This is a genomic window from Aggregatilinea sp. (assembly GCF_036822615.1).
Lineage (GTDB): Bacteria > Chloroflexota > Anaerolineae > Aggregatilineales > Aggregatilineaceae > Aggregatilinea.
The window spans coordinates 1-40,822 of sequence record NZ_DAISHJ010000030.1 but is presented as its reverse complement, the minus strand read 5'-3'; the positions used below and the strand labels follow the sequence as shown (position 1 = coordinate 40,822).

The 40,822-nt window shown below is 64.3% G+C and carries 31 protein-coding genes and 1 pseudogene; 12 read left to right on the top strand and 20 right to left on the bottom strand.

The features are described from left to right. The first annotated feature begins 94 nt into the window (after nucleotides 1-94). The gene (locus tag V7116_RS11440; RefSeq protein ID WP_324392058.1) at nucleotides 95-661 is read left to right on the top strand and encodes a hypothetical protein; all 567 of its coding nucleotides are present in this window, start codon (nucleotides 95-97) and stop codon (nucleotides 659-661) included. Between the two features lie 326 nt (nucleotides 662-987). Next, the gene (locus tag V7116_RS11435; protein WP_324392057.1) at nucleotides 988-1,962 is read left to right on the top strand and encodes a hypothetical protein; all 975 of its coding nucleotides are present in this window, start codon (nucleotides 988-990) and stop codon (nucleotides 1,960-1,962) included. Nucleotides 1,963-2,015: 53 nt separating this feature from the next. On the opposite strand, the gene V7116_RS11430 is transcribed toward V7116_RS11435, so the two are convergent. The 5 genes and pseudogenes from V7116_RS11430 to V7116_RS11415 form a co-directional block, all read right to left on the bottom strand. Beyond that, entirely contained in the window at nucleotides 2,016-3,056 is a 1,041-nt protein-coding gene (locus V7116_RS11430) for a glycosyltransferase family 2 protein (RefSeq protein ID WP_442891834.1), read from the bottom strand. Nucleotides 3,057-3,192: 136 nt separating this feature from the next. Further along, nucleotides 3,193-4,620, bottom strand: coding sequence for a cation diffusion facilitator family transporter (locus V7116_RS11425; RefSeq protein WP_324392055.1), 1,428 nt, complete (start codon nucleotides 4,618-4,620; stop codon nucleotides 3,193-3,195). A 98-nt stretch (nucleotides 4,621-4,718) separates the two neighbouring features. Further along, nucleotides 4,719-5,189: an RNase H family protein gene (locus tag V7116_RS25790; protein WP_349258509.1), complete on the bottom strand. Its 471-nt coding sequence runs from the start codon at nucleotides 5,187-5,189 to the stop codon at nucleotides 4,719-4,721. Next, nucleotides 5,187-5,657: pseudogene (gene rnhA / locus V7116_RS25785) on the bottom strand (ribonuclease HI); the annotation flags it as partial. The gene V7116_RS25790 and the pseudogene rnhA, both read right to left, overlap by 3 nt. A 21-nt stretch (nucleotides 5,658-5,678) precedes the next feature. After that, the gene (locus tag V7116_RS11415) at nucleotides 5,679-6,782 is read right to left on the bottom strand and encodes a hypothetical protein (RefSeq protein WP_324392053.1); all 1,104 of its coding nucleotides are present in this window, start codon (nucleotides 6,780-6,782) and stop codon (nucleotides 5,679-5,681) included. A gap of 125 nt (nucleotides 6,783-6,907) precedes the next feature. On the opposite strand from V7116_RS11415, the gene V7116_RS11410 reads away from it, so the two are divergent. Then, nucleotides 6,908-7,297 (top strand): globin, encoded by a 390-nt coding sequence (locus V7116_RS11410; protein ID WP_324392052.1) that lies wholly within the window; start codon nucleotides 6,908-6,910, stop codon nucleotides 7,295-7,297. 44 nt (nucleotides 7,298-7,341) lie between these two features. Further along, entirely contained in the window at nucleotides 7,342-7,722 is a 381-nt protein-coding gene (locus V7116_RS11405) for a hypothetical protein (RefSeq protein WP_324392051.1), read from the top strand. A 292-nt stretch (nucleotides 7,723-8,014) separates the two neighbouring features. On the opposite strand, the gene thyX is transcribed toward V7116_RS11405, so the two are convergent. The 4 genes from thyX to V7116_RS11385 form a co-directional block, all read right to left on the bottom strand. Continuing rightward, nucleotides 8,015-8,752 carry an FAD-dependent thymidylate synthase gene (gene thyX / locus V7116_RS11400; protein WP_324392050.1) on the bottom strand — a complete coding sequence of 246 codons (738 nt, stop codon included), beginning with the start codon at nucleotides 8,750-8,752 and terminating at the stop codon, nucleotides 8,015-8,017. Nucleotides 8,753-8,777: 25 nt separating this feature from the next. Then, the gene (gene ruvA, locus V7116_RS11395) at nucleotides 8,778-9,353 is read right to left on the bottom strand and encodes a Holliday junction branch migration protein RuvA (RefSeq protein WP_324392049.1); all 576 of its coding nucleotides are present in this window, start codon (nucleotides 9,351-9,353) and stop codon (nucleotides 8,778-8,780) included. 57 nt (nucleotides 9,354-9,410) lie between these two features. Continuing rightward, nucleotides 9,411-9,905, bottom strand: a complete 495-nt coding sequence (gene ruvC, locus V7116_RS11390; protein ID WP_324392048.1) for a crossover junction endodeoxyribonuclease RuvC — start codon at nucleotides 9,903-9,905, stop codon at nucleotides 9,411-9,413. 122 nt (nucleotides 9,906-10,027) lie between these two features. After that, the gene (locus V7116_RS11385) at nucleotides 10,028-10,783 is read right to left on the bottom strand and encodes a YebC/PmpR family DNA-binding transcriptional regulator (RefSeq protein WP_324392047.1); all 756 of its coding nucleotides are present in this window, start codon (nucleotides 10,781-10,783) and stop codon (nucleotides 10,028-10,030) included. Nucleotides 10,784-11,287: 504 nt separating this feature from the next. On the opposite strand from V7116_RS11385, the gene V7116_RS11380 reads away from it, so the two are divergent. After that, on the top strand, nucleotides 11,288-12,199 hold the full coding sequence (locus tag V7116_RS11380; protein WP_324392046.1) for a class I SAM-dependent methyltransferase: 912 nt from the start codon (nucleotides 11,288-11,290) through the stop codon (nucleotides 12,197-12,199). Nucleotides 12,200-12,302: 103 nt separating this feature from the next. On the opposite strand, the gene V7116_RS11375 is transcribed toward V7116_RS11380, so the two are convergent. From V7116_RS11375 to V7116_RS11365, 3 genes are all read right to left on the bottom strand, one after another. Continuing rightward, entirely contained in the window at nucleotides 12,303-13,823 is a 1,521-nt protein-coding gene (locus V7116_RS11375; protein WP_324392045.1) for an LCP family protein, read from the bottom strand. 388 nt (nucleotides 13,824-14,211) lie between these two features. After that, entirely contained in the window at nucleotides 14,212-16,062 is a 1,851-nt protein-coding gene (locus tag V7116_RS11370; protein ID WP_324392044.1) for a LysM peptidoglycan-binding domain-containing protein, read from the bottom strand. A 3-nt stretch (nucleotides 16,063-16,065) separates the two neighbouring features. Next, the gene (locus tag V7116_RS11365) at nucleotides 16,066-19,425 is read right to left on the bottom strand and encodes an ATP-binding protein (protein WP_324392043.1); all 3,360 of its coding nucleotides are present in this window, start codon (nucleotides 19,423-19,425) and stop codon (nucleotides 16,066-16,068) included. 269 nt (nucleotides 19,426-19,694) lie between these two features. On the opposite strand from V7116_RS11365, the gene V7116_RS11360 reads away from it, so the two are divergent. After that, nucleotides 19,695-20,228 carry an NUDIX hydrolase gene (locus tag V7116_RS11360; protein WP_324392042.1) on the top strand — a complete coding sequence of 178 codons (534 nt, stop codon included), beginning with the start codon at nucleotides 19,695-19,697 and terminating at the stop codon, nucleotides 20,226-20,228. Between the two features lie 35 nt (nucleotides 20,229-20,263). Beyond that, entirely contained in the window at nucleotides 20,264-21,985 is a 1,722-nt protein-coding gene (locus V7116_RS11355; RefSeq protein WP_324392041.1) for a serine hydrolase, read from the top strand. A gap of 368 nt (nucleotides 21,986-22,353) precedes the next feature. On the opposite strand, the gene V7116_RS11350 is transcribed toward V7116_RS11355, so the two are convergent. The 4 genes from V7116_RS11350 to V7116_RS11335 all read right to left on the bottom strand — a co-directional run bounded on the left by V7116_RS11350 (nucleotide 22,354) and on the right by V7116_RS11335 (nucleotide 28,082). Beyond that, a complete protein-coding gene (locus tag V7116_RS11350; protein WP_324392040.1) occupies nucleotides 22,354-22,776 on the bottom strand; it encodes a nucleoside 2-deoxyribosyltransferase in 423 nt (140 codons plus the stop codon). Further along, complete coding sequence (locus V7116_RS11345; protein WP_324392039.1) at nucleotides 22,773-26,669, bottom strand: GAF domain-containing protein; 3,897 nt, start codon at nucleotides 26,667-26,669, stop codon at nucleotides 22,773-22,775. Before V7116_RS11345 ends, V7116_RS11350 begins: the two co-directional genes overlap by 4 nt. Nucleotides 26,670-26,834: 165 nt before the next feature. Further along, nucleotides 26,835-27,644 (bottom strand): anti-sigma factor antagonist, encoded by an 810-nt coding sequence (locus V7116_RS11340; RefSeq protein ID WP_324392038.1) that lies wholly within the window; start codon nucleotides 27,642-27,644, stop codon nucleotides 26,835-26,837. Nucleotides 27,645-27,743: 99 nt separating this feature from the next. Then, a complete protein-coding gene (locus V7116_RS11335) occupies nucleotides 27,744-28,082 on the bottom strand; it encodes an STAS domain-containing protein (RefSeq protein ID WP_324392037.1) in 339 nt (112 codons plus the stop codon). 239 nt (nucleotides 28,083-28,321) lie between these two features. On the opposite strand from V7116_RS11335, the gene V7116_RS11330 reads away from it, so the two are divergent. Then, the gene (locus tag V7116_RS11330) at nucleotides 28,322-29,359 is read left to right on the top strand and encodes a CPBP family glutamic-type intramembrane protease (protein WP_324392036.1); all 1,038 of its coding nucleotides are present in this window, start codon (nucleotides 28,322-28,324) and stop codon (nucleotides 29,357-29,359) included. On the opposite strand, the gene V7116_RS11325 is transcribed toward V7116_RS11330, so the two are convergent. Genes V7116_RS11325 through V7116_RS11315 form a run of 3 tightly spaced genes read right to left on the bottom strand, consistent with a single transcriptional unit; the run spans nucleotide 29,295 to nucleotide 32,694 of the window. After that, nucleotides 29,295-30,074 carry an SH3 domain-containing protein gene (locus V7116_RS11325; protein WP_324392035.1) on the bottom strand — a complete coding sequence of 260 codons (780 nt, stop codon included), beginning with the start codon at nucleotides 30,072-30,074 and terminating at the stop codon, nucleotides 29,295-29,297. The two genes, V7116_RS11330 and V7116_RS11325, sit on opposite strands and share 65 nt — an antisense overlap. Before the next feature lie 29 nt (nucleotides 30,075-30,103). Further along, nucleotides 30,104-31,681 (bottom strand): LysM peptidoglycan-binding domain-containing protein, encoded by a 1,578-nt coding sequence (locus V7116_RS11320; RefSeq protein ID WP_324392034.1) that lies wholly within the window; start codon nucleotides 31,679-31,681, stop codon nucleotides 30,104-30,106. A gap of 2 nt (nucleotides 31,682-31,683) precedes the next feature. Next, nucleotides 31,684-32,694 carry an alpha/beta hydrolase gene (locus V7116_RS11315; RefSeq protein WP_324392033.1) on the bottom strand — a complete coding sequence of 337 codons (1,011 nt, stop codon included), beginning with the start codon at nucleotides 32,692-32,694 and terminating at the stop codon, nucleotides 31,684-31,686. Nucleotides 32,695-32,887: 193 nt separating this feature from the next. Here V7116_RS11315 and V7116_RS11310 point away from each other — a divergent pair, with 193 nt between their 5' ends. After that, nucleotides 32,888-33,220, top strand: coding sequence for an SCP2 sterol-binding domain-containing protein (locus V7116_RS11310; protein WP_324392032.1), 333 nt, complete (start codon nucleotides 32,888-32,890; stop codon nucleotides 33,218-33,220). Nucleotides 33,221-33,560: 340 nt separating this feature from the next. On the opposite strand, the gene V7116_RS11305 is transcribed toward V7116_RS11310, so the two are convergent. After that, the gene (locus tag V7116_RS11305; RefSeq protein WP_324392031.1) at nucleotides 33,561-37,925 is read right to left on the bottom strand and encodes an Ig-like domain-containing protein; all 4,365 of its coding nucleotides are present in this window, start codon (nucleotides 37,923-37,925) and stop codon (nucleotides 33,561-33,563) included. A gap of 247 nt (nucleotides 37,926-38,172) precedes the next feature. On the opposite strand from V7116_RS11305, the gene V7116_RS11300 reads away from it, so the two are divergent. The 3 genes from V7116_RS11300 to V7116_RS11290 all read left to right on the top strand — a co-directional run bounded on the left by V7116_RS11300 (nucleotide 38,173) and on the right by V7116_RS11290 (nucleotide 40,741). Next, entirely contained in the window at nucleotides 38,173-39,123 is a 951-nt protein-coding gene (locus V7116_RS11300) for an L-lactate dehydrogenase (RefSeq protein WP_324392030.1), read from the top strand. Between the two features lie 293 nt (nucleotides 39,124-39,416). Further along, complete coding sequence (locus tag V7116_RS11295) at nucleotides 39,417-39,767, top strand: hypothetical protein (RefSeq protein ID WP_324392029.1); 351 nt, start codon at nucleotides 39,417-39,419, stop codon at nucleotides 39,765-39,767. 230 nt (nucleotides 39,768-39,997) lie between these two features. Further along, complete coding sequence (locus tag V7116_RS11290) at nucleotides 39,998-40,741, top strand: SH3 domain-containing protein (protein WP_324392028.1); 744 nt, start codon at nucleotides 39,998-40,000, stop codon at nucleotides 40,739-40,741. Nucleotides 40,742-40,822 lie beyond the last annotated feature (81 nt).

Sequence of the window (40,822 nt, the reverse complement as noted above, 5' to 3'; positions counted from 1 at the left end):
GCCGTGAGTATGCAAGGCCCTGGGCGTGTAATAACTCCGGGGCCTTTTTTGTGGACCGCCCGGCGCGCGAACTCAACGGAAGGATGTTGACCCTATGGACGACGACCGGCTCATCAGCCTGCTGGATATTCACATGGCGCGGTATCCGGTGATGGAAATCGCGGATGTCTACAAGCTGCTGCACCAGGGCACGTTTGGCCCCGGCCATCTCGTGTCCAATAAGAAGACCGCGCGTGAGTGGCTGGAACACGATTTTGGGGTGGCGGGCCAGCCCGGCGACGAGGCGCTGGTCGAGCACGTGCATCCCACCGGGGCGATCGTGCGGCTGCATCTGCGCCCCTACATCTCGGTGGGCGGCGAGATCAAAAAGCTGCTGGACGCGATGGTGCGCTCCGCCGAACAGGTGACCGGCGATCCGGCGCAGATGGCCGCGTGGTGGGACGTTTTCGCGCGGCGCTGCCAGCCCGACGGCCCGCTGGCGGGGCAGTTCCCGCTGCGCGAGCTGACGCTGTTCGGACGCGCCCGCGTGGAGGAGCAGTGGCCTGCCGTGCACCACTCGCCCGCGTACAACGAGGCGTATCGCCCGTCCTACCGCGTGCTGACCGAGCGCGAAGCCGAGTCGCTATGCGCGACCCTGCGCGTGCCCTACGAGCCGGTGTAGTATTGTTTAGTCGGTTATATTGATAATATATCTTAATGTAATTATACTTGTTTAAATGCAAGCTGATATGGACAGAAAAAGAACATATGAGAATATATATATATATATCAAATTTAATAGAAGCTGGTCGGGCTAATCTCCATTATAAGAAGTTGAGAACACATATCTTTTGCAAGAACTTATGGCGAGACATTAAGAAATTACTTGGATCCTCAAATAGTGACTTGCTTCTTCGTACTTGGCCCGTAATGGTACGACATGATTTTGTTGGACGGCTTCTATTCCATATATTTCGACTCGGAGTTGGAACTCTTCTAGTAACCTTTTTGGCCATCACTGTACTTAAGGAATTGTTCGTTATATTTGTAGAGAAGTATCCTAGAACACCCGCTGTTCAAATTGGGGATCTGATGTGGGATTTTCTACTCGTTCCCATTGTCTGGTGTTACTATGCTTTATCTTTTAAAAGAATACCGACCTTGTTTTTGCAACTTCAAGGTGTCGCGCTTCAGCAAGATACCAGAGAGTTTGTGCGATTTCTGAACAAGACAAGACGAAGAATTTCAACACGATGGACATCCCGTATTGCAGTTAGTCTGACTTTAATTTCCGTACCTATAATGGTTTTTGGTATCTGGAGTAAAAATCCTCCTCCCTATTACCATTATCCAGCTCATATGGTTTATTCACTTGGATTCGGTTCCCTAACCTATTATATGTTCTATATTTCATTGCTACGAGAGATCTCAGTAATTTTTTTATTAGCGGAATTCTTGGAAAGATTTCACTTGAAAATAGACATATTGAATGCGGACAATGCTGGGGGATTAGGATTTATTGGAAGTTATTATTTTGAATTTGCTTTTTTAGGAGTGATTATCGGAATGTTTATAAGTGTTTGGAGCATTGTAGTTCCAGTATTAGAAGGAACAGCTATTTTATGGGATCCGGTTTGGGCATTGGCTTGGTGTGTGTACATCTTAATTACCCCTACAATATTGTTTTTTCCGCTCTGGTTAGGGCATAAAGCAATGGAGCGCCAAAAAGAGAAGCTGCTCAATTCTATATCATTTCATTTCAATGATGAATTACTGGAGACTGTTGGATCAATAGACAAAGGTGGCAAGATCCTTGAACGAAGAAAACAACAAATTCAATCCGTTCGTGAACTACGGGCCTTAATGGATGATGTTTTCCCGACTTGGCCGTACAGTACTCAACTCCGTAGGCGTTTCAGTATTACAGCGCTGGCTCCAATTATCACGAGTATTGTGTCGTTAGTGATAGACTACATAAAATAAATTTTGGGCGGGTCACAGACCCGCCCCTACAGCGTAATTCGTGGTTAGCGTTTTTACCCCGCCGCGTCGATCATCGTCTCCACAACGGGCGTGGCGACGTGCTTGTGCGCGTTGATCACCTGCCGGATCGCGTACGGGCCTTTGCCCTGCGACTCGTAATAGGTGCGCATCAGCATTTCCATCATCAGCCCCATCAGGATCGACTGACCCGCCAGCGCTGCGAAGATCCCCGCGAAGATCGGCCAGGGCGAGTTCCACAGAATGTCCCCGGCGAAGATCCCGCTCAACAGCATCACCAGCACGCTCAGGCCGCTGAACATGCTCAGGATGAAGCCCGCGCCGCCGAAGATGTACATCGGGCGCGTGTTGTAGCTGGTCAGGAACTTGACCGTCATCAGGTCCAGCACGACCTTGATCGTACGCCACAGCCCGTACTTCGACTTGCCGTGAATGCGGGCGCGGTGGTTGACCACGCGCTCCACGATGCGCGCGCCTGCCGCGTTCGCCAGCACGGGGATGAAGCGGTGCATTTCGCCGTACAGCCGGACGTGATCGAGCACCTCGCGGCGGTACGTCTTCAGCGTGCAGCCGTAGTCGTGCAGGTGCACGCCCGTCACGCGCGCGATCAGGCCGTTGGCGATGTGCGAGGGCAGCTTGCGCGAGAGCGCTTTGTCCTGGCGGTTCTTGCGCCAGCCGCTGACGAGGTCGTAACCCTCGGTGTCCATCTGATCCAGCATCAGGGGAATGTCGTGCGGATCGTTTTGCAGGTCGGCGTCCATCAGCGCGATCACCGCGCCGTTGGCGTGGTCGATGCCCGCCTGGATCGCGGCAGTCTGGCCGAAGTTGCGCCGCAGCAGCACGCCGCGCACCACGTCCGGGTGGGCTTCGCACAGCTCGATGATGCGCGCCGTCGTCCCGTCGCGGCTGCCGTCGTCCACGTAAATGATCTCGTAACGCAGGTCCAGACCGCCGAGAACGTCGGCCAGTTCGTCGTGGACCAATCCGATATTATCGACCTCGTTGTACACCGGCAGCACAACGGACAGGTCGTAAGGGTAATGGTGTTGAGTTTGAGTAGGAGCCACGTGCGGCATCTCCTGATCGGGCACAGCGCACACACAAAACGCGACGCTCGCCGGGCGTCGCATCGTCATTATAGCGGCAGGCGGTCGGCCCCGTCAACGCGCGCCTCTGTGCCACTTGTACAGTGACGCGGGGCAGGCGGGCCGCTCAGGGCAGGCTGTTCAGGACCGGTTCGGTCTCTTCGATCGGCTCGGTGTGAATCGTGATGCGCTGGACCAACGGCAGCTCGGTGCGGATCACCGCCTCGACGTGCTCCGCGATGCCGTGCGCTTCCTCGACGCTCATCGAGCCGGGCAGGCGGCAGCACAGCGTCAGCGCATACCCACCCAGCGCCAGCCGGACCGACGAATCGCACCATTCGGCGTCGGGGTACAGCCTCTGCGCGATTTCCACCGAGCGATCGCGCAGTTCCAGCGCCATGTGCGACTGGCTGATCGGCGCGCCCTGGTCGCTGCTGGGCTCGATGTGCGTCACGACCTCGCGCACGCCGGGAATACGCTTGACCAGCCGCCGTTCCAGTTCGCTGGCCTGCCGGTGCGCTTCGCCCAGGGTCAGGCCAGGGCGCACCTCGACGTGCATTTCCAGCACGACGCCGTCCTGCGCGGGGACCGGGATCACCTCGTGCACGCGCAGCCCCAGACCGTCCGCGATGGCGCGCGTCTCCAGCCCGTAATCGAGCGTGGGCGATTTTTGCGGCACGAAGTTGACCTGCACCTCTTCGACCTGCGGATACGCGGCGGTCAGCCGCTCGCGCACGGTTTTGGTGATCGCGTAAGCATGGTCGGTCGTGACGGCGGGCTGAATGCTCGCGTCCACGTCCACATGGATCGCGTCGGCAGGGCCGCGGCTGCGCACCCGCACGATCTCGTCCAGGCCGGGCACGTCCTGAATCGCCTCCTGCACCGCGTGCGGATCGAGCGTTTGCTGGTCCGCCAGGATGTTGCTCGTCTGGCGGATGATGCCCAGCCCCGCGCGCCCGATGACGAACACGATCAGCATGGCGATGGCGATGTCCGACCACGCGAGGCCCAGCGACGACAGCCCCAGGCTGATGATCACCGAGAGCGACACGAAAAAGTCGCTGGACGTGTGCGCCGCGTCGGCCAGCAAAATGTCCGAGTGCAGCTCGTGCCCGCGCCGCCGTTCGTAGATCGTGACACCCAGGTTAATGACCATCGTGCCGATCATGATGCCGAAGCTGGCTGCTGTGACGTCAGGCTCGCCGCCGTTGAGCAGGCGGTCGAGCATGGTTTGCAGGATCTCCCACGCGGCGACCAGCAGCAGTCCGCCGATGGCGAGCGTGGCGAGCGTCTCGAAGCGGCGGTGGCCGTAGGGGTGATCTTCGTCCGGTGGCTGTGCGGCGAGCTTAGTCCCGACCAGCCCGACGATGTTGGACGATGCGTCCATGGACGAGTGGAACCCGTCCGCGATCATCGCCACCGCGCCGGTCATCAGACCGGTGACCAGCTTGGCCCCCGCCACGACGACGTTCAGCACGAGCACGATCCACAGCACGCGCCGGACGCGTTCGCCATTGCTAGGCGTAGGGGCCGAAATCGTTGTTACCTGCGACATCGTCGATCCTTACTGGCGGTACGCGGAGGGCCGCTCCGTCCGTCCAACAGTAGAGACTCCAATTATACCTCAAGCATCCCTGGATAGACTCTGGTCGGTCACGTCTGCCGGGCGATGTCGCCTGCAAGCTGCGCCAGTCCTTCCGCGACCGGCGGCGCATCCTGCTCGCGCGCCCAGTCCACGGTGCGCTGCTGTGCCTCGCTGACGAGCGCCTGCCACAAGTCCTGGTGCTTGACGGGCTGGCCTTCCTTCGTGCGCCAGCCGCTACGCTGCCAGCCGCGCACCCACTGCGTCATACCGCGCTGCAATGTGTCGCTGGGGCAGAAGACGCGCACGACCGTGCCCGCGTCCGTACTGCGCAGCGCGTCCAGCGCGGCGACCAGCTCCAGTCGGTAGCTGTTGGTCGCGTCTTCGCTGCCGGTCAGCACGCGCGGCTCGACGTCGTCGGCGGTGGGGCTGACCCGGATCGCGTAGCCGCCGCGTCCGCCGGTTTTGGGCACGGACACGCGCAGCGCGATCTCGACGTCCACCGGGGGCAGGGCGGGCTGCCCGCCGGACGCGCGCACCATCTGTTCGCGCGCGGCAGTCGCCAGCCGGTCCACGTGCTCGTTATGCGCGTTCCCGGCGTGGCCCTTCACCCACTGCCAGCGGATGTCGTGGCGCTGCGTCTCGGCATAGAGCGCCTGCCACAGTTCCTTGTTCTGCACGGGCTTTTTGCCGTCGGCGCGCCAGTTTTTGGCGACCCAGTCGTCGATCCACTCGGTGATGCCGCGCTTGAGGTATTGGGAGTCGGTGTGCAGATCGACGACGCACGGCTGCTTCAGCGCGCGCAGGGCTTCGATTGCGGCGGTGAGTTCCATGCGGTTGTTGGTGGTGTCGGGTTCGGCGCCGCTGAGTTCTTTTTGCGTGCCGTTGGCGGCGATGAGCAGGGCGCCCCAGCCGCCGGGGCCGGGGTTGGGACGGCTGCCGCCATCGGTGTAGATGGTTACGGTGGGACGTTCGTTCAAAGCGGACCTTTCGGGCGATGTGAAGCGAATAGCGGTCGCCCGATTGTAGCCTTATTCGAGCGTGGGATCGATTTTTGCACGCGACGGAAACAGCCCGTCTGCCACGCCCCGATCGGAGGTCCACGGCGCATACGGAGCCTGAAGCCGCTCGGCCAATCCCAGCAGCGCCGTGTCGTAATTGACGCGCCAGCCCGCATAGTTGCGCCATGCCGCCTCACGGTCGGGGCGCACCGGCAGCAGCGAGGCGGCCAGTTCGTCGTACACCTGATCGAACTCCTCGCGCCGGATGCTGATCGGGTCTCCGGGGTTGGGCGCGGGGTTGTACTTGATCTCGAAGAAGTCCGCGATCGTGCGCAGCGCGATATAGCCCGCGCGGATGCACAGGTCCGCGCGCGGGTTGGGCGGCAGGTCGAGCGTCGAGGAATAGAGCGAGGCCGCGTCGAGGATCGTGCCCGCCGCCGTGATCCACGACCGATCTGCGCTGGGCGAGCGGAAGAACATCAGCGGCGCGAGCGAGCTGTGGCTCTCCTCAAGATCCGCGAACCACACTTCCCAGGTCGGCCACACGGCGTTGAGCTGTTCTATGCCGTGGATGCGGTTGTAGCGCAGCAGCAGCTCCAGCGCGGTCGGCGGTGACCCGGCGCGCACCGTCAGCAGCGAGACGTTTTCCTCGCGCTTGGAAAACGCGCTGTACATCGTCGGCAGGTACGAAATAATCAGCGCGATCTGCATCAACCCGACCGTCGCCTCGGAAAAGGAGATCGCCATCACGCCGAAGCCGTCCGCGCGTTCGAAGCCCAGCGTCAGCAGCGACGATCCGCTGAGCGTGAAGGCGTCGTAAATCGGGCGCACGCCGATGGCCCAGTACACGCACGTGTACCCGACCGTGATCAGCGCGATCCAGATCGCCGGGAGCGCCAGCAGGCCGATCGGCGCGTACATGGCGGCGATGCGGTCGCGCCACTCGTACGAGGTCACGCGCCGCTCGGCAGCGTAAAACAGGCTGTAGAGCCTCACGAACACGAAGCGCATGATCGGGTCGCGCGTGCTGCGCGGCAGCACGAAGGTGCGCACCGCCGAAAACCCCGCGCCGAGGCTGATGGCGATGCCGAACAAAGCGACGAACAAACGCACCAAAACGTCGGCGAGTGGCATGGCGATCCCGGTTGTGACGGTTGCAAACAGGGTAAATGAAGGGGCGCGGTGATGATCGCCCGCTCAGATAGTATAATAGCCCTCGGTTTTTGACAATGATTCTCAACTGGGAGCGATGTGCCGGCATGAACAGCACGGAACCGAGTGTCTACGACCAGATTGGCCCCGACGCCTTCGAGCGCCTGATCGATGCCTTTTACCGCCGCGTGGCAACCGACCCGGTGCTGCGCCCGATGTATCCCGAAGAGGACCTGACGGCGGCGGCGCGGCGGCTGCGCCTGTTTCTGATCCAGTTGTTCGGCGGGCCATCCACCTACTCGGATGAGCGAGGACACCCCCGCTTGCGCGCGCGGCATCTTCCGTTTAGGATTGATCAGGCGGCGCGCGATGTGTGGATGCGGCATATGCAGGCCGCGCTCGATGAGGCGGCAATTGCCGACCCGGCGCGGAGTGCGATGCTGGCCTACTTTGAACGGGCCGCAACGGGAATGATCAATTCTTATCATCCAGAGTAGCAGGAGTCCTGACTGATGCGCGGGGACCAGCGCGAGGAGGAGTAATGTCGCGGGCAGACAGGATGGTGTCACCATCTCGAATTGAAGTGTGGGCGATGCGGTTGGACCGTCTTCCACGGACGGCACGTATCGTGTTGAGCTTCGTCATCACGCTGGTATTGACCGCGGTGGTATCGGTGTTTGTGGATCGCGTGCTGCTGAATGACATGTCGGACAGCGGCACGACTCCGGCGCTGGTTGCGGTGGCAGTCGGTGTGGCGTTCTACATCCTGGGCTGGTGGGCGCTCGTGGGTTTTGACGGTAATCCGACCGTGCCGTGGCGCGCGAATGCGGCGGCAGTGCTGTATGTCTCGTTGGGCGTGGCCGGACTGTTCATCCTCGTCATGCTGATCCTGATCGGCTTGGCGCAGGGGTACATCCTGTAGGGCGACGCTCGTGGTCAGCCAAAGCGTCACCGTCGCTCTGGCGTTCAAAATGGCAGCTTGTGTAGGGCGGGTTAGAAACCCGCCCGTTTTTTTGTCTCTGCAAATCCAGTGCAGCAGCGGTAGGTGATTCTGCATTCGTAGGGGTAGGGCTTGCCCCACCCGGTTTTGCGCACAGCGGGCGCGGCATGCCCCGCCCATACGGTGAAACTACCCGTACAGAACACGGGTTTCTCCCCTCTCCAACTTTCTTGGAGAGGGGCCGGGGATGAGGTGTCTCTACGACACTCGCCCGCTATCCTTCCGGTTTGATCGGCCCCAGATCCGGCAGAATGTACGTTTCGAAGGCTTCCGCCGTCCAGGGCAAGGCGGGCTTGAAGAAATGATCGTAGATCGCCTGCGCATACACACGAATCTCGTACTGGGCGTCGGGAGCCATGCGCAGCCGCAGGAAATGCATCAGGTTGTGCGCGTCCACCTTGACCACCCACGTATAATACACCGCGAAGCCGGGCAGGAAGACCCGCGCCTGTTCGCGCGCCACGCCCTGATCCAGCGCCGCCTGATACAGCTCGAATCCGCGCCGGTAATGTGCGAGAAGCGTCTCGGTCAGCGCCGCGCCGTCCTCGGCGGAAAGCGCGCCGTCGCTGGCCTGCTTGTTGTCCCGCGCCTGGAGCCGCCACTCGTCCGGCACGTAAAAATCGTCCTCGACGAACGGCGTGTACCGCCCCGACTGCGCGTTCATGCTCCACGTGCGGTGGCGCACCCACTGCCACCACGTCACCAGCGGCGCGCGCACGCGGAACCGGAACTCTACCTGCTCGAACGGCGAGGTGTGGCGGTGGCGCATCAGGTAAAACAGCAGCTTTTTGTCCCGCTCGGATCCCTTGCTCTCGCCCAGAAACGACACGCGCGCCGCGTTCACGATGGCGAGATCGTCGCCCATGACGTCCTGAAGCTCGATCCAGCCCTTGTCCAGCACGTCGATCCGGCGGCCCAGCAGGGCCTCGCGGGGAGTTGGTTCGTCGGTCATGATGTCCTCGGCAGTGGTGAGGCGATCAGGCAAAATATTCCAGGGCGATGCGCACGCGTTCTTCGACGTCCTGCGGCGCGTCGCGGGGGATGGATTGCAGCGCCGACTGCGCCTCGACCACGCTGTACCCGAGCGCGGTCAGCGTCGCCAGCACGTCCGTATCCACGTCGCTGATGGCGCTCAGCCCGATTGGCAGATCCGTCTTGAGCTTGTCCTTCAGCTCGAAGACCAGCTTCTGCGCCATCTTTTTGCCGATGCCCGGCACGCGCGTTAGCACTTCGGGGCTTTCGGACGCGACCGCGTTGTGCAGGTGCTCGACCGAGAGCGCGCCCAAAATCGACACGGCAAGGCGCGGTCCCACGCCGCTGACGGTCAGCAGCGTTTCGAACAGGCTGCGCTCCTCTTCGTCGGCGAAGCCGTACAGCACCAGCGCGTCCTCGCGCACGACGAGGTGCGTAAACAGCGTGATCGCCTGACCGCGCCCGCTGACGGTATCGAAGATCGTTTTGGGCACGTGGACGCGCAGCCCGACCCCGCCAACCATCATCACCACGTAATCGTCGCCCAGAACGGCCACCTGGCCGGTCAAAATGTCGATCATGCGGGCATCCTCTGTGTGTAGAAGGCGCTCATCAGCTTACTTGCAGGTACGGATGGCTTATTCCCACGCCATGCGCTCGTAGCGGCTGGCGTTCAGGTCGGTGATCGCCACGCCCAGCCCGTCGGCGGCGTCGTCGGGACGCGGGATCTGCTCCAAATTGAGCAGCTGGCGGATCATTTCCTGCATCTGCGATTTTTCCGCGTTGCCATAGCCCGCGATGGCCTGCTTGATTTCGGCGGGCTTGTACTCGCGGATCGTCAGCCCGGCCTGCGCCAGCGCCAGCAGCACCACGCCGCGTCCCTGGGCCACGGTGATCGCCGTCGTGACGTTTTTGCCGAAGAACAGCGTTTCGATCGCGGCGGCTTCCGGCTTGTAGGTGGCGATCAGGTCCGACATCTCGCTGTAGAGCATATGCAGGCGGTCTGGCATGGGCATTTTGGCGGGCGTCGTGATCACGCCGTAATGCACCGCTTCCAGGCTGCCGTCGTCGTGCTCGCGCACGAAGCCGAAGCCCGTTGTTGCCGTTCCGGGGTCGATGCCCAGCACAAACATCAGCGTTTCTCGTTTCCTGCGCGCGGCGCGAAACTGGAGTCGCACGCTGCATCAAACAAACCGGCGGGTCACTACAGGATAGGAACCCGCCGGAAAAACGTTCAAATCGTAGTCGCGCCTGCTTAGGCGGCTTCGAGGGCGGCGGCCACCTCGTCGGTGATGCGCAGGTTGGACGAGACGGACTGCACGTCGTCGAGGTCTTCGAGCTTTTCGATCAGGTTCATCACCTGGATCGCCTGCTGCGTTTCCAACTCGACTTCGTTCTTGGGAACCCAGACGAGTTCGCTTTCTTCGATCTTGTACCCGGCTTCGCGCAGGGCGCCTGCCACGCGGGCGAGTTCTTCACGCGGGGTGTAGATGTTGTACACCTCGTCTTCACCCTGCACGTCCTCCGCGCCGACTTCCGCCGCCGCCAGGAACAGCTCGTCGTAGTCCACGCCGTCACCACCGACCGCGATGTAGCCCTTCTGGTCGAACTGCCAGAGGACCGATCCCGCGGCGGCCATGTTGCCGTTGTTGCGGTTGAAGACGTACTTGATGTCCGCGAGGGTGCGGTTTTTGTTGTCCGTCAGCACGTCCATGACGATCGCGGTGCCGCCGGGCCCATAGCCCTCGTACACGATGGACTCCATCTGCACGGCGTCGTCGCCTGTGCCCGCGCCCTTGGCGATGGCGCGCTCGATGTTGTCCTTGGGCATATTGGCTGCGCGCGCCTTATCGACCGCGAGCCGCAGCGCCGAGTTCGAATCCGGGTCGGGGCTGCCTTCCCGCGCCGCCATCATGATCTCGCGCGTGATGCGCGTGAAGATCTTGCCGCGCTTCGCGTCTTCCGCGCCTTTCTTACGCTTAATGGTGGACCACTTGTTATGACCAGACATGACGATCTCCCCAAAGAGTTAGGTTGTTTTTGAGCGAAGCTAAAGGCAGCGGAGCCGCCCGGTTAGTTCGGTTCGATTACGTTGATTATACCTGACCGCTGCAAGGACAAGCAAGAGCGCATGATCGGGCGCGCAGAGTGGAAAAGCGGCACGCATTTCCAGAGATTGCTCCCTTGTGCGGCCATCGGGAGGAAGGTATACAGCCACCGTGTTTGGCGTGGGACCTACAAAATTCGACCCCTTCAGGAAACCGGCGTTGCACGCCCGCTTCCACAGGGGATCTCGGCCAGCGATAACGGGCGCAAGCGCCGGGAATCTGCCCGGTTTATGAGTGTGCTGCCCCAGTCTTGTTTGTTGCTTCCATAGTATCACACCGCCACCTGCCAGTAAATGGAGATTAAGTGTCATGCCGCGCCGTTTGCGCCCCGCTATACTGTCGCTCCGCAGCCTGACCCGGGCCAGCATCAACCGCCGCACGCCAGTCGATGAGGAGGAGCTTCCACTATGACCGAAAAACAAGCCGGACTGTCCGCAATGGGCATGGCCTACATGCGCGCCTACCACGCCACGCACGAGTCGCCGCTTATCTTTGATGACTTCCTCGCGTCCGGGCTGTTCACGCCTGAAGATCTGGCCCAGACGGATCAAACCTGGGCCGGGCTGCTCCAATACGTCGAGCCTGAGCTGGCCGCCACCAATCCCGATCCCGCGACGGCGCTGGGCTGGGTGGTGCAGAGCCAGGGCGCGATCACGCTGGGCCGCTCGCGCTATACCGAAGACAGCCTGCAAGACGCCCTGGGGCGGGGCGTGCGCCAGTACGTTTTGCTCGGCGCGGGCTTTGATACGTTCGCGTACCGCCGTCCCGATCTGGTGGACCGGCTGCACATCTTCGAAGTGGACCATCCCGCGACCCAGGCGATCAAGCGCGAGCGGATTGCCCGCCAGGGCTGGGACGATCCGGCGAACCTGCACTACATCCCGCTCGATTTCACCCACGAAAGCCTGTCGGACGCGCTCGTGAATGCGGGCTTCGACCCGCGCCAGTTAAGCTTCTTTAGCTGGTTGGGCGTCAGCTACTATCTGACGCACGCGGTGGTGGTTGACACGCTGCGCAGCATCGTCTCTATCGCCGCGCTGGGCAGTACGGTGGTCTTCGACTACATGGATACGGACGCGTTTATCCCCGAAAAGACCGCCCGGCGCGTGCAACTGATGCAGTTCATGGCCGTGCAGCTTGGGGAGCCGATGAAGACCGGTTTCGATCCGGCTGCGCTGGCCGCAGACCTCGATCGCCTCGGCCTGCGCCTGGACGAAAACCTGGACCCGGCGGCCACCGAAGCGCGTTACTTCCGGGGCCGCGCCGATCGGTACCACGCCATCGAGCACATCCATTTCGCGCGGGCGGTGGTGGCGTAAGCGTGCCCGTGCGCTAAAAACCTGCCGGACCCATAAAAGTGAAGCCCCCGAACTCTCCGGGGGCTTCATCATCGAGCGTTAGCGGATGGGGCGAATGCCCGGTTTAGCCGCCCGTTTCCTTCGGCGCGACCCACTGGCGGTCTACGCACGAGTTGTAATCGTCGCCCAGGATGATCTCGAAGTCCACGGTGCGGTTCGGATCGGGGTCCTGCTGGATGTTGTTCGGCAGGATGTTGAGCAGGCTCACCAGATCGTTGATGCTGCTGCCCTTGCTGCTGCCGGTGTGGTCGATGATGATCGTCTGCGGATAGCTGCCGTCGCGGTGGCCCATCGCCAGCGGCGCGAAGCCTTCCCAGATCAGGCGGTCCTGCGCGACGAGGTCCCAGTTCTCGTGACTGGTGCCGTTGTACACCTGGATCGCCGGGTTTTCCAGGCGCAGGCGGTTGGTGGTCGGCGGCGACACGAAGTCTTCCAACAGCAGGTTCATCCCGCCGTTTGGCCCCGGTAGCTGCACGTACGCGCCCGCATACGGACCCGAAGGCGGCTGCCACGCGACCGTTTCCGCGCCCTTGCGGAAGAAATGATTCTCGATGTCGTTAGGCTGGATCGACAGCGCCAGCGGCGCCAGCGTCAGCGCTTCGGACAGCGGGAAGTTGGTCTGCACCACCGACGTGATCTGGCCCCACAGATCGGGCAGTTGGGTGATCATGCCCAGATCCTTCGCCTTGGCCCAGATCGCGCGCAGGATCTGCTGCTGGCGGCGGCCCCGGTCGAAGTCGATCGTGTTGGCGCGGCTGCGCGAATACCACAGCGCGAGGTCGGCGTCCATGTCGTACACGCCCACGTCCAGCGTGCGCAGCTCGTAGTCCTCGTCCGATTCGTTGCCCGCGACGCCGTCCGCGCAGGCGGCTCCGGTGCACCACTTGTCCTGAATCGGGCAGTCCACCGCGACGGTAACGCCGCCGATGGTGTCGATGATTTCCTCGAACGCCTCGAAGTCGATCATGGCGTAATAGTGCACGTCGATCCCGAAGTTATACAGAATCGTCTGCGCCAGCATGCCCCAGCCGCCGTCCGTCCAGCCGATGCTTTCGCCGTACGCATAGGCCTGGTTCAGCCGCCCCATGCCGAAGTTGGGGATGTACACGAACAGGTCGCGCGGCAGCGAGAGCATGCTCACGGTGTTCGTGTCGCGGTTGACCGAGACGACGATCATCGTGTCGGTGTGGAAGTTCGGATCGGTCGGCACGATGTCCCCGTCGTGCCCCAGCAGCAGCACGTTGAGCACGTTATAGGCGCTGCCGTTGTCGTCCACGGCTCGCATACGCGGCATCGGGGAGGGGATGGCCGTGACCTGCTCGCTGTGCGTCACGACGTCGGGATAGTACAGCGTCGGCGTCGGCAGCAGCGCGGGCGAGGTGGGCACGACGGTCGCCGCGTCGGTCGGCGCGACGCGCGGCGTATTGGTGGGCGGGATCGTCGCGCGCGGCGTGTTCGTCGGCGGGACGGTGGCTTGCAGCGCGGCCATCGCGCCGCCGGGCGCGATCAGCACAGATGCGAGCAGGCTCCCGGCCAGGACGATCAACACACCGAGCAGCGCAGCAAAGCGAAAGGGTTGGCGCATAAGTCTGACTCCATGCTCGTTGGTTTCAGGGTCTACGGCGCGCGGTGCGCCTGTGCAATGACGTGTCGTGATGCCCGCCAAGTGTAGCGCAGCGGGAGTGAACTGCAAGCGGTTGGCAGGCGAGCGTGGGGCGATAGCCAGTTTGTCGTGGTGAGCGGATCGTTTTTCGTGGGCAGTAAAATCCGGCTGGCTTTTACCTCCGGCTCGCCTTCAATCTGACCGGGATCCGTAGGGGCGGAGCTTGCTCCGCCCGCCAATGTGTACCGTACATGGACGAAAAAGGGCGGGTCACAGACCCGCCCCTACGAAACTTCGTTGGGCGCTGCTTTCGCTTTGGCCTTGCTTGACTAACAACTAAAAACTGACGACTATCGACTGCTGTTTTGCCTCAATCGAACCGCACCTGCACCGTGCACTGCGGGCGGTACTGGCCGCTGTTGTCCACCACGCTCAGCCGCAGCCAGTAGTCGCCGGGCGCGAACGCGTCGGTCGGAACCGTGCCAAGCTGCCCGTTGATCACCGGCTGGAAGAACGAATTCAGCGTCGCAAAGTCTGCGTCGTTTGTGCCGGAGCCGGACACTTGCAGCCGGTAGAACTGGAAGTTCGGGTCGGTCGCCGTGCCGTAAATCGCCACCGTGCCGCTGAGGATTGTGCCCGCTGCCGGACTGGTGATCGTCGCGTCGGGATTACCGCAGTCGAAGCTGACCATGTTCTCGATGCGCGTCGGCGTGGCGGTGTTTTGCGGTCCCGGCGTCAGCGGACCCGGCGTGATCGGCGCGGGCGTGACGTTGCTGCCGGGCGGCGCGTAGATGATCTGCCCGGTGGTGATGTTGTTGCGGTCTTCCAAGCAGTTCGCCTCTGCCAGCTCGTCCACGGTGACGCCCCAACGCAGCGAGAGCTGGAACAGCGTGTCGCCGCGCCGAATGGTGTAGGACGTCCAGCCTTCGGGGATCACGCAGCCGCTGGGCGCGGGCGTGCTCGTCTGCTCGCCGCCGATAGGCGTGACGCTCGGCGTCAGCGTGGGGTAGGGTGTAAACGTCAGCGTCGGCGTCGGGCCGGTTGCTGTCGGCGTGGGCGAGGGTCCCGGTGTGTTCGACGGCGTGTAAGTGGCCGTCGCGGTATCCGTGGCAGTCGGCGTGGGCGTGTTCGTATCCGTCGGCGTGGGCGTCAGGCTCGGTACGCGGGTCGGCGTATTCGTCGGACGCGGCGTATCGGTCGGTTCGGGCGTGAACGTCGCCGTGTCTGTGGGTTCCGGCGTGTCGGTGGGCGTATTCGTCGCCGTGTTGGTTGGCTCCGGCGTATCCGTAGCGGTTGGTTCCGGTGTATCCGTATCCGTGGCAGTGGCGGTTGGGCGGGCGGTGTCGCTTGGCTCTGGCGTCGCCGTATCCGTCGGCGCGACTGTATCAGTCACAGTCGGCTCCGGTGTATCTGTATCCGTGGGACGCGGCGTATCGCTGGGTTCCGCCGTGTTTGTGACGGTGGGTTCCGGCGTATCGGTATCCGCTTCGGTGCTGCTCGGACGCGGCGTGACGGCGTCCGTCACGGTCGGTTCGGGCGTGTCCGTATCCGTCGCGGTGGCGGTCGGGCGCGCTGTATCCGTGGGCTCCGGCGTATCCGACGCGGGCACAGCGGTGTCGGTCGCGGTCGGTTCCGGCGTATCCGTTTCAGTTGGCGCTGGGGTCTCCGTCGCCGTAGGACGCGGCGTATCACTCGGTGCCGCCGTATCCGTGGCGGTGGGTTCCGGCGTGTCGGTATCCGCTTCCGTGCTGGTCGGGCGTGCCGTGTCGCTCGGCTCCGGCGTCGGGCTGGATGCCAGCGCCACCGCCGTGACTTCTTCCGTCGCGGTATTGGTTGGACGCGGCGTGTCGCTTGGCTGCGGCGTATCCGTCGCGGGCACAGCGGTATCGGTCGCGGTCGGTTCCGGCGTATCCGTCTCGGTTGGCGCGGCGGTATCCGTCGCCGTAGGCTGCGCCGTGTCCGTCGGTTCCGGTGAGGGCGTATCGCTCGGCTGCGGCGTGTCGGTGTCTGTCAGCGCGGGCGTCGAGGTCAGGGGCGCGGCGGCGGTGGGCGTCACGCCGCCCCCGATCTGTTCCACGACGGCGGTTGACGTTTTGTTTTCGTCGTCGTCGCTGCTGCTGCTCAACGTGAGGATCACGCCAAACGTCAGCGCCAACGCCAGCGTTCCAATGGCGGCGATGGCGACGATCAGCTCACTGCCTCGGTCACGGCGGCGCTGCATGGCCTATGCCTCCTTTGTCGCCATCGTCTCAGGCGACAGGGGGATAATAAACTGGAACGTGCTGCCTTTGCCCGGCTCGCTCTCGAACCAGATCTGGCCGCCGTGCGCCTCGACCAGCGCCTTCGCAATCGACAGCCCGACGCCCGTATCGCCCAGCCCTTGAATCAGCGGGTGATCCGCGCGGTAGAGCCGCCGGAACACGCGGCGCTGCTCGTCGGCGGGCACGCCGCCGCCCTGGTCGGTCACCGCGACGTAAATGCCGTCTACCGCCTGCGGATGTGGTCCGCCGTCCGCGCTCAGCGGGGGCACGAGCTGTTTTTCAAACCGCGCCGTGATCGATACCTCGCTGTCCGGCGGGGTGGCAAGGTAGGCATTCGAGAGAAGCTGCGTCACGACCTGTTCCATCGCGTCGTGGTCCGCGCGCAGCGGCGGCAGCGAATCGGCCAGATCGAGATACAGCGTAATGTTCTTCTCGCGGAACTGCGCCCCGGCGTTGGTGATCGCGTCTTCGATCACGCCCAGCATGTCGATCGTGACGGGCTGGAGCCGGAAGTCCTCCGCGTCCAGCGCTGTGACGCTCACCAGATCGCGGATCAGCGCGTTGAGGCGGTTGATGTTCGCCTGCACGCGCTCCAAAAATTCGCGCTGCAACGCGCCCAGGATGCCGACCGATTCGGCCAGCAGCAGGTCGGTGTAGCCCATGATCGAACTCATCGGCGTGCGCAGTTCCTGCGCCAGCGACAGCATGACGTCCGCGTTTTCCGGCGCGATCGGCTTGGTGAACTGGGTGGTCGAGCCGCCGGGGACGCGCGGTGTGCGTTCCGCCTCGGCAAGCTGCTGTTCCACCTGTTCGAGCTGCGCCTTGAGCGCTTCCCGCTCGTGCGTCAGATCGTCGATCATGGTCTTGAGCTGGCCCACGCCGTCCGCGCCAAGCTGTTCCAGCAGGTCGCGGTTGCCCTCCACGCGCGCCATCAGTTGATCGCGCTCGGTCTGCAGTGCCGTGCGCTCCGCCAGCAGCCGATCCCGCTCCGCTTCGAGCCGGGCGCGGTCGTTCGACAGCGTCTTGCGCTCCGTGGCGGCGCGGTCGCGTGAGGACACGACTTCCTCGATTTCCGCTTGCAGCCCGCTCAGTTCGCCCAGCAGGCGGGTGCGGTTGTCCAGCCACGCCTCGCGCGCCTTGAGCAGTTCGTCTCGCTCGGCGCGAGTGGTGTCGCGCTGCTTTTGCAGGGCTTCACGGTCGGTGGCGAGGCGGCGCAGTTCGGCTTCCAGTGCGACGATCTTGGCTTCGCGCTCGGCCTCGCGCTCCAGCTGATCGGAGAGCTTCTGCCGTTCGGCCAGCAGCAGATCGCGCTCCTGCGACACTTTTTCCGCGCGTGACTTGTAGAACTGCCGCTCTTCGGTGAGGTGGCCGAGCGTCTTGGCGACGGCCAGCGGCCCGCCTTCGATGCCCAGCGACTCAAGCTGGCGATACACGTCATCCAGCTCGGATTTCATCTGGTCGCGTTCGTCCGCCAGCCGTGCTTTTTCTTCGCCCAGTTCTTCGAGCATGTTTTTTAGTGCGGTTGGCACGGCGGTTTCGCGCGCGTGGCGGATGTCTTCGATCTGGCGTTCGAGCTTCGATTTCTGCACCTGAAGCTCATCCCGCTCGTGCCGCAGCGATTCGATCATCGTGCCGTACACGTCTTCGTCGGCCTCGGCGGTCGCGCTGATGAGGCTCGCCTGTGCTTCTTGCAGCGCCTGCGACAGCAGCTCGCGCTCGTCGGCCAGTTGCTGCCGCTCCTTTGACAGCACCTCGATGCGCTGCGAAATGGTCATCGCCTCGTCGCCGTCGGCCAGAAGCTGCGCCATGCGGCTGCGCTCGTAGTCCAGTTCCACCTGCAAATCGCGCACAAGGCGGCTCAGTTCCGCGATCTGCTCCTGCGCCAGTTCCAGGCTCGACTGCATCTCGTGACGCGCGGCCAGCACGCTTTCCTGGTCCACGTCGTCCGGCAGGCCCCCTTCGACGATCGCCTGAATCGCGCGGTCCTCGGCCTCGAAGCGCGTGCGGTGCGCGGCCCGGCTCAACAGCAGCAGCCGCGCGGCGATGGGCGCCAGCCCTTCGAGCAGGCTGTTTTCGCTGGCGGTCAGGTCGCGGTTGGTGTAGGGCAGGGCGACGATCAGCACGCCCGCCACCTGCCCGCTGCGCGTCAGCGGCTGGATGTAGGCCGGGCCGACCTGATTGATATCCAGGCGCGTGTAGAGGTCTACCAGCTCGTCCAGATTTTGATCGGCGTAGAGCGGCCTTTGCATCTTTTCTTTGATCGCGTTGACGACCGTGGGTTGTTCTTCCAGGTTGAGCGCCAGCCCGGGGATGTGCCGCTGCTGGATGTTGTCGTAGGCGGCGACGATGTCCGCCCAACTGTCGTCTTCATTCGCCACCAGCGCGGCGATGTCCGCCTTCAGCACCGACGCGACGGCCACGACGATCTGGCGCGGGATGCTGTCGGGATCTTCGCGTTCCAGCATGAGGCCCATCGCCTTGAGCAGCGCCATCGATTCGCTGGCGCTGACGTTCGGCGCGACCGGCGCGTGCAAAATCGGCTCCGGCTGAGTGATCGCGGCCTGGGGGCGCGACACCGCGTCGGCGTATTCGCTGATCTCGTCGATCACCATCGTCAGCCGCTCGACCACCAGCCGGTACACGACCGTGACCAGCATCGGCATGGCGATGATGAAGCCCAGCCGCAGCGCCCCGGCGGTATCCCCTTCGAGATTGTCACCCGCGACCAGCACCATGGTGTAGCCATATCCGGCCAGCAGCGCCAGGAAAAAGAGCGACTTCAGCGGCAGATCGGCGGTGTCGCTGTAGCGGGTCCACAGCAGCCCCAGCCCGACGATCAGCAGCACGATCGTCCCGGCGGTCCAGGCGACGCCCAGCGCGTGCCGGTTGAATTCTTCCGTATCGGCAATGGGATGCCACACGATCACCGTGATCACGCCCGCGGCGATGATCACGAGGCTGCTCAGCGCCACGATGCGCCAGAATCCGCGCTCGGATTGTGGGCTGTCGGCGGCCAGCAGCGCCGCGCCCGCCAGCACCACCACCAGCGCGTTGATCGCGCGCTCCAGCGGCGGCAGGATCGCGTCGGCGGGGGTGTCGGTGACCAGCGCGTACAGCGCGCCGCCCATCAGCGTGATCCAGGCCAACACGACGCCGGTCAACAGAATTGCGTAATGCCCCGCCGCTGTTTCGGACTTGCTGCGCATGCGCTGCCCCAGCGCCATAAGCAGGGCAGCCTGGCCGATCATGATCACGACCAGAAAGTAGAGCAGCTCGCCTGTCGATTCGGTGAATAAGTTCAGGAATTCAGGGGCGGAATCCATGCAGATCCTCATTTATGCTGCATTCGGAACCTTGCGCCTGTGTAGTATAACATGATTACAATTTGGGTGCGCGCCGGTAAACCCGTTTATGCGCCCTCGTTTCGCCTGCGCAGGGCGTAGGGCACGCGCAGGGATCTGGACAGGGGCGGGGCGGGGCGGTACACTTGCCGCGATCCGAACTTACAGCGCAGGGTATCAGGGGGGCCATGCCGCCGCACAATGGCGACCTTGGCCTCTTGTGTTTACCGGCACGGTATTAAGGACACAACATGACGGACACCGGAACGGTAAATGCGGGCCGGGCGGGCCTCTACGGGACGCGCCGCAGATTTGCGATGGTACTGCGCCGCTTCCCCTGGATAGCGGTCACCATCCAGCGCCTGTACCAGATTGTGCAGCCCCGCTTCACGATCGGCGCGGTGGGGGTGCTGCTGGACGCTTCCGGCGATCATGTGTTCCTGGTGGAGCACGTCTTTCATGCCGTGCACCCGTGGGGACTGCCGGGCGGCTGGTTGGACCGCCGCGAAGACCCGGCGGACGGCGTGGCGCGGGAATTCCGCGAGGAAACCGGCCTGCGCGTGCGGGCGGTGCGCCCGCTCTTGATCCAGCGCGCGACGGGCATGCCGCATCATATGGACGTCGCGTATCTGTGTGCGTTGGATGGCGAGCCGCAGGCCGTGACCCTGTGCGGAGAACTGCTCGCGGCGCGTTGGGTGCCCTGGGACGCCATCCCGCCCATGATCGAGTTTCAGGCGCTGGCGCTGCGGACTGCCGCCGAGCAGGCGGGTAACCATTACGAATGACGCCGGGGCATCGCTCCCGGCCAGGAGGGTAAAGGGTGGAATACGGACACTTGCGCGAAGACCGGCGCAGGCTCCAACTGCCGGTGCTGGAGATCTTCTCGTCGCTGCTGTTGCTGGCCGCGATCGTATTGGCGATGTTCGAGCTGGTGCAGTACAGCAATACCCAGGAATCGCTCCAGCCTGACGTGACGGTGGCGGGCATCCCGGTCGGCGGCCTGGAAGAAGCGCAGGCCCAATCGCGCTGGGAAGCGGTCTATATGAACCAGCCGGTCGAGCTGGTCTATAACGGCAGCACGATTTACCTCGATCCGCAGGCGGTCGGCTTCCGCACCAACAGCGACGCGATGCTCGGCTCCGTGCGGTCGCAGAGCAGCCGCCAGAAGAATTTCTGGCTGGGCTTCTGGAACTACCTCTGGCGGCGTCCCGTGGGCGCGATCACTGTGCCGCTCGATGCTGGCCTGGAAGAAGGCGACCTGCGCGACTACCTCACGTCGCTGGCCGAGCGCTACGATCAGCCTGCCGCTGAAGGCGGCGGGTTCGACATCAACACGCTGACCTTCCGCCTGTCGATGGCAAGCAGCCGCCTGGACGTAGACGCCGCGATCCCGCTGATCGAGTCGGCGCTGCGCTCGCCCGATACGGCCAGCCGCAAAGTGATCCTGCCGATGGTGCAGATCGACGCGCCGCGCCAGGACATCAACTCGCTGCGCGACGCGCTGATGACCCTGTTCCAGTCGCGCGGATTCCAGTACAACGGCGCGGATACGTTGGCCTCGGTTTACATCCTGAACATTTCGACGGGTGAGGAAGTCACCATCCAGCCGGATATCGTCTACAGCGCGGTCAGCACGATCAAGATCCCGATCATGGTCAACCTGTTCCGCGATAAGCTGCTGGTCGAAAGCGAGCCGGACGTGGCCTACCTGCTCACGGAATCGATCCTGTGCAGCAATAACTCGGCCTCGAACTTTTTGATGCAGGTCACCGGCACCGGGACCAATGAAGAAGCGATGCTGCGCGAGGGGCTGAATCAGGTCTCGTGCACCGCGCAGGAGTTAGGCGCGGAGCACACCTACATCAGCGCGCCGCTGTACGTCGGCTCGGAGGGCTTGCAGTTCGAGGCGGCGGTCTGCCGTCCCGAAACGCCCGGCAACCAGGAATATAACGCGTCGCCCGACCCGTACGCCGAGACGACCGCCGAAGACATGGGCCTGATGCTGAACGAGATCTACGACTGCGCCGAGTACGGCAGCGGTCTGAAGGCGGTCTATCCCGACGACTTCACGCAGCAGGAATGCAAGCAGATGATCGAGGTCATGAGCGGCAACCGCATCGACCGGCTGATGGAGCTTGGCATCCCGCAGGGCACACGCATCGCGCACAAAAACGGCTGGGGGCCGGACACGACCGGCGACGCGGGCATCGTCTACGCGCCGAATGGCCCGTATATCTTCGTGATGTACACCTGGGAGCGCGATCTCGACGGCAACAATCTGCCGACCATCGACAGTTGGGTGCTGATCGAAGAAGCCAGCCGCCTGACGTACAACTACTTCAATCCTGAAACGGCTCTGTACCAGCGCCGCGCGCCGATCAACGAGCTAACCGCGATCGACTGCGTGACCGTGTCGTCATCCGATCAGGTGAACCTGAACGACATCAACGCCAATCGTTTGGACGAAAACGGCAATCCGCTGCCCGGCGCCTGTTATGGCGGCGCGGGCGACTGCCGTCCGTTTACGGACTGGTCGCACTGAGTTTGCGCCCGCCCGTATTGGGTTTTCTGCACCTATCGACCGAAGGAGTCTGCACCATGGAACCAGCTATCCCTGGCATTGGCGAGATTATTGTCCTGCTTCTGCTGTTCCTGTTCGGAATCATGCGGTAGCTGCCCGCCGCGCACGCGGATGCCGTCGTGCGTGCGGATTGGGGTTCGTTGCGTAGGGGCGATGCTTGCATCGCCCGTTTTTTCCCAAAACCCCGCCGCACCACGGCTGCGTGGGGTGGTTTGTGCGTTCTCGTGGGCTACCCCTGCAAAACCCCATCGAGCGCTGCTTGTCTCCCCTCTCTAACTTGATTGGAGAGGGGCCGGGGGTGAGGTGTGCTTTTTGCTCTTGGCTAACCGCTATTCGCTAACCCCTCGTCGTTGTTCCCCGAACAAATCCCGCACCGCCTGCGCGAGATCGCGTTCCAGGTCGCCCGGCGTCCGGTACACGACCGTCCGCGCCGCCAGCCCGCCGACCGTGGTCGAAGGCTCGGCGTCCGCGTGCCGCACGGCAACGATCGGCACGCCCAGCGCGGCGGCATACCCGACTTCGATCCCCACGCCGATCGCTTTGTGCGTGACCTCCGCGACCAGCAGGCGGCACGCGCGTAACTCGGCCTGCGTAGCTGCCATCATCGCGCGCTGATCGTCGGGCGCAAACTGATAGTCCTCGATGAAAATGCGGGGCGTCCACCCGGCGGCGGAGAGGGCCGAGCGGATCGCGGCCAGCGCCGGGGCAAGTCTCGAGCGGTGGGCGTAGCTGGCTGACACGAACGCGATCATGGCGTGTCCGTATCGAGCGCGTCCGGTTCCGCCTCCACGCACTTGATGATCACCAGCGTGATGTCGTCGAACTGCGGTTCGCCCAGCACGAACGTATCGACCGCATCCAGCACGCGTTTGCCCACGTCTTTTGCCGGGCGGTTGCGGTAGGCCACCAGCGCCGACTGCAAGCCTGCCACGCCGAACGCGCTCTTGTCGCTGCGGATCGCTTCGGTGATGCCGTCCGTGTAGAGGGCGACCAGTTCGCCGGGACGCAGCGTGATATCTTTTTCGTCCAGCCGGATCGATGGCACGACGCCCAGCGCGATCCCGCGCGCGATGAGCTGTTCGGCCCGCCCGTCGGCATGCACCAGCAGCGGCGGATTGTGCCCCGCGCTGCAATACGTCAGGCAGCCGGTCGAAGCGTCCCAGATGCCGTACCAGATCGTGACGAACAGTTCCGCGCGGTTGTCGTTGAGCAGCAGGTCGTTGACGCGCACCAGCGTCTCGCGCGGGGTGCGCCGGTTGGTGCCCACCGCGCGCAGCAGTGTGCGGCACAACGCCATGAACAGCGCCGCCGGGACGCCTTTGTCGGCCACGTCCGCTACCACGACCGCCCACTTGTGTTCATCCAGCGGGAAGAAGTCGTAGAAGTCGCCACCCACTTGCCGCGCCGCGCGGTAAAACGCCGACACGTCCCAGCCCGGCTCGCGCGGGGTGGTGTCGGGCAGGAAGCTCGTCTGGATGCCGCGCGCCACTTCGAGCTCGCGCTCGATGCGCTCGGCGGCGGTGGCTTCCGCCTGGAGCCGCGCGTTTTCCAGCGCGAGCGCCGTCTGGTGCGCGATGCCAGTGAGGATGTTCAGGCGGCGCTGGTCAATGGAGCCGCCCAATGCGGGGTGGTCCACCAGCATTGCGCCGACGAGATGCCCGCGCGCGATCAGCGGCAGGCCCAGCAGCGCCGGACTTTCGAACAGATTTTGCAGCACGGGCAGCAGTGGGCGGTCGCCACCGACGCCCGCCGACACCGGATCGGACGTTTCGGTCAGTTGGACCAGGAACGGCCCCGCGTCCACCGGCAGATCCACCCGCGCGAAGTTCGCCTTGTGTTCGGGCGAAAGGCCCCACGCCGGGCCGCCGATGAAGCACATATTGTCCGCGTCCCACTTCATCACGCCGCAGCGCTCGACGCCCACCAGCAGCGGCGTCAGGCGCACGATGGTTTCCAGGCTTTGATCCGCGTCGATCTGCGTGTTGACCGCTTCGGCCACTTGGAGCAGGGCGGTCGTCACCCACGCTTCTTCCTGCTGCGCGGCGAACAACTGCGCGCTTTCGATGGCGAGCGCGGCTTGATTGGCGATCCCGCTCACCAGTTCGATCTTGCGTTCGGTCATCGGCTCTGTGTCGTCGCCCTGGCCGATCAGGATCAGGCCCATCAGCTCGCCCTTGGCGAACAGCGGCAGCATCACGCCCTGGCCAATGTTGATGTCCACCGGCAGATTTTCCGGCTTGGGTGTGCTGCCGTCGATCAGCACCGGCTGTCCGGTGGTGCTGATCTCGGCCAGCGGCGGCCACGTGAGCGGCGTCACGGAGAACTTGTTGAAGGCGGCGGCCAGTTCGGGCCGCGTCCCGGCGATCTCCACCACGCGGAAGACCGACGGCTGGTCGGCCAGCATCACGGCGCTCCATTCCACGCCCACCAGCAGCGGCGTGATGCGCGCGACGGTACTCAGCACCTCGTCCAGCGTCGTGGCGCGGGCCGTGGCTTCGGCCACTTGCAGCAGCGCCGTCGAAACCCACGCTTCTTCGCGCTGCGCCATATACAACTGCGCGTTGGTGATGGCGACGGCGGCTTGATTGGCGAACGTGCTGATGATCTCTTTGTCTTCCGGCGTGAAGCGATCCGGCCCGATGCGCTCGATCAGCAAATAGCCGATCGATTCGCCCGCGACGGTCAGCGGCACGAGGATCTCGTCGTGCGCGGCGTTTTCGTCCGGCGCGTGGGTATACATCCGGTGCAGCAGATCGATCAACTGCGCTTCGCTGATGCCGTCCTCGCGGATCGTCTCGTTCCAGATGGACGAATCCGATCCCACGAGATCGCCCTGGGCGGCGCTGGCCTGATAACAGTCGTTTTCCGTGTCACGCAGCAGGATTACGCCTGCGGTGTAATCGACCACGCGCTCCAGCCCGACCAGGATGCCGTCGAGCACGCTGTTGAGGTCCAGCGACGACCCGAGCACGGTGCTCAGCTCGCGCAGCGTTTCCGAAAGCATACGCCGCCGCTGCTCGTTGGCGAACAGGCTCGCGTTGCGCAGCGCGATGGCGACCGTGTCCGCCAGCGCCTGAATCAGCAGGCTGTCTTCCTCGGTGAAGGCGTCCGGCTCCGGGCTTTGAATGTCGAACACGCCCAGCAGGTGCGGCCCCATGCGGATCGGCACGGCCATTTCGCTCTGCGTATCTTCGCGCCCCGGCCCGGGGATGTAAGCCGCTTCCTCGCGCACGTTGCCGCTGATCTTGGGGCGGCCTTCGCGCGCCGCCAGCGGGATCATGCCCTTGCCGTCCAGCGCATACGAAAGCTTTTCGAGCGCCCACTTACCGCTGTGCGCGCCGCTCCCGCTGCGAAACGCCAGCCGCTCCCCAACGCGCAGAAACAGGTGCACGCGGTCGTAGCCCAGGTGATCGGTCACCAGATCGACCACTTCGTCCAGCAGGTCGTCGATGTCGAGGATCGACACCAGCGCCCGCGCGACTTCCGTCATCGCGTTGACGCGCTCGGTCTGGCGGCGTTCGGCGTCGTAGCTTTCTGCCTCCTGGATCGCCAGCGCGAGCTGTCCCGCCAACGCTTCGAGCATGAACATGTCGGCGCTGCCGAATGCGTCGAGTTCGTCGCTCTGCACGTCGAGCACGCCCATCACGCGCTGCTGCACGATCAGCGGTACACACACTTCCGACTTCGTTTCGACCAGCGTGACGGTCGGCATGAAGCGCGAATCGTCGCTCACGTTGGGGGCCAGCGCGGGCTGCTGCTGCGTCGCCGCCCAGCCGACGAGGCCCTGGTCCGGCGTGATCGAAAACTCGTTGGCGATGAAATCCGCGTGGCTGCTGGCGCGAAGCTGGATCGTGTCGGACTTTTCGTCCCAGATGAAGATGCTCACCGCGTAATAGCCGAACGCATCATGCAGCAGCGTCACGATCTGCCGGAACAGGTCCGGCAGCGGTTGGATTGCGGTCAGTTGGCGCGAGACGTCGTTGATCAGTTGCAGTTGGCGAGCCTGTTCTTGCGCGGCCTCGAACATCTGCGCGTTGCGGATCGCGCTCGATGCCTGGTTTGCCAGCAGCGTCAGCAGGCGCATATCTTCGTCGTTGAAGCTGTCGGGCAGGTCGCTCTGCACCGCGATCACGCCCAGCACGTCGCCGCCGGAGATCAGCGGGGCGAAGATGGCCGAGCGTGCGGGTTTGATGCTGTAGTGGCTGGGGCGTGCGGGCAGCGTTTCCCACTCGCGCTGGAAGTCGCGCACCAGCAGGCCCGTCCCGGTGCGTTTGATCCACCCGACGATGCCCTCGCTCGCCACGTTGACGAAGCGCTGCGCGGGCAGGCGCTGCGCGGCCTTGAGCCACACTTTGATCTCGTAGTCGCCGTTATCGAAGAGGCCGATCTGGAAGTTGCGCGTATCGACGATGCGCGTCGCCTGCTGGTAAATGACCTCGCACAGCGGGTCCACGCGCAGGGGGACGCTGAGGATAGCGTTGCCCGCCCCGGCGATCACGTCCAGCTCGGGACTGGGGCGCTCGTTGGTGGCCAGGGCGATGCCCCGTGCGCGGCCCCGCCAGTACCCGGTGAGCAGGCCGAAGACGAAGCCGCCGACCGCCAGCGTGGCTCCCACCACCATGACGACGATAAGCGTACTATCCAAGAGGTTTTGCCTTCAGAGTGTGTATCGAGACCCTTGCGCCCCGTCTCCTGCTCCTTGCGAGAGCCACGATCGAATACTGCTCAGCGGCCACCCGGCAGGCGAGCAGGCATCCGGGGATGTTCCTTGTAAAGCACGCTCTCCGGTAACCGGAACGGCTGCGGTCGATCAGGCGCGTTTGGATTGCGCCTGGAGGGCGTCATCGAGATCCGGGAAGATTTGGAAGAGCATATCGAAGCCCACCATCTCCAGAATTTCGATGATACGGGGCTGCAGCCCGCTGAGAACGAGATCGCCGTTGTGCTCGTTGGCTCTGCGCCATGCCGAGACCAGGATCTTCAGTCCGCTGCTGGCGATATACTCCACCCCGGCCAGATCGACGAACAGCCAGTAATGCCCGCGTTGCAGGTGCGAGTTGAGCACCTGTTCCAGCACCGGGCTGGTATTGCTGTCCAGCCGCCCGCTCGGCCAGATCACCACCGCGCCGTTATCGAGCACGCGCGAGGCGAAGGCTTCCTCGACATCGCCCGATGCGGGCAGCGACTGGGCCGCTTCGACGAGCGGACGATTTTTGACCAGCACGAGCTGATTGTGGTTGTTTACCCGGGTGTAGTGGACGTCATCCATGAGCTTACGGATGAAGTAGATGCCCCAGCCGCCCGGCTCGCGCGTGTCGAGCGGTTCGCCGGGGTCCGGCGCGGTGTGCCCCAGGGGGTTGAACGCCGGACTGTCATCCGTAATGGTAATCACAAACCTGTCGTCTTCGATGGCGCAGCGGATCTCGATAGTGTTGCCGTCGGCCTCGTACTCGTAGCCGTGCTCAATGATATTGGTCAGCGCCTCGTCTACGGCCATCTGGCAGTGGTACACCGCGCGCTCGTCCAGCGCTGCGGCTTCCGCTGCGTCAACCACCATGTCGCAGGCAAGGCGCACATCATCGAGCCGGGCAGCGATCACGAGGCTGTTTACGTCGGCCATGATGTTCCTCGATCAGGCTGTGTGGACATTTGTGTCACGTGCATATTGGGTCGTGTGGCAGTGGGCGAAACGGCCAGCCGGGTGCGCAAGCCGTGTCCCTTAGAAGCTACCAACTGCCTCCACCTGGGTGGGGTAGATCTCAAAGATCGAGTCCAGCCCGGCCAGTTCCAGGACTTCCTTGACCCGTTCCGACGGGTTGGCGATGCGCAGGTCGCCGCCGTTGCGCTTCACGCGCTTCAGGATGCGTACCATTTCGCGCAGGCCCGCGCTGCTCATATACTCCACGCCGCTCAGGTCCAGCACGAGGTTGTTGTTGCCGTCGTCGGCGGCCTTGTCGAGCGTGCTTCCCAGCTCTGTTGCATTGGTGCTATCGACGCGCCCCATCACCTCGAACAGGCGCACGCGCCGCATTTCAGACACATTGATTTCCATAGCCATAATGCCTGGGCTCCTTTCACAGGATACTGTTGGCGATTATACCATTGAAAAGACGGCAGCACGAGAGAACGATTACAGATTAGTTATTAGTAAGTTACTGAATGTTTGAGTCATGAGCGATGACAGGCGAGCGCGCCGCCGCCTGTACGTCTGCCGGTTTGCTAACAAATCCTGTCCAAAAACCGGATCGCGGGAACGGTATAATGAAATCGTGCAGCGGAATCTGTTGAGGTGCAGTGGTGGCGAAATCGGGTGATGTGCGGTCAGGGGAACGGGTGGTATGGGCGGCGGCGGTCGTGGCCTGCGGCGTATTTGTGCTGCAAACGGCCCTGGCCGACAGCCAGATTTTCACGCTGCGGTGGCTGTTCGCCGTGCTGATCGTGGGCGGGGCGGCGTTCGCCCTGAGACGGAGCCAGCGCCCCGCGCCGGACGGGCCCGGCGCGCCGGAACCGGTCGTGTTGGTCCTGGCGGCGCTGGTCGGGTTGGCGATCTGGCCCGTGGCGTGGTGGCTGATGGATCTCAGCAATCACGCGCTGCTCGAAGCCGGGCCGCTGCCCACCGCGCAGTCACTGATCGATCTGCCGGACGTCTTCTTTGGCGCGCACCTGCACGACGCGTCCTACGAGCTTCAAATTCTGTTCGCCGTGGTGCTGGCTCCGCTGGTTCAGGCGTGGCTGGTCTGGGGCATGGTCCAGCCCGCGCTGGGACGCGCGGTCGGGCGCTGGCGTGCGGCCTGGATCGCGGGCGCGGTCGGCGGCGCGCTGAAGAGCCTGATCGCGGTGCAAAATGTCGTGCCGGGCATGCCCTGGGGGTTGGCCTCGCTGAGCGGCTATCTGCTGTTGGGGTGGGGCGCTGCGCTGGCCGTCTACCTGACCGGATCGGCGTGGGCGGGTTTTGCGGCGCACGCGGCCTTCGTGTATGCCAGCTTCGCCCTGCGCGACGATCTGGCGCGGTCGATGGCGGGCAAAGCCTACCTGGACGTAGCATGGCTGACTCTGCTGGTGCTCGGCCTGTTTGTCGCCGCGATGCTGCTCCAGGTGATCCGCTTCCGCGTCGTGCGCCCCGACGAGCCGCCGCGGGCGGGCCTGCACCGCCTGTGGATCCCGCTCGCCGTGCTGCTGCTGGCGCTCGGTTTCATGGCCGCGCTCGACGTGCGGGCGCGGCGCGACCAGTCCGGCGAGGAGCGAGCCGCGCTCACCCCGGCGATGACGGTTACAACCGTCGCAGCAGTGCGACCAGCAGCCCCATCAAGCCCAGCGCGCCCAGCGCGAGGATAGGCACGATCGGCGGCATCCCCTCGGTGCTGGCTTCGGACGCCGCGCCCGACGCCTGCGGGATGATCACCGGCGTGTTGGTGAACGGCGGCGGCGTGAAGGTCGGCAGCGGCGCGCCGGGGACCAGTGTCGCGGCCTCGCCGCCTTCCGGCGTGAATACGCCCGTCGGCGTGACCTGCACCATCGCCGTCAGCGTCATGATCGCGCCCGGCGTTTGCGTCACGTAGTCGGCGGTTTGCTGCGCCGCTTGCAGCGCCGGATCGGCAGTGGAGATCTGGTCCAGTTCCAGCTCCGGGATCTGCGCCGCCTCCCCGATCAGGGTGACGACGCCGCTGTACACCCAGCCGACCCCGCCCGTCGCTTCCGGCATCTCGATTTGATACCAGTCGAAACGGCTTCCCACCACCGCGTACTGCGTGCCGGGGCTGATCACCGCGATGCGCGGATCGTTGATGTCCGGCCCGGAGCGCACGTTCGTCTCTGCCGTCACCGCCTCGATCATGGGGCGGCCCGCGACGGTCGGGGTACGCGTCGGCGTGCCGGTCGGCGGCCCTTGCGTTGCGGAAGGCGCGGGAAACGTCAGTTGAATCGGCGTGGGCTGCTGCTGCGCGCTGCTCTCGGAAGCCTCGCCTCCGGTCGCCGCGCGAGCGATCGTCCCGCCTGCAGCCAGCAGCGCCACGGTTACGATCAGCACCGCGATCCGCTGCCGGGCCACCATTCGCCGTAGAGAACTCATCACCATCACAATCACCACATCACCTTGTTTTGTTCGAAATCGCGCGTTTGGTCGGCCTGGCGATAACCATCGTCGCCGTCGCGCGTCATGTAGCCCTGATATTCCTGCCCGGCGTACCCGTGCATCGTCCACTCGCCCAGCACCTCCGCCGGGACACTCACGCCCGGCGCGCACGCGTTGCACTCGACGGGCAGCCACTCGCCGTTATAGCGGCGGCTGAAGTGCAGGTGCGTGCCGTTGCTGAACCCGCCCATGCACGACGGGTGCCCGAGCCGGTCGCCTGCTTTGACCTGCGTGCCCGGCTTGATCACCTCGTAATCGTCCATGTGCAGGTAGACCAGCGTCCAGCCGGTGTGCTCGTCGCCGTCACCATCCAGGTCGAGGATGATGTACCCGCCGCCGCTGCGCGCGATCACCCCGTCCGCGACGGCGGTCACCCACTGCGGCGAGATGTAACACGACCCCTGCGCGTTGACCAGCTCGTCGGGCGGCTTGGGCGGCGCGAAGTCCACTGCCGACCACGCCGATCCGCTGTTATACCCGCCGTGCGGCCCGCCCGTGAAGACCCATTCCTCGCCGGGCGCGAAGGGCAGCGTCAGCGTCGGCTGCTGCAAATCAGGCGGGACCAGCGGCTCGACCGCGTACTCGAACGGATCCCCGAACAGGTTCAGGTACGTCTGGTAAAACCCGTCCGGCCCGATGTCCGTTTGCCACTGCGCGTACGAATTGCCCACACTCAGCATATACTGCACGCCAACCGTGCCCGCGTTCACGTCGCTGGCGTAAAACACGCGCTGATCGCCCAGCGACAGCGAGATCTCGCCGCGATATTTCCAGCCGTAATAACCCGCGTTGAGCGCGTCGGCGGCGTCGAGCATCTGGCGGTACAGTCCTTCGCGCCCCGTCGAGACGAGGCCCATCGGGTAACTTTCCGCCTGATCGCTTTCGGGATACGGGTCAGTGATCCAGTCGCTGCGATATTCGAGCAGCGCCAGCAGCAGGCGCGGGTTGACGCTGTAGCTGCGCGCCACGAAGTCGATGATCTCCACGCCGCTCCACGACTTGTCATCAATCGTCTCTGAATATGCGCGCAAAAAGCCCTGCTGGAACTTGGCGAACGCCGTCACGCTGAAGCTGCTCGCGCCGGGGCTGTAGACCAGTTCGCTGTCGGGGATCAGCTTGAAAGACGGCGCGAACTCGACCTGTCCGCCCGGCACGTTCAGCGTTTGGCCCACTTCCAGCGCGTTGGCATCGCCCAGCGCGTTGAGCGCCAGCAGTTCCTCGACCGTCACGCCGTACTGCGTGGCGATCGTGCCGAGCGTGTCGCCGGGTTGCACGACGTACAGGTTGCTGCTTTGCGGCACGGCCCGCGTGGGGTTCGGCGTCGGTTTGATCGGCTGCGGGGTTGGTTTGCTGGGCGTTTCGGTGGGCGGAATGACCAGTTGGCCCTGCTCGTCGTAATAAGGCGTCGCCGTGACGTAAATCACGCGCTCCTCGCCTCCGCCGAGGGAACAGCTCGCCGCTGCCAGCGCCAGCAGCAGCACGATCGGGATCAGCGCGGGGTTCAAACGGGGAGCAGGGCGAAGCATGATCACCTCAGCACGTCGGCCAGTAGCGGCAGGGACGTCTCGTAGCGGTAGTGCGTGCCGCGATGCCCGTCAGGATATTCCTGGTACTCGTGCGCGATGCCAAGCGCATCCAGCTTGCGGTGCAGCAGCCGCGCGCCGACCTGTAGCTGGTACTCGTCGTAGCTGCCCACGTCGATGAACGCCAGCCGCGCGCCGCGCAGCGCGTCCGCAAACGCGGGATCGTCCGCCATGCGCAGCGGATCGTGCGCCAGCCACCGTGCCCAGACGGTCTCGTCCAGCGCGCCCGTGTCGGGATCGATCGGCAGGTCGAAGCCGTGCGGTGCGCCGGGGTTATCTCCGAACGCCGCCGCCCAGCACACCGTCATGACCAGTTCCCAGAACGTGCCGCCTTTGGGCCGGATCGTGGGGATGTCGCGGATGAACGCGTCCAGCCCGCCGTACTGCGCGAGCTGCTGGTGCATCTTCGACAGGCCGGGCAGGCACGTATATTCCCAGTACAGATCCCCGCTGTGGCACGCGAACGCCCCGAAGGTTTCCGGGTGGCGCATCGCCTGGACCAGCGCGCCGTACCCGCCGCTGCTGCGCCCGAACACACCGCGATGATCCGCGCCGGGCAGCGTGCGGAAGTGCGCGTCCACGAACGGCACGATCTCACCCACCAGCGCGTCCTCGTAGCGCCCGATGCCCGCCGAGTTGATGAACTGCGAGCTGCCAAAGCGCGTCCACAGGTCCGGCATGACGACGATCGCGGGGGCCATGCGCCCCGCCGCGATCAGCGCATCGATCTGCTGTGGCACGGAGACGTCCCACGGCTGCCAGTTGAGCAGGGCCGGGCCGGTGCTGCCGTGGCTGCTCAGCAGATACAGCGCCGGGTAGCGCTGGCCGGGATCGTCATCGTAACCGGGCGGCAGGTAGACCGGAATGCGGCGCTCGATCGGATCGCCCAGCGGGTTATCGCGCAGGGCTTCGCACGTGAGGGTCGGTTGTTCGACGCGGCTTGCACTGGATGGCACGGGTAGTTTCCTCCTTGTTCCGCTCGAATTGTAGCGAAGCGGTCCCCCGTGGGCAATAACAATTGGCATGCAGGCGGGTGAACGTCGGGTGGAGGCGAATGCGGCCCCACGCTAGGAAATGGGGCAGGGTGCTGTTATAGTTAGGGTAAATTACCGGGCTGTGACAGACTTCTCAAAGGCAGGAGGAACAAGCATGCCACAGGCAACATCGGTCGAACAAGTGTTTGATCATATTGAAGAGGGGTTCCACCCTGAAAAAGCCGAAGGTATGGACGCCGTGTTTCAGTTTGAGATCAGCGGCGAAAACGGCGGGAATTATTGGGTGAAGGTGGTGAACAAGCAGGTCGAGGCGCACGAAGGGCTGCACGAGTCGCCTACCATGACGCTGCGCGCGTCCGCGCAGGACTTCCTGGCGCTGGTCAACGGCCAGCTCAACCCCATGACCGCGTTTATGCAGGGCAAGGTCAAGGTCCAGGGCGATATGGGTCTCGCGCTCAAGCTGCAAACCGTGCTGGGTATCGCGTAATCTGCCCGCTATAGCGCGCGGCGCTCCCGTGCACGGGGCGTGGTGCAAAACATCTGGTGGTCTTTACGGTGGGGTAGAGCTTGCTCTACCCGTTTTTTGTGTCCTGCCTCCCGTGCAGCACGGGCTGCTTTGCTTTTCTCCCCACAGGCCGCCCCTGTCTTGAACGATCCCCGCGCAGCAAAAAGGGACGGGCACCGAATGCCCGCCCCTCGACACTGCCCTCATCGATTCCTGCTTTTCTCCCCTCTCCAACTTGATTGGAGAGGGGCCGGGGGTGAGGTCGCCTTTGCCCTTGCCTTTGCTAACCGCTAATCGCTAACGGCTAGCCGCTGTTCTCCGCCTACGGATTCAGCACTTCCTGCTGAAGCTCGCGCAGCATCCGCAGCAGTTGCACGTTGCGGACCGGCACGCCGTAGTTGTTCAGCGCCTCGGACGAGAACACGTCGTTCACGCCGGGGCTGCTCAGCGTGAGATCGCCCTGGACCGACGCCGGGACGTTGTCGTTGATCGTCCGCCACACGTTGATCAGCGGCAGGTCGTTGTCCTCGGCCAGCGTGGCGATGATCGCGTTGTACGGCGGCACGCCCGTATAGATGTTCGGATCGCCGGGGATGGTCGTCAGCACCGGGATCGCGCCCGCGTTGGTGATCGTCTGGATCACCTGCGCCAGCGTCGCCTCGAACTCGTTGATCGGCGTGCCCGCGAACGCGTCGTTGCGTCCCGCGAAGATGAACACCACGGCGGGCCGGTTGACTCGCAGCTCGCAGCCCAGCGGCGTCTCGCCGGGGCAGAAGTTCGGATCGGCGTTGGCCGGGTCGAGCAGGTCGCTCACGGTCCAGTTCGGATTGCTGGCGAGCGCGCCGCCCTGCTGGAAGCTGTTCCCGCCGATGCTCAGCGGCGTCAGCGAGAAGTCGTTGACCACGGCGGCCAGCTCGTCCGCGTCGGACAGGCCGGAGAAGTCGCCCTGCGCGTCGCCCAGATCGGACATCAGTGCGGCGGGCGGTGTGTCGCCCACGGCGCTGAACACGCCGATATTCGCGGGCGGCTGGATCGACTGCCCCTGTTCGTAGATCTGCTCGGCAGTGTCCTTTACATCATCTTCGATCGGCGTCAGCACCGGCACTTCTTCCAGGTCCACTTCGGGGACCTGCGCGACGGCGGTCGGTTGGGCGGGCGTGTTGACCGTGACCGTGAAGCTGGTCGATCCGGTCGCGCCCTGCATGTCCTGCGCCGTGACGGTGATCGTCGCCGTGCCGGGGTTGATCGCGCTCAGGGTGATGACGCCGCCCTGCGGTTCGCCCGCTTGGACCACGTTCGGATCGTCCGACTGGGCTGTGACGCTCACGCCTTCGCCCTCAGGATCGGACGCCGCGTACGGGATGTCCAGCGTCGTGCCGGGATCCATCATCTGCGGCCCGATTTCGCTTACGGTCGGCGGCTGGTTCGGCTGCTCGACCGTCACCTGGAACGTGGTGCTGTCCGTGCCGCCGCGTCCATCGTCCACGGCCACCACGACGGATGCCGTGCCGGGGCCGTTGGCGGCCAGACTGACGACGCCCTGCTGGTTGATGACCGCGCTGACGACTGCCGGGTTATCGGCCTGCGCCATCGCCGTCAGCGGATCGCCGTCGGGATCGGACGCGCTGAACGGCACGTCGCGGGCTTCACCGAGCGCCATGCTCTGCGGCGCGATGTCGAGGATGTCCGGGGATTGGTTCGGCTGCTCGACGGTGACGGTAAAGGACGTGCTTGCGGGTGCACCCTTGTCGTCCTGCACCGTGACGGCCACATTCGCTGTGCCCGGCCCGGTTGCGGTCAGGCGCACGACGCCGCCCTCCGCGATGACCGCATCCACCACGCCGGGGTTATCGGACTGCGCGATCGCCGTCAGCGGATCGCCGTCCGGATCACTTGCGTTGAATGGTACGTCCAGCGTATCGCCCACCTGCATCGCCTGCGGGCCGATGCCCTCGATCGTCGGCGGCTGGTTGGGCTGGATCACCGTCACCTGGAAGGTCGTGCTGGCGGTTTCCCCGCTCGGATCGCTGACGGTGACGGTCACGCTTGCCGTGCCGGGCTGGCCCGCCTGAAGCTGGACCACGCCGCCCTCACCGATGCCCGCCTGGACCACGTCCGGCGTATCGGACTGCGCGATGGCGCTCAGCGAGTCGCCGTTCGGATCGGCGGCGTTGAACGGCACGCTGCCCGCTTCGCCCGCGTTCAACTGCTGCGGGGCGATAGTGTCGATCGTCGGCGGCTGGTTCGGCTGGATCACCGTCACCTGGAAGGTCGTGCTCGCCGGGATGACGGACGGGTCGCTGACGGTGACGGTCACTGTGGCCGTACCGGGCTGGCCCGCCTGAAGCTGGATGACGTTGCCCTCGCCGATGCTGGCCTGGACCACGTCCGGCGTATCGGACTGCGCGGCTGCCGTCAGCGGATCGCCGTCCGGATCGGTCGCGTTGTACGGGACGCTGCCCGCTTCGCCTGCGTTCAACTGCTGCGGCGCGATGGCGTCGATCGTCGGCGGGCGGTTGGGCTGGATCACGCTGACCTGGAAGGTCGTGCTGGTCGTCTCGCCGCCCGGATCGCTCACCGTGACGGTGACGTTCGCCGTGCCCGCTGCGCCCGCAAGAAGCTGGACCACGTTGCCTTCAGCGGCGAATGCCTGGACCACGCCGTCGTCGTCGGACTGCGCGATCGCCGTCAGCGAATCGCCGTCGGGATCGGTCGCGTTGAACGGCACGCTGCCCGCTTCACCCGCGCTGAGCTGCTGCGGGGCGATGGCGTCGATCGTCGGGGCGCGGTTGGGCTGGATCACCGTGACCTGGAAGGTCGTGCTGGCCGGTGCGCCCTTGTCGTCCTGCACCGTGACGGTCACGATCGCCGTGCCCGTCTGGCCCGCCTGAAGCTGGATCATGCTGCCTTCGGTGATGCTGGCCTGGACCACGCCGTCGTTATCGGACTGCGCGATTGCCGTCAGCGGATCGCCATCAGGATCGCTGGCGTTGAACGGCACGCTGTCCGTTTCGCCCACGTTGATCTGCTGCGGTGCGATGGTGTTGATGCTCGGCGGCTGGTTCGGCACAGCGGTGTCGGTGGCCGTCGGTTCCGGCGTGAACGTTTCGGTCGGCAGCGCCGTATCCGTCGCCGTGGGTTCCGGCGTATTGGTTTCAGTCGGCGTGTCGGTCGGGGTCGCGGTTGGCTCCGGCGTATCCGTATCGGTCGCCGTGGGCGCGCCGGTTTCGGTCGCAGTCGGGACGGTCGTTTCCGTCTCGGTGGCGGTCGGTTCCGGCGTATCCGTATCCGTGGCCGTCGGCGCGCCCGTATCCGTCGCGGTTGGCGTATCGGTCGGCGTCGCCGTCGGGGCGCCCGTATCTGTCGCAGTTGGTGTATCGGTCGGCGTCGCGGTCGGCGCGCCGGTTTCGGTTGCCGTGGGCGTATTCGTCACGGTCGGCGTATTGGTCGGTGTCGCCGTGGGTGCGCCCGTATTCGTGGCCGTCGCCGTGCTGGTATTGGTCGCGGTCGGCGGAACGGACGTGTTCGTGTTGGTGGCCGTCGGCGGGATCGGGGTCGCGGACGGCGTATTCGTCGGCGTCGGCGGGATCGCGCCCACCGGGATCGACGTGCAGCTTCCGGTCAGCGTCGTGTTGGCCGCCTGGACCCAGCCGTACGTGCCTGCGATGGCGATCTGCCACCACTGTGCGCTGGTGTCGCGCGCGATGAGCGGGAACACCTGCCCGGCGCTGAGGATCGTCATGCGTGTGTAGTTGGTGCCCGGTCCGCTGTACACCGGCAGCCCGTCCACGTTGATCCGCACGCGGCACGGCTCAGGGCTGGGCGTGAGGGTCGGGGTGCCGGGCGGCAGCGGCGTCGCCGTGATGATGATCGGCGTGGGCGAGGGCGGCAGCGGCGTGTTGGTCGGCTGGACCGTCGGCGGCGTCGCGTTCGGCAGCAGCGTTGGCGTCGCCGGAGGCAGCACGATGCCGATTGTGGCGCAGTTGCCCAACTGGTTCACGTAGTAGCCGCTCACCCAGCCGTAGCGCCCGTTGTAGTAGATCTGCCACCACGAATCCGGGTAGATCTGGCGTCCGGTGACGGACAGCGTCTGGCCGATGGTCACCTGATCGATGACGTTATACACCAGCCCCGGCCCATTCCGCACGCTCAGCGACCCGACCGTGACCTGCACGCGGCAGGTTTGAACCTGCGCCGTCGCGGTCAGGAACGGGATCGTGGACTGCGGCGTCTGCGTCAGCGTTGTCGCGCGCTCGCGCACCGTCAGGTTGATCGTCTGCGCATCGCCGCGCACGTCGCCGCGCCAGGGCAGCACGGTAAGCTGTTGCGCCCCCAGGTTTTTCGGCTGCCAGCGGAAGAGGACTTCGAATTCTTTTTCGCCTGTTTCGAGCTGGGGCGATGCCTGTGACGCGATGACCGTATCGTTCGCGATCAGCTCGACGCGCGTCACGCCGACGGGGTCCGTGCCGACCGCGTAGATCAGCACGTCGCTGTTGACGAGCACTTGAGCGCCGTTGTCAGGAGCCTGGATGATTGCGCCCGGACGCCCGTCGCCGCCGACCGGAGTACCCTGGTCGCTTTCTTCGTCGTTACCCGTCAGGTTGCAGGCCAACGCCGCTGCCAGCAGAAACAGCAGCGGCACGAACGCCAGCCGGAAGTTGGAATGTGGGCGTTTGCCGGATCTCATACGGTCCCCTCCTGCCGCCGCCAACGATGGGTTACGGGGCGCGGCGGTGCTCGGATTCATCTAATAATCCAATATTCAGTCTATTACCCTTTGCGCAATTCTGCCACCTGCGCCTGTTAACCGTAGCCAGATCATTGCGCAAGCGTCGAAAATCGCCCACGTGCGTATAAATTAGCGGGACAGGTTGTGGCCTATGGCGAAACCTGCCAGAATTGAGCTAGAAATGGGCCACCAGGAGGGACAACCGGTGAAGATCGGAATTGTGGGCAGTGGAATGGTCGGTGCGACGGCGGCGTACGCGCTGGTGATGCGCGGGGTGGGCCGCGAGATCGTGCTGACGGACAAAAATCCGGCGCGGGCGCGCGCCGAGGCCGACGATATTCTGCACGCCGTGCCGTTCGCGCAGCCGATGGTCGTGCGCTCCGGCGAGTATCAGGATCTGGCGAACTGCTCGGTCGTGATCATTTCGGCGGGGGTCGGCCAGCGCCCCGGCGAAACCCGGCTTCAACTGCTGGGTCGCAACGCCGCTGTGTTCCGCGAAGTGATTCCCAGCGTGCTGAAATATGCGCCGGACGCCGTGCTGGTCGTGGCGACCAATCCGGTGGACATCATGACGCATCTGGCGGCGCGTTTCGCCGTCGAGGTGGGCGTACCGGCCAGCCGCGTGCTGGGCAGCGGCACGATGCTCGACACGGCCCGCTTCCGTGCGCTGCTCAGCCGCCAGTTGGGTATCGAGGCGTACAACGTGCACGCCTACGTGCTGGGCGAGCACGGCGATTCCGAAGTGTTGGCGTGGTCGGGCGTGAGCATCGGCGGCATCCCGCTCGACGAGTTCTGCGCGGGCGAGAACGAGATCACCGCCGGCGTGCGCCAGACCATCGACGATCAGGTGCGCCGCGCGGCCTACCACATTATCGAGGGCAAGGGCGCGACGTATTACGGCGTGGGCAGTGCGCTGGCCCGCGTGACGGGTGTCATCCTGGGCGATCAGCGCTCGCTGCTGACGGTGTGCTCGCCCGTCGATGAAGTCGCGGGTGTGCCGGATGTCACCGTCTCGCTGCCGAATCTGGTCGGCGCGAAGGGTGTGCTCAACAACTGCCTGTTTTCGCTAACGGACGACGAGTACGACGCGCTGCGCCGCAGTGCGCTGGTGGTCAAGAACGCCATCGACCAGCTCGACGACGGATTGCCCTCCTGACCGGAGCGCACTCGCGCGCCGGTTACGCGCTCGTCCACACACGGTCCGTAGGGGCGATGCTTGCATCGCCCTTCTTTTTTGCCCCCCTACGGCTGCGTGTCCCCAAGTTCCACGCGCTCCAGGGCCGGATGATCTCTTTTTGTCCTGTTTTTGTTTGGATACATCAGGAGAATTTAAGCGTAAACGATTCTTTGCGAAAGGCAATTCATGCTATTATAGCGATAGGTCTTATCAACAGGTGTAACCCCTACGTTACTGGGGTGCGCCGCTAATCATATTCGGAGCAGGCTGCTATGCGTAACAAGGGATATGGCGCTTTGCGATTCGCCAGCTTTATTTACGGCGTTTTGGCCGGGATCACGCTGATTGCCACCATCGCCGCGGTGGTGGCCGCCGTTCTCCTGATCGACGGGAACGACGACGTAGAAAAGATTGTGAACGACAGCGGCGTCTATACCGTGCCCGCCGATTACGACGGCGGCGACGCGGTGCGCATCGGCGCGATTCTGGTGGCAGGGGGCCTGGTCCTGTTCGTCAGCTTCCTGTCGCTCGCCAGCTACCTCGACTTGCAGATCGACCAGACCGCCTACATGCGCGATATTCGAGCGGCGCTGGTGCAAATCTATAAACGCAACGCGCTCTAGCGGCGCGCTCGCAGGTTCTCCCTTGCATCACAGACCGTCGCCCCGTGCGACGGTTTTTTTTGTGCCGTGGGGCGTCCGGTTTGGGCACGGTGCGGCGAAGCCTTTAGGATCGGGACACGATAGGTGTTGTTTGTATGGTGTCGAGTGGGTGTATTGGAAAGGAATACGGCTGTGTGTGGAAAGAACTGGATCGTTTATGTAGAGGAAATGGCCCGGTCTTGGAGGGCCTCATGAAGCGCGCGCTGCTGGTCGTGAGCGTGCTGGTATTGATCGCCAGCGCGGGCGCGGCGGGCCTGACTACGGCGGCGGCGCAGTCCGGCACGGGGATCTGCAACTTCACCGTGACGGCCAGCCCGTCTCTGAATTTTCGCTCGGGTCCCGGTACGAACTTCCCGGTTGTGACGCGGGCGCAGCCGGGCAGTGTGTGGCGCGTGTACGAGGTGCGTTACGACGACATCAGCGCGCTGCGGGTCGATGAATGGATTCGCCTGCAAGCGCCCGACGGGGCGACGGTCTGGGCCGCCGCCTACTACAATAATGTGGCGCTAGGCCGCTATGACATCACGCAGGACTGCCTCGACGTGCGTTTCCCGACCACGGCGACCCCGGGCACGCCTCCATCGTCGCCCGCAACGTGTACCGTCACGTTGAGCGTCGATGTGATGGTGCGTAGTGCGCCGGGAACGGGATCGCCGCGCGTGGGCGGGTTGCGCGCCGGGCAGGAGATCACGGTGCAGAGCGTGCAGGTGAGCGGCAGCTACGTCTGGGCGCAGCACAGCGGCGGCTGGAGCGCGATCTATAACCGGGCCGCGTCCGCATGGTGGGCCCGTGCAACGAGCACGGAAGGCCAGAAATGCCTGAACGTCCCGGGATGGAGCGGTACGGGCCTCTTTACGCCGCCGGTTTCGGCCCTGGCCTCGTTGTTCCTGGACGCGCCGTTGTTCGTTCTGGCGGGCGTCGCCCCGCTCGGCTAGAGGCTGTTATGCACTTTTCGAGGGAGAAAACTGGTTTCTCACGCTCTCGTGACCCTGCGAACTGTAGGGGCGGGTTTCAAA

Bases quoted from the DNA above. Each gene is read 5' to 3' on its own strand.
- V7116_RS11305 (WP_324392031.1), bottom strand. From the start codon at position 37,925: ATGAGATCCGGCAAACGCCCACATTCCAACTTCCGGCTGGCGTTCGTG.
- V7116_RS11425 (WP_324392055.1), bottom strand. From the start codon at position 4,620: ATGTCGCAGGTAACAACGATTTCGGCCCCTACGCCTAGCAATGGCGAA.
- V7116_RS11415 (WP_324392053.1), bottom strand. From the start codon at position 6,782: ATGCCACTCGCCGACGTTTTGGTGCGTTTGTTCGTCGCTTTGTTCGGC.
- V7116_RS11295 (WP_324392029.1), top strand. From the start codon at position 39,417: ATGCGTAACAAGGGATATGGCGCTTTGCGATTCGCCAGCTTTATTTAC.
- ruvA (WP_324392049.1), bottom strand. From the start codon at position 9,353: ATGATCGACATTTTGACCGGCCAGGTGGCCGTTCTGGGCGACGATTAC.
- V7116_RS11405 (WP_324392051.1), top strand. From the start codon at position 7,342: ATGTCGCGGGCAGACAGGATGGTGTCACCATCTCGAATTGAAGTGTGG.
- V7116_RS11340 (WP_324392038.1), bottom strand. From the start codon at position 27,644: ATGGCCGACGTAAACAGCCTCGTGATCGCTGCCCGGCTCGATGATGTG.
- V7116_RS11365 (WP_324392043.1), bottom strand. From the start codon at position 19,425: ATGGATTCCGCCCCTGAATTCCTGAACTTATTCACCGAATCGACAGGC.
- V7116_RS11310 (WP_324392032.1), top strand. From the start codon at position 32,888: ATGCCACAGGCAACATCGGTCGAACAAGTGTTTGATCATATTGAAGAG.
- V7116_RS11335 (WP_324392037.1), bottom strand. From the start codon at position 28,082: ATGGCTATGGAAATCAATGTGTCTGAAATGCGGCGCGTGCGCCTGTTC.
- V7116_RS11440 (WP_324392058.1), top strand. From the start codon at position 95: ATGGACGACGACCGGCTCATCAGCCTGCTGGATATTCACATGGCGCGG.
- V7116_RS11370 (WP_324392044.1), bottom strand. From the start codon at position 16,062: ATGCAGCGCCGCCGTGACCGAGGCAGTGAGCTGATCGTCGCCATCGCC.
- V7116_RS11430 (WP_442891834.1), bottom strand. From the start codon at position 3,056: ATGCCGCACGTGGCTCCTACTCAAACTCAACACCATTACCCTTACGAC.
- V7116_RS11410 (WP_324392052.1), top strand. From the start codon at position 6,908: ATGAACAGCACGGAACCGAGTGTCTACGACCAGATTGGCCCCGACGCC.
- V7116_RS25790 (WP_349258509.1), bottom strand. From the start codon at position 5,189: ATGGTGCGCGCGTCCGGCGGGCAGCCCGCCCTGCCCCCGGTGGACGTC.
- V7116_RS11325 (WP_324392035.1), bottom strand. From the start codon at position 30,074: ATGGTGGCCCGGCAGCGGATCGCGGTGCTGATCGTAACCGTGGCGCTG.
- V7116_RS11380 (WP_324392046.1), top strand. From the start codon at position 11,288: ATGACCGAAAAACAAGCCGGACTGTCCGCAATGGGCATGGCCTACATG.
- V7116_RS11290 (WP_324392028.1), top strand. From the start codon at position 39,998: ATGAAGCGCGCGCTGCTGGTCGTGAGCGTGCTGGTATTGATCGCCAGC.
- V7116_RS11320 (WP_324392034.1), bottom strand. From the start codon at position 31,681: ATGCTTCGCCCTGCTCCCCGTTTGAACCCCGCGCTGATCCCGATCGTG.
- V7116_RS11350 (WP_324392040.1), bottom strand. From the start codon at position 22,776: ATGATCGCGTTCGTGTCAGCCAGCTACGCCCACCGCTCGAGACTTGCC.
- ruvC (WP_324392048.1), bottom strand. From the start codon at position 9,905: ATGTTTGTGCTGGGCATCGACCCCGGAACGGCAACAACGGGCTTCGGC.
- thyX (WP_324392050.1), bottom strand. From the start codon at position 8,752: ATGACCGACGAACCAACTCCCCGCGAGGCCCTGCTGGGCCGCCGGATC.
- V7116_RS11385 (WP_324392047.1), bottom strand. From the start codon at position 10,783: ATGTCTGGTCATAACAAGTGGTCCACCATTAAGCGTAAGAAAGGCGCG.
- V7116_RS11375 (WP_324392045.1), bottom strand. From the start codon at position 13,823: ATGCGCCAACCCTTTCGCTTTGCTGCGCTGCTCGGTGTGTTGATCGTC.
- V7116_RS11360 (WP_324392042.1), top strand. From the start codon at position 19,695: ATGACGGACACCGGAACGGTAAATGCGGGCCGGGCGGGCCTCTACGGG.